The organism is Kitasatospora sp. NPDC101235 (assembly GCF_044767505.1).
In the GTDB taxonomy this organism is placed as follows: Bacteria; Actinomycetota; Actinomycetes; order Streptomycetales; family Streptomycetaceae; genus Kitasatospora.
The window spans coordinates 323,310-376,519 of sequence record NZ_JBIWNZ010000002.1; the positions used below are offsets into that span (position 1 = coordinate 323,310).

General features: G+C 72.9%; 44 protein-coding genes, 1 tRNA gene and 1 riboswitch. Of the genes, 22 read left to right on the forward strand and 23 right to left on the reverse strand.

Translation table 11 applies throughout. From position 1 onward, the window contains the following. Positions 1-310: 310 nt before the first annotated feature. Positions 311-1,399, reverse strand: a complete 1,089-nt coding sequence (locus tag ACIRRH_RS04890) for a ThiF family adenylyltransferase (protein ID WP_403061829.1) — start codon at positions 1,397-1,399, stop codon at positions 311-313. Positions 1,400-1,801: 402 nt separating this feature from the next. Here ACIRRH_RS04890 and ACIRRH_RS04895 point away from each other — a divergent pair, with 402 nt between their 5' ends. Continuing rightward, positions 1,802-2,386, forward strand: a complete 585-nt coding sequence (locus ACIRRH_RS04895; protein ID WP_403061832.1) for a M48 family metallopeptidase — start codon at positions 1,802-1,804, stop codon at positions 2,384-2,386. 160 nt (positions 2,387-2,546) lie between these two features. On the opposite strand, the gene ACIRRH_RS04900 is transcribed toward ACIRRH_RS04895, so the two are convergent. Continuing rightward, positions 2,547-3,134: an NUDIX hydrolase gene (locus tag ACIRRH_RS04900; protein ID WP_403061835.1), complete on the reverse strand. Its 588-nt coding sequence runs from the start codon at positions 3,132-3,134 to the stop codon at positions 2,547-2,549. Further along, on the reverse strand, positions 3,131-4,651 hold the full coding sequence (locus ACIRRH_RS04905; protein ID WP_403061838.1) for a zinc-dependent metalloprotease: 1,521 nt from the start codon (positions 4,649-4,651) through the stop codon (positions 3,131-3,133). Before ACIRRH_RS04905 ends, ACIRRH_RS04900 begins: the two co-directional genes overlap by 4 nt. A 199-nt stretch (positions 4,652-4,850) precedes the next feature. Here ACIRRH_RS04905 and ACIRRH_RS04910 point away from each other — a divergent pair, with 199 nt between their 5' ends. The 4 genes from ACIRRH_RS04910 to ACIRRH_RS04925 all read left to right on the forward strand — a co-directional run bounded on the left by ACIRRH_RS04910 (position 4,851) and on the right by ACIRRH_RS04925 (position 8,103). Further along, entirely contained in the window at positions 4,851-5,999 is a 1,149-nt protein-coding gene (locus tag ACIRRH_RS04910) for an NAD-dependent epimerase/dehydratase family protein (protein WP_403061841.1), read from the forward strand. A gap of 110 nt (positions 6,000-6,109) precedes the next feature. Next, positions 6,110-6,550 carry a molybdenum cofactor biosynthesis protein MoaE gene (locus tag ACIRRH_RS04915; RefSeq protein ID WP_403061844.1) on the forward strand — a complete coding sequence of 147 codons (441 nt, stop codon included), beginning with the start codon at positions 6,110-6,112 and terminating at the stop codon, positions 6,548-6,550. A gap of 212 nt (positions 6,551-6,762) precedes the next feature. Then, positions 6,763-6,951: a hypothetical protein gene (locus ACIRRH_RS04920; RefSeq protein ID WP_403061847.1), complete on the forward strand. Its 189-nt coding sequence runs from the start codon at positions 6,763-6,765 to the stop codon at positions 6,949-6,951. Between the two features lie 42 nt (positions 6,952-6,993). Further along, a complete protein-coding gene (locus ACIRRH_RS04925; RefSeq protein ID WP_403061850.1) occupies positions 6,994-8,103 on the forward strand; it encodes a PDZ domain-containing protein in 1,110 nt (369 codons plus the stop codon). A gap of 59 nt (positions 8,104-8,162) precedes the next feature. Here ACIRRH_RS04925 and ACIRRH_RS04930 read toward each other — a convergent pair whose 3' ends face one another. Further along, a complete protein-coding gene (locus ACIRRH_RS04930; protein WP_403061853.1) occupies positions 8,163-8,735 on the reverse strand; it encodes a PPA1309 family protein in 573 nt (190 codons plus the stop codon). A gap of 283 nt (positions 8,736-9,018) precedes the next feature. Here ACIRRH_RS04930 and ACIRRH_RS04935 point away from each other — a divergent pair, with 283 nt between their 5' ends. The 3 genes from ACIRRH_RS04935 to ACIRRH_RS04945 all read left to right on the forward strand — a co-directional run bounded on the left by ACIRRH_RS04935 (position 9,019) and on the right by ACIRRH_RS04945 (position 14,446). Next, positions 9,019-11,967 carry a UPF0182 family protein gene (locus tag ACIRRH_RS04935; protein ID WP_403062420.1) on the forward strand — a complete coding sequence of 983 codons (2,949 nt, stop codon included), beginning with the start codon at positions 9,019-9,021 and terminating at the stop codon, positions 11,965-11,967. 64 nt (positions 11,968-12,031) lie between these two features. Further along, a tRNA-Met gene (locus ACIRRH_RS04940) sits at positions 12,032-12,105 on the forward strand. Positions 12,106-12,472: 367 nt separating this feature from the next. Then, positions 12,473-14,446 (forward strand): tetratricopeptide repeat protein, encoded by a 1,974-nt coding sequence (locus ACIRRH_RS04945; protein ID WP_403061856.1) that lies wholly within the window; start codon positions 12,473-12,475, stop codon positions 14,444-14,446. A gap of 16 nt (positions 14,447-14,462) precedes the next feature. Here the strand turns inward: ACIRRH_RS04945 and ACIRRH_RS04950 are convergent, their stop codons facing one another. Further along, positions 14,463-14,876 (reverse strand): Fur family transcriptional regulator, encoded by a 414-nt coding sequence (locus tag ACIRRH_RS04950; protein WP_403061859.1) that lies wholly within the window; start codon positions 14,874-14,876, stop codon positions 14,463-14,465. A gap of 104 nt (positions 14,877-14,980) precedes the next feature. On the opposite strand from ACIRRH_RS04950, the gene ACIRRH_RS04955 reads away from it, so the two are divergent. After that, positions 14,981-16,456 carry a catalase gene (locus ACIRRH_RS04955; RefSeq protein ID WP_403061862.1) on the forward strand — a complete coding sequence of 492 codons (1,476 nt, stop codon included), beginning with the start codon at positions 14,981-14,983 and terminating at the stop codon, positions 16,454-16,456. 65 nt (positions 16,457-16,521) lie between these two features. Here ACIRRH_RS04955 and hisN read toward each other — a convergent pair whose 3' ends face one another. From hisN to ACIRRH_RS04980, 5 genes are all read right to left on the reverse strand, one after another. Next, on the reverse strand, positions 16,522-17,319 hold the full coding sequence (gene hisN, locus ACIRRH_RS04960) for a histidinol-phosphatase (RefSeq protein ID WP_403061865.1): 798 nt from the start codon (positions 17,317-17,319) through the stop codon (positions 16,522-16,524). Positions 17,320-17,401: 82 nt separating this feature from the next. After that, positions 17,402-17,725 carry a multidrug efflux SMR transporter gene (locus ACIRRH_RS04965; protein ID WP_224283147.1) on the reverse strand — a complete coding sequence of 108 codons (324 nt, stop codon included), beginning with the start codon at positions 17,723-17,725 and terminating at the stop codon, positions 17,402-17,404. Between the two features lie 127 nt (positions 17,726-17,852). Next, entirely contained in the window at positions 17,853-18,905 is a 1,053-nt protein-coding gene (gene rsgA / locus ACIRRH_RS04970) for a ribosome small subunit-dependent GTPase A (RefSeq protein ID WP_403061868.1), read from the reverse strand. A 15-nt stretch (positions 18,906-18,920) separates the two neighbouring features. Continuing rightward, a complete protein-coding gene (aroA, locus tag ACIRRH_RS04975; protein WP_403061871.1) occupies positions 18,921-20,252 on the reverse strand; it encodes a 3-phosphoshikimate 1-carboxyvinyltransferase in 1,332 nt (443 codons plus the stop codon). A 68-nt stretch (positions 20,253-20,320) separates the two neighbouring features. Continuing rightward, positions 20,321-21,046 carry a M50 family metallopeptidase gene (locus tag ACIRRH_RS04980; RefSeq protein WP_403061874.1) on the reverse strand — a complete coding sequence of 242 codons (726 nt, stop codon included), beginning with the start codon at positions 21,044-21,046 and terminating at the stop codon, positions 20,321-20,323. 151 nt (positions 21,047-21,197) lie between these two features. Here ACIRRH_RS04980 and ACIRRH_RS04985 point away from each other — a divergent pair, with 151 nt between their 5' ends. The 8 genes from ACIRRH_RS04985 to def all read left to right on the forward strand — a co-directional run bounded on the left by ACIRRH_RS04985 (position 21,198) and on the right by def (position 29,412). Further along, positions 21,198-21,950, forward strand: a complete 753-nt coding sequence (locus ACIRRH_RS04985) for an SOS response-associated peptidase (protein WP_403061877.1) — start codon at positions 21,198-21,200, stop codon at positions 21,948-21,950. 30 nt (positions 21,951-21,980) lie between these two features. Continuing rightward, positions 21,981-22,628: an alpha/beta family hydrolase gene (locus ACIRRH_RS04990; protein ID WP_403061880.1), complete on the forward strand. Its 648-nt coding sequence runs from the start codon at positions 21,981-21,983 to the stop codon at positions 22,626-22,628. 119 nt (positions 22,629-22,747) lie between these two features. Then, positions 22,748-23,653 (forward strand): sigma-70 family RNA polymerase sigma factor, encoded by a 906-nt coding sequence (locus ACIRRH_RS04995; protein ID WP_403061883.1) that lies wholly within the window; start codon positions 22,748-22,750, stop codon positions 23,651-23,653. Continuing rightward, complete coding sequence (gene rsrA, locus ACIRRH_RS05000) at positions 23,650-24,060, forward strand: mycothiol system anti-sigma-R factor (protein WP_403061886.1); 411 nt, start codon at positions 23,650-23,652, stop codon at positions 24,058-24,060. The genes ACIRRH_RS04995 and rsrA overlap by 4 nt, the downstream gene beginning before the upstream one ends. Positions 24,061-24,466: 406 nt before the next feature. After that, the gene (locus tag ACIRRH_RS05005) at positions 24,467-25,903 is read left to right on the forward strand and encodes an HD-GYP domain-containing protein (protein ID WP_403061889.1); all 1,437 of its coding nucleotides are present in this window, start codon (positions 24,467-24,469) and stop codon (positions 25,901-25,903) included. A 122-nt stretch (positions 25,904-26,025) separates the two neighbouring features. Next, positions 26,026-27,375, forward strand: coding sequence for an HD-GYP domain-containing protein (locus ACIRRH_RS05010; protein ID WP_403061892.1), 1,350 nt, complete (start codon positions 26,026-26,028; stop codon positions 27,373-27,375). A gap of 359 nt (positions 27,376-27,734) precedes the next feature. Beyond that, positions 27,735-28,727: a hypothetical protein gene (locus ACIRRH_RS05015; protein WP_224279740.1), complete on the forward strand. Its 993-nt coding sequence runs from the start codon at positions 27,735-27,737 to the stop codon at positions 28,725-28,727. A gap of 43 nt (positions 28,728-28,770) precedes the next feature. Then, positions 28,771-29,412 (forward strand): peptide deformylase, encoded by a 642-nt coding sequence (gene def / locus ACIRRH_RS05020; protein WP_403061895.1) that lies wholly within the window; start codon positions 28,771-28,773, stop codon positions 29,410-29,412. 96 nt (positions 29,413-29,508) lie between these two features. Here def and ACIRRH_RS05025 read toward each other — a convergent pair whose 3' ends face one another. The 8 genes from ACIRRH_RS05025 to ACIRRH_RS05060 form a co-directional block, all read right to left on the reverse strand. Further along, positions 29,509-30,351, reverse strand: a complete 843-nt coding sequence (locus tag ACIRRH_RS05025) for a PaaX family transcriptional regulator C-terminal domain-containing protein (RefSeq protein ID WP_403061898.1) — start codon at positions 30,349-30,351, stop codon at positions 29,509-29,511. Positions 30,352-30,419: 68 nt separating this feature from the next. Next, complete coding sequence (locus tag ACIRRH_RS05030; RefSeq protein ID WP_403061901.1) at positions 30,420-30,911, reverse strand: hypothetical protein; 492 nt, start codon at positions 30,909-30,911, stop codon at positions 30,420-30,422. A gap of 149 nt (positions 30,912-31,060) precedes the next feature. Then, positions 31,061-32,119, reverse strand: a complete 1,059-nt coding sequence (locus tag ACIRRH_RS05035; protein WP_403061904.1) for a ferritin-like protein — start codon at positions 32,117-32,119, stop codon at positions 31,061-31,063. Between the two features lie 413 nt (positions 32,120-32,532). Then, a complete protein-coding gene (locus ACIRRH_RS05040) occupies positions 32,533-33,549 on the reverse strand; it encodes a ribonucleotide-diphosphate reductase subunit beta (RefSeq protein WP_403061907.1) in 1,017 nt (338 codons plus the stop codon). After that, positions 33,549-35,996 carry a ribonucleoside-diphosphate reductase subunit alpha gene (locus ACIRRH_RS05045; RefSeq protein ID WP_403061910.1) on the reverse strand — a complete coding sequence of 816 codons (2,448 nt, stop codon included), beginning with the start codon at positions 35,994-35,996 and terminating at the stop codon, positions 33,549-33,551. The genes ACIRRH_RS05040 and ACIRRH_RS05045 overlap by 1 nt, the downstream gene beginning before the upstream one ends. 167 nt (positions 35,997-36,163) lie before the next feature. Continuing rightward, a riboswitch (cobalamin riboswitch) is annotated at positions 36,164-36,322 on the reverse strand. A 46-nt stretch (positions 36,323-36,368) separates the two neighbouring features. Further along, positions 36,369-38,048 carry a glycosyltransferase family 39 protein gene (locus ACIRRH_RS05050; protein WP_403061913.1) on the reverse strand — a complete coding sequence of 560 codons (1,680 nt, stop codon included), beginning with the start codon at positions 38,046-38,048 and terminating at the stop codon, positions 36,369-36,371. After that, on the reverse strand, positions 38,048-39,124 hold the full coding sequence (locus ACIRRH_RS05055; protein WP_403061916.1) for a glycoside hydrolase family 26 protein: 1,077 nt from the start codon (positions 39,122-39,124) through the stop codon (positions 38,048-38,050). Before ACIRRH_RS05055 ends, ACIRRH_RS05050 begins: the two co-directional genes overlap by 1 nt. Positions 39,125-39,129: 5 nt before the next feature. Continuing rightward, complete coding sequence (locus ACIRRH_RS05060) at positions 39,130-40,548, reverse strand: glycosyltransferase family 2 protein (RefSeq protein ID WP_403062422.1); 1,419 nt, start codon at positions 40,546-40,548, stop codon at positions 39,130-39,132. A 435-nt stretch (positions 40,549-40,983) separates the two neighbouring features. Here ACIRRH_RS05060 and ACIRRH_RS05065 point away from each other — a divergent pair, with 435 nt between their 5' ends. From ACIRRH_RS05065 to ACIRRH_RS05075, 3 genes are all read left to right on the forward strand, one after another. After that, positions 40,984-42,201: a ricin-type beta-trefoil lectin domain protein gene (locus tag ACIRRH_RS05065; RefSeq protein WP_403061919.1), complete on the forward strand. Its 1,218-nt coding sequence runs from the start codon at positions 40,984-40,986 to the stop codon at positions 42,199-42,201. 271 nt (positions 42,202-42,472) lie between these two features. Continuing rightward, positions 42,473-43,669, forward strand: coding sequence for a LamG domain-containing protein (locus tag ACIRRH_RS05070; protein WP_403061922.1), 1,197 nt, complete (start codon positions 42,473-42,475; stop codon positions 43,667-43,669). Positions 43,670-43,852: 183 nt separating this feature from the next. Next, positions 43,853-45,541 carry an ArnT family glycosyltransferase gene (locus ACIRRH_RS05075; protein ID WP_403061925.1) on the forward strand — a complete coding sequence of 563 codons (1,689 nt, stop codon included), beginning with the start codon at positions 43,853-43,855 and terminating at the stop codon, positions 45,539-45,541. Positions 45,542-45,561: 20 nt separating this feature from the next. Here the strand turns inward: ACIRRH_RS05075 and ACIRRH_RS05080 are convergent, their stop codons facing one another. After that, positions 45,562-46,056 (reverse strand): GNAT family N-acetyltransferase, encoded by a 495-nt coding sequence (locus ACIRRH_RS05080; protein ID WP_403061928.1) that lies wholly within the window; start codon positions 46,054-46,056, stop codon positions 45,562-45,564. A 399-nt stretch (positions 46,057-46,455) separates the two neighbouring features. Here ACIRRH_RS05080 and ACIRRH_RS05085 point away from each other — a divergent pair, with 399 nt between their 5' ends. Then, on the forward strand, positions 46,456-47,448 hold the full coding sequence (locus ACIRRH_RS05085; protein ID WP_403061931.1) for a helix-turn-helix domain-containing protein: 993 nt from the start codon (positions 46,456-46,458) through the stop codon (positions 47,446-47,448). Between the two features lie 7 nt (positions 47,449-47,455). On the opposite strand, the gene ACIRRH_RS05090 is transcribed toward ACIRRH_RS05085, so the two are convergent. The 4 genes from ACIRRH_RS05090 to ACIRRH_RS05105 all read right to left on the reverse strand — a co-directional run bounded on the left by ACIRRH_RS05090 (position 47,456) and on the right by ACIRRH_RS05105 (position 51,508). Further along, on the reverse strand, positions 47,456-48,271 hold the full coding sequence (locus ACIRRH_RS05090; protein WP_403061934.1) for a histidine phosphatase family protein: 816 nt from the start codon (positions 48,269-48,271) through the stop codon (positions 47,456-47,458). Between the two features lie 154 nt (positions 48,272-48,425). Further along, on the reverse strand, positions 48,426-50,036 hold the full coding sequence (gene mctP, locus ACIRRH_RS05095; protein ID WP_403061937.1) for a monocarboxylate uptake permease MctP: 1,611 nt from the start codon (positions 50,034-50,036) through the stop codon (positions 48,426-48,428). Beyond that, the gene (locus ACIRRH_RS05100) at positions 50,033-50,329 is read right to left on the reverse strand and encodes a DUF3311 domain-containing protein (RefSeq protein WP_403061940.1); all 297 of its coding nucleotides are present in this window, start codon (positions 50,327-50,329) and stop codon (positions 50,033-50,035) included. Before ACIRRH_RS05100 ends, mctP begins: the two co-directional genes overlap by 4 nt. A 387-nt stretch (positions 50,330-50,716) precedes the next feature. Beyond that, positions 50,717-51,508 (reverse strand): GntR family transcriptional regulator, encoded by a 792-nt coding sequence (locus ACIRRH_RS05105; RefSeq protein WP_403061943.1) that lies wholly within the window; start codon positions 51,506-51,508, stop codon positions 50,717-50,719. A gap of 337 nt (positions 51,509-51,845) precedes the next feature. Here ACIRRH_RS05105 and ACIRRH_RS05110 point away from each other — a divergent pair, with 337 nt between their 5' ends. Continuing rightward, positions 51,846-53,114, forward strand: coding sequence for an extracellular solute-binding protein (locus ACIRRH_RS05110; protein ID WP_403061946.1), 1,269 nt, complete (start codon positions 51,846-51,848; stop codon positions 53,112-53,114). Positions 53,115-53,210: the final 96 nt, after the last annotated feature.

Genomic DNA, 53,210 nt, shown 5'->3' on the forward strand with positions numbered 1-53,210 from the left:
AGCTCCCCGCCACCCCCCGCGCGCTCACCGCGGCGGTGCCGCCGCGGCGCCGGGCGGCCCGCCGGCGGCCCCGGGGCCCCGCCCGGGCCGTGGGAGGCCTCGTACCCGCCCGTAGGGCGTCGGGCCGCGCCTGTGGGGCGTCGACCCCCGTCCGGGGTCCGTCGGGACCGCGGGCTCACCTGGCCATCGGCTCGTATGGCCGGGTGGGTGCCCGTGGTGCCGTGGGGAGGCCGAGAGGCTGCCGAGCCGTGCAGCCGCCGGGCCTGCTCCCGTCAGACTCGTTCTTCTTCTCCTCTTCCTCTTCCGCCCCTCACCCCGGCGGCAGCGGCTGCCACAGGCAGCCGCAGTCCGGGTGCCCGCGCAGTCGCAGGCGCCGTGGCATGCCGTCCCCGGCCGAGACCTCGCACCAGCCGTCCACGCTCGGCGGCCGGCCGCCGTCCAGGAACACCTGGACGTGCAGCGCCGCCAGTCCGGCGACCGCCGTCGCCAGGGCCGTGTCGCAGGCCGGCGTACGGGCCCGGCCGGGGCCTCCGTCGGCCAGTTGGGCCAGGACCCGCGGCCAGGCGGCGTCCTCGTCCTCCCGCCGCAGCACCAGGCAGTGCCCGCAGGCCGACATCCCGGGGATCACCAGCGGTCCGATGACGCCGAACTCCTCGACCACGCCCACGTAGAGGTGCGGCACCCCGGCCCGCAACAGCAGCCGGGCCTCGTACGTCCCGCCCGCGAAGGCGGCGCTGCCGTCCCGGGGCGCGAGGACCACGAAGTCCGGTGGCGGGTCCCCGGGCCGACGCCGGGGCACGGGGGCCGGGGGCCGGCCCGCGGCGCGCTGCACCGCCTCCCGGGCCGCCGTCGAGCGCAGCCGCCCGACGTCCCCGGGCGGCAGCCCGGCGGGGGAGCAGTCGCCGGGCTTCACCCGGCCGCCGTCCGCGACCGTGACCGTGCCGGTGCCGCCGGCGGCGAGCACCGCCGCCACGGCGGCGCCGACCCGGCCCGCGCCGCGCACCTCGATCCGCGCGTCGGCCCGGCGGCCCAGGACCGCCGGTGCGGCGCCCGGGCCGGAGTGGACCAGGGAGAGCGAGGCGAGGTCGGGTTCGAGCAAGTCCCGCTGCTGCCCGGGGAAGCGGGCCAGTGCCCGGTCGCCGGCCTCCGCGTCGTCCAGCAGGCCGGTCTCCTCCAAGCCGGTGAGCAGGGCGTCGGCCGGTTCGCGGCCGAGCCCGATGCGTTCGCCCTCGTTCAGGAGCTCCGGTCGGTCGCGCGTCCCGTCGAGCAGCGCGAGGAAGTCGCAGAGGGTCTTGTCGGCGTTGCCGAGCACCCCGGCGAACCGGGTGACGGTGCCGAACTGCAGGGTCTCCGAGTCCCGCCAGCTGCGGGACAGGGCGGGCTTGAGGGCGAGGCGCACGACGATCTCCCTTCCGATCGTTTCCGGACGGCTGACCGCAGCATGCCCTATCGCGGCGACGGCGTGCAGGGAGTTATCCACAGGTCTGTACGCATGATCACATCATCCGTTCGCACGCCCTGTGGATAACTGGCCATGCCCCTCGGCGTCGGTTTCCGGACACCCACCGTCGACTTTTCGTTCCCGATCACTCCATGAAAGATTCCGGCCATGGCAGCGGACTTCTGTCCGTGGTGCGGGGTAACGTCGTGTGCCATGGCAGCCGAGCGGGACTCCCATCCACCGGCGTCGCGTCGGCGTGCGCGTGCAGCGTCCGGGTCGCAGGTCGCGGCGCCGAACACGCGCGGGCGCCCGGACCAGCAGCCGAGGCCGGCCCCATCGCAGCCGCCGCGCACCGGTGCCGTGCCCCCCGAAGCGCACGACCGCAGCCGGGTCGAGGTGCGCCGCAGCGCCCGCCGCAGCCGTACCGTCTCCGCCTACCGCGAGGGCGACCGCACCGTCGTGCTGATCCCGGCCCGGATGTCGTACGCCGAGGAGCAGCGCTGGGTCGCGCAGATGCTGGAGAAGCTCGCAGCCCAGGAGTCCCGGCGGGTCCCGGGGGACGAGGCCCTGATGACCCGGGCCCGCGAGCTGTCGGCCGCCTACCTGGGCGATCGTGCCCGGCCCAGTCAGGTCCGCTGGGTCACCAACCAGAATTCCCGTTGGGGCTCCTGCACCCCCAGCGAGGGGACGATCCGCCTGTCCCACCGGCTCCAGGGCATGCCGGAGTACGTGCTGGACTACGTGCTGCTGCACGAGCTGGCGCACCTGCTGGTGCCGGACCACGGCCCGGCGTTCTGGGCCCTGCTGGAGGCCTACCCGCGGACGGAGCGGGCCCGCGGGTACCTGGAGGGCGTGGTCTCCGCCGCCCGGCTGCCGCACATCCCCGGTGCGCGGCACGCCGCCCCGGGCCCGACCGGGCCGGACCCGGCCGCCTCCTGCGGCTGAGGCCGCGGCGGCACGGCCGGAGCTTCGGCGGCGCAAGCCCGTGGCCGGACGGTACGGGTGTGGTCGGACGGTACGGGCCGAGGCCGGGCCGGTTCGACCGGAGGAACGACGGAAGGGGGCGCGGGCCGACAGGCTCCGCGCCCCCTTCCGACGTCACACCTCAGCCGGTCAGCTGCCGCGCCCGGGCCACCAGGTCGCGCACCGAGTGGTCGGTGAGCTCCGGGAGCCGGTCGTAGTCGAACCAGCGCAGGTCCAGCGACTCCTCGCTGATCAGCGCCTGCGCGCCGGCCGGGGCCAGCGCGATGTACTGGACGTCCAGGTGGGTGTTCTCCGGGCGGTCCTTGCCGGTGCAGCGGACCAGGTGCCGGTCCAGCTTGGCCGGCACCGGGGCGCCGCCGCTCTCCAGCAGCACCAGGTCGGGGATGCCGGACTCCTCCACGGCCTCGCGCAGTGCGGCCGAGGCGAGGTCGCGGTCGCCGGGCTCGCAGTGCCCGCCCATCTGCAGCCACATGCCGACCTTGGGGTGCAGGGTGAGCAGCACCCGCCCGGCCGCCGGGTCGACGACCGCCGCGCTCGCGGTGATGTGCGCGGGCAGGCAGGAGCGGTACAGGCCTTCGGGCTGCGCGGCGAGGTGCTCCAGGTAGTCGAGCCGCAGCCGTTCCTGGTCCTGGTCGGCGGGCCGCCACCCGGTCAGCGTGCGGACGGCGTCCGCGTGCAGGGTGGCGGCGGGCGTCTCGGTGTCCGTCATGCGGTGGGCTCGCCCTTCCCGTCGGTGCCGCCCTCGTCGGTCTTCGGCTGCTCGTCCTTCTTGGTGAGGTCGGGCTTGCCGGCCGCGGCCTCGCCGAGCAGCTTGTCGAGCGCGTCGAAGTCGATGCCGCCCTCCAGGTCGTCGGCGGAGCCCCGGTGCACGAAGGCGTCCGGGTCGTCCAGGTCGGCGGCGGTGGGCAGCATGTCCGGGTGCTCCCAGAGCGCGTCGCGGCCCTCGATGCCGCGGGCGTCGGCGAGCAGCGCCCAGAGCCGGGAGGCGTCGCGAAGCCGGCGCGGGCGCAGCTCCAGACCGACCAGGGTGGCGAAGGTCTGCTCGGCGGGCCCGCCGGCCGCGCGGCGGCGGCGGACGGTCTCGCGCAGTGCGCCGGCCTGCGGCAGGTGCGGCTCGGCGGCGGCGTGCACGACGGCGTCGACCCAGCCCTCGACCAGCGCGAGCGCGGTCTCCAGGCGGGCGAGCGCGGCCTTCTGCTCGGGGGTGTCCTCGGGCTGGAGCAGGCCTCCGGCCAGCGCCTCCTGGAGGGCCTCCGGGTTGCTCGGGTCGAGCTGGCCGACCAGCTCCTCCATCCGGGAGGTGTCGACCTTGATGCCGCGCGCGTAGGCCTCGACGGCGCCCAGCAGGTGGGCCCGCAGCCACGGCACGTGGGCGAAGAGCCGCTGGTGGGCGGCCTCGCGCAGGGCGAGGTAGAGGCGGACCTCGTCGGCGGGCACGTTCAGGCCCTCGCCGAACTCGGCGACGTTCTGCGGCAGCAGCGCGGCCTTGCCGGCCGGGGCGAGCGGCAGGCCGACGTCGGCGGAGCCGACCACCTCACCGGCGAGCGCGCCGAGCGCCTGGCCGATCTGGGTGCCGAACATGGCGCCGCCCATCGAGCGCATCACGCCCATCAGCGGGCCGGCCATGGCCTGCATCTCCTCGGGCAGGACGCCGCCCATGGCGTTGCCGACCCGCTCGGCGACCGGGTCCACCAGGTCCTTCCAGACCGGGAGGGTGGCCTCGATCCACTCGGCGCGGCTCCAGGCGACGGCGGTGCCGGCGCCGGAGGGGAACTCGGTGGAGCCGTCGAGCCACAGGTCGGCCAGGCGGACGGCCTCGGCGACGGCGGAGCGCTCGGCGGCGCTGACCGAGCGGTCCTTGCTCTTGCCCTCGGCGGGCTCGGCGACCACCGTCTGGCGGGCGATGTTCGTGGCGAGGTCCCAGTTCACCGGGCCGCCCTCGAACGAGAGCATCTGGCCGAGCTGCTGGAAGGCGGCGCCGAGGTCTCCCGGGTTCATGCCGCCGAACATCGCGGCGAAGGGGTTGTCGGCGCCGGAGCCGGCGCCGCCCGGGGCACCGGGCATGCCGAAGATCGCACCGAAGGGGTTGCCGCCCCCGAAGCCGAACGGCTGCGGGCCGCTGCCGGACTGTTCCTGGTCCTTCTTCTTCTGGGCGTCGTCGGGCTTGGCCTTGCCGTCCTCGGGCTCCTCGGGCGGAACGCCGAATCCGAAGGGAAGGTCGCTCACGGGGTCCTCGATCCGGTCGGCCGTCATGCGGGTGTGGCGGGAAAGTCCGTGCCCGGAGCGACGGCGGAGTGGGGGACTCGGGGGCGGCTCCCGCGCGGCAGGCCCGCGCCGGGTGCACCGCCGGGCCTTCGCCTCGGGCAGGATGGACGTACGTGACACACGTCCGTACGCACATAAAGCTAACCGTGGAGGATGGCCGGTGAGTTCCCCGCCCTCGGACGTTCGCTCTGGGCTGACCGGAGGAGAGGACGCGTCGGACACCACGGCGTCGCCGCCTCCAGCCTACGGCGGACGGCCGCTGACCGTGGCGGTCACCGGTGCCGCGGGCGTGCTGGGCGAGCGGGTCGCCGCCCGGCTGGTGGCCTCCCCGCACGTGCGGAAGGTCCTCGCGGTGGACGACCGGCGCGGTGAGGTGCCGGGCGTGCACTGGCGGGTGCTCGACGTGCGGGACCCGGCGGTGGCCGAGCGGCTGGCCGGGGTCGACGTGGTGGTGCACCTGGCGATGGACTTCGGCATGGAGTCCGACGCCCGGGCCCGCAGCGCCTACAACGTGCGCGGCGCCCAGACGGTGCTGACCGCGGCCGCGGCCGCCGGGGTGCACCGGGTGGTGCTGTGCACCTCGGCGATGGTCTACGGTGCGCTGGCCGACAACGAGGTGCCGCTGGCGGAGGACTCCGAGCTGCGGGCCACCGAGGAGGCCTCGCTGGTCGGGGACCTGCTGGAGATCGAGCGGCTGGCCCGCCGGGCGCCGCGCGCCCACCCGGGCCTCCAGGTGACGGTGCTGCGCCCGGCCGTGGTGGTGGGCCCCGGCGTGGACACCGTGCTGACCCGGCACTTCGAGGCGCCCCGGCTGCTGGTGGTGGCCGGGTCCCGGCCGTGCTGGCAGTTCTGCCACGTGGACGACCTGGCGTCGGCGCTGGAGTACGCGGCGCTGGGCCTGGTCGAGGGCGAGGTGACGGTCGGCTGCGACGGCTGGCTGGAGCAGGAGGACGTCGAGCGGCTGTCCGGGATCCGGCGGATGGAGCTGCCGGCCTCGCTGGCGCTCGGCACGGCGGCGCGGCTGCACCGGCTGGGCCTGACCCCGGCCCCGGCCGGGGACCTGGCGTACACGATGTACCCGTGGGTGGTGTCCGGTAGCCGGCTGCACGAGGCGGGCTGGCGCCCGGCGTGCACCAACGAGCAGGTGCTGGCCGAACTGCTGGAGCAGGTGTCCGGCAAGCACGCGGTGGCCGGGCGCCGGCTGGGTGGCAAGGAGGCGGCGACCAGCCTGGGGGCGGCCGGGGCGACGGTGGCGCTGGTCGGTACGGCGGCGCTGGTGCGCCGGGCCCGCAAGCGGCGGCGGTTCTGATCGGCCGGGGGAGCCGGTCGACGGGCAGCGCTTCTCACGATGCGAAATTTCCCCACCGTGATGCGGAAGGCACTTGCCCTGCACCGTCCCGGATGGGGAATCATGGGGTCATGTCCGAGATCCACGACCCCATCCGCCTGCTCGCCATCCGCGACACCCCGCTCTCGCTGGACGAGGTGTACGAGGCGGTCGGCGACGACGCGGCCGGCGGCACCACCGTCTTCGTCGGGACGGTCCGGGACCACGACGGCGGCAAGTCGGTCGCCGCGCTGGAGTACAGCTGCCACCCCACCGCCGAGCAGGAGATGCGCCGGATCGCCGAGAAGGTGGTCGCGGACTTCCCGGTCCGGGCGCTCGCCGCGGTCCACCGGGTGGGCCGGCTGGAGATCACCGACAAGGCCGTGATCGTCGCCGTCTCCTGCGCCCACCGCGGCGAGGCCTTCGCCGCCGCCCGCCGGCTGATCGACGACCTCAAGCACGAGGCGCCGATCTGGAAGCACCAGGTCTTCTCCGACGGCGAGGAGGAGTGGGTCGGCGCCGGCGGCTGCTGAGACCGCTCCCGGTGCGACGGAACCGATAGGCACACCTCGCGCGTCCGTCGGGTCAGGCGCGCCGCGGGTTCACTCCAACGGCTGCGCAACGGCACCCCGAATACTCCCTGGAAGTGAGCCGATCGGCCGTGCCGTAACCCGGACGGCGCCGGCCGCGTTGTCCGCCGGAGTGGTTAATCTGCTCATAGACACGACGAGCTGGGAGTACTGGTATGAGTGCGCTCGCCTGGTTGATCATCCCGGGTGTCGCCGGCGTGGCCGCCGGCCTCTGGGCGCTGTGGGCCCAGCGGGAGCCGCGGGCCACCGGGGACCCGGCCTCACTCGCCGAACACCGGCGCTTCATGGCCGCCATGGAGCGCACCACCGCCGGCGCCGCCCCCGGTGAGCGCCCCGGCAGGTAGCCCGGCGGGCGCCGGTTCAGGCGCGTCCCGTACTGTCGAGGCATGCCACGCCGCTCCGCGACGATGCTCGCTGCCACCCTGCTGCTCATAGCGCTGCTCTGCGTCTCGGTGCTGATGAAGGTGCCGTACACGGAGATGAGCCCGGGGCCGACGTACAACACGCTCGGCAACCAGGGCGGCAAGCCGGTGATCAGCATCAGCGGGCACGAGTCGTACCCGACGACCGGGCACCTCAACATGACCACCGTCCAGGTCACCGGGGCCAAGTACGAGCCCAGCCTGGTCAACGCGGTGGTCGGCTGGCTGCGGGACGACGTGCTGGTGGTGCCGCACGACAACGTCTACCCGAAGGGGCAGTCGGACGCGGACGCCAAGAAGCAGAACGCCGAGGAGTTCGCCTCCTCCGAGGACAGTGCCCGCACCGCGGCGCTCCAGCAGCTGGGCATCCCGGTCGGCAGCGAGCTGATCGTGAAGTCGGTCACCGCGGGCGCCCCGGCCGAGGGCCGGCTGCACGCGGGCGACCAGATCGTGGCCGTGGACGGCGCGGCGGTCGGCTCGGTCGAGCAGGTGGTCGCGGCCGTCACCAAGCACAAGCCGGGCGAGCCGGTGGTCTTCACCGTCGTGCCGCGGGTCAAGGACGCGGGCGGCGCCGCCGCGCCGGGCGGGAAGACCGACGTCACCGTGCCGACCGTACGGGCCAAGGACCTCGACCCGAAGGCCCCGGCCGAGCGGGCGGAGCTCGCGGTGGTGGGCATCGGCACCGGGATCCGGCACACCTACCCGTTCCAGATCGACATCGGCTTGCAGGACGTCGGCGGCCCCAGCGCCGGCCTGATGTTCTCGCTCGGCATCATCGACAAGCTGACCCCGGGCGGCGACCTCACCGGCGGCAGGTTCGTGGCCGGCACCGGGACCATCGACGACGACGGCAAGGTCGGCCCGATCGGCGGCATCTCGATGAAGCTGATCGCCGCCCGGGACGCCGGGGCCGAGTACTTCTTCACCCCGTCCTCGAACTGCGCCGAGGCGGGCAAGAACGTCCCGTCCGGGCTGACCCTGATCAAGACGGACACGCTGGACGGCGCGCTGAAGTCGCTGGAGCAGCTCCGCTCCGGGCAGACCTCCGCGCTGCCGTCCTGCGTCACCAAGTAGCCACCGAGCAGCCGCCGAGCAGCTACCCAGCAGTCGCCGGGCAGCCGCCGGGGAAGGCGTCAGACGAAGGTCGCCAGCAGCGCGTCGGTCAGGCCCGGCACCAGGTCGGGGCCGGTCAGCACCTCGCGGGCGACGTCCTTGGAGCGCAGCCGCAGGGCGATCTCCTTCTTGCCGTCGCGGAGCACCGCGGCGGTGATCCGCACCTCCTCGCGCTTGGGGTGGTTGGCCACCCACTCGGCGAGCTGGGCGTCGCTGGCACCCCGCGGGCGGGACTGCTCGGCGCCCGGGGGCAGCATCAGGCGCTCGACGACCAGGGCGCAGCCGGCCACGGCGTCGGGCCAGGCGATGGTGCCGAGGAACTTGTCGAGTTCCATGCCGGCCGGCAGCTCGTCCTGCTCGATCGGGGTCAGGCCGGTCTCGTCGCCCTCGGCGAGGCCGAGCTGCTTGGCGATCTTCGGGTTGGCCTTGCGCAGGGCGGCGCTGTCCACCAGGGCGAACAGCCGGGCCGGGAGGTCCCAGCCGAGGGTGGCGGCGTACTCGTCGATCTCCAGCGCGGCCCGGGTCAGCGGGGTGGCGGCCGGGAGCTTGGAGACGTCGTCGGGGGAGTTGTTCAGATCAGACGCGTCGGACATGCCTCAATCCTCACACGCCGGGCGGCCCGCGCTCGCCGGACGGTCCGTGCCCGCCGGGAGAGCCCGCCGGGAGAGCCCGCCGGGAGAGCCCGCCGGGAGAGTCGCCGAAGGGCCGCCGGAAGAGCCGCCGAAGGGCCGGAGGAGCCGCGGCGGGGACGGCCGGAAGCGGGCGGGGGTCGTAACCGTCTGCTAACGGTGGGAACTCGGCCAAAGCCTGGTTAAGTTGCTCTGACGACCGACCCCATTCAGACGACACAGCCGAGGTGCCACCGTGGTCTTCCAGATGCCCGAACGCTCAGGGCCGGGTTTCCGGCGCAGGGTAGGCCCGCCCTCCCGGCGGGCGCGGGTGGCCCTGCTGACCCTGGGCGTGCTCGCGGTGCTCTTCCTGCTGTTCGTCATGTTCGCGGGCTTCTGGACGGACTGGCTGTGGTTCAGGTCGGTCCACTTCTCCTCGGTGTTCACCACCCAGCTGTGGACGAAGATCGGCCTGTTCGCGGTGTTCGGCCTGCTGATGGCGGTGATCGTCGGCTTCAACATCTGGCTGGCGCACCGGCTTCGGCCGCCGCTGTCGGCGATGTCGGTGGAGCAGCAGAGCCTCGACCGCTACCGGGCCGGCCTGGCGCCGTTCAAGCGCTGGGCGCTGATCGGCGTCTCGCTGGTGATCGGCCTGGTGGCCGGTGCCGCGGCCTCCGGCCAGTGGCGGACCTGGCTGATGTGGACGAACTCGACCTCCTTCGGTGAGAAGGACTCCCAGTTCGGCATGGACGTCTCGTTCTACGCCTTCGACCTGCCGTTCTACGAGTTCGTGCTGGGTTTCGCGTTCAGCGCGGTGATCGTCTCGCTGCTGACCTCGGCGCTGGTGCACTACCTGTACGGGGGGCTGCGGCTGCAGGGTCCGGGCCGCCGGGCGAGCGCGGGCGCGCAGGGGCACCTGGCGGTGCTGCTGGGCGTGTTCGTGCTGCTGAAGGCCGTCGCGTACTGGCTGGACCGGTACGCGCTGGCGGTGAAGACCGGCTCGTACAAGGGCGTCTCCGGCTGGACCGGCCTGCGCTACGTGGACGCCAACGCGTTCCTGCCGGCCAAGACCATCCTGTTCTTCGTCGCGATCATCTGCGCGGTGCTGTTCTTCCTGACCCCGATCCGCCGCACCTGGGCCCCGGCCCTGATCGGCCTGGGGCTGATGGTGCTGTCGGCGGTGCTGATCGGCGGGCTGTACCCGGCGATCGTGCAGCAGTTCCAGGTCAAGCCGAACGAGCAGGCCAAGGAGACGCCGTACATCCAGAAGAACATCGACGCCACCCGCCAGGCGTACGGGATCGCGGACGCGCAGACCACCCAGTACACCCCGCAGGGCTCGACCAGTGCGGACGCGCTCAAGCCGGACGCGCAGACCGTCTCGGACATCCGGCTGCTGGACCCGAACGTCGTCTCGCCGGCGTTCCAGTCGCTGGAGCAGCAGCGCAACTACTACGCCTTCCCGAACACGCTGGACGTGGACCGCTACGGCACCGGGCAGGACAAGCAGGACAGCGTGATCGGTCTGCGCGAGCTCGACCTCAACGGCGTGCAGCGCAACTGGATCAACGACCACTTCAAGTACACCCACGGCTACGGCGTGGTGGTCGCCAAGGGCAACCAGGTCGACGACAAGGGCCAGCCGGTGTTCACCGAGTCGGGCCTGCCGGCCTCCGGCACGCTGGGCGACTACCAGCAGCGGATCTACTACGGCGAGAAGACCACGACGTACTCGATCGTCGGTGGCGCGAACAAGGAGATCGACTACACCGATCCCAAGACCGGCCAGAACGCCGAGACCACCTACGAGGGCAACAGCGGGGTCTCGCTGGACAACCCGCTGACCCGGGCCGCCTACGCGGTGCGCTTCGCCGAGCCGCAGATCCTCTACGCGGGGGCGATCACCGACGGCGCCAAGGTGATCTACAACCGGACGCCGAAGGAGCGGGTGGAGAAGGTCGCGCCGTGGCTGTCGATCGACGCCGACCCGTACCCGGTGGTGCAGGACGGCCGGGTGGTCTGGGTGCTGGACGGCTACACCACCTCGGACGGCTTCCCGTTCTCCTCGAAGACGACGCTGGGCGCCGCCACCAAGGACTCGCTGACCAACCAGCGCGGTGAGCTGCTGACCGTCGCCAACCAGGTCAACTACATCCGCAACTCGGTCAAGGCCACGGTGGACGCCTACACCGGCGAGGTGAAGCTCTACCAGTGGGACGAGAAGGACCCGGTGCTGAAGACCTGGATGAAGGCCTTCCCCGGCACCGTGGAGCCGAAGGCGGACATCCCGCAGACGCTGCTGCCGCACCTGCGCTACCCGCAGGACATGTTCAAGGTGCAGCGCGACCTGCTCGGCCAGTACCACGTCACGGATGCCAACTCCTTCTTCAACGGCAGTGACATCTGGCAGGTTCCGGTGGACCCGACCAGCGACACCAAGCAGGTCCAGCCGCCGTACTACGTGACGGTACGGATGCCGGACACCAACACCGCGAGCTTCTCGCTCACCAGCACCTTCGTGCCCAACCAGCGGCCCAACCTGGCGGCCTTCATGGCCGTCAACGCGGACCCGGGGGACGACTACGGGAAGATCCGCATCCTGAAGATGACCGGCGAGAGCGGGGCCCCCGGCCCCGGCCTGGTGCAGTCGAAGTTCAACTCGCGCCAGGAGGTGGCCAACCAGATCTTCGCGCTGAAGAGCGGCGGCGACGCCGAGCTGGAGTACGGCAACCTGCTGACCCTGCCGGTCGGTGGCGGACTGCTCAACATCGAGCCGGTGTACGTGCGCGGGCGCGGCGCCAAGTACCCGACGATGCAGAAGGTCCTGGCGGTGTACGGGGACGACAACGTGGCGTTCGAGGACACCCTGGAGGCCGCGCTGAAGAAGGTGTTCGGCGGGGCGCCCCCGTCGACCACCCCGACCGCGCCCTCCACGCCGGGCGCCGGGACGACCCCGACCCCGCCCACCACGCCGGCGCCGGGCGGGACGATCTCGCCGGAGCTCCAGAAGGCGCTCTCGGACGCGGAGAAGGCGTACAACGACAGCCAGACCGCGTTCAAGAACGGCGACTGGGTGGCCTACGGCAACGCCCAGAAGGCGCTCGGTGACGCCCTGAAAGCCGCCTCGGCGGCCCGCGGCGGCAGCCCGGCACCCGCCCCGACCGGCGCTCCGGCCCCGGGCGCCACCGGGGGCGGAGCGACCAGCCCGCAGCCGTAGCCCGCTGAGCTGCGGTAACCGTTTTCCGTTCCACCCCGCGTCCGTGCTATGGTTCAACCACCGACGCGGGGTGGAGCAGCTCGGTAGCTCGCTGGGCTCATAACCCAGAGGTCGCAGGTTCAAATCCTGTCCCCGCTACAAAGGCCAGAGGCCCGGAGGATCCTTCCTCCGGGCCTCTGGTGTTTCCCGCGCCGTTCTCGGACGGAAGCGGCAGGAACCGCTCCGGTACTATCGACCGTCGCCAAGGACGACGGCAGCGGGGTTTGTGGGGTTGAAGTGTCGGGAAATCGACAAAGCGCCGAAGCAATTTCGTCGGCTTCGGGTCGGCCCCGCCGGAATTCGGCCGGGGCAGGTGTACGCGGGTACTGGGTGATGCGACGATGGGACACATGGGGGACGGTGCACGGCCGCTGACCGGCCGTCGGATCCGACACCTCTCCTGGGAGTCCCCCCGGCCGCACGCCGGGGCGCTATGCCGCGACACTCTGGGGGAGCGGGAGTCGGCATGAGGCTGATCGGCAAGTCAGGCGCCAAGTCCTCGGCGGCCGCCGAGGCGGACACCGACGCCTGGGCGGAGAGCACCGAGAGCACCGGAAGCCGCCCCGGAGCCCTGCCCGCCCAGCGCACCAGCGGACTGTCCGAGCGCCCCACCCCGGGCTACGGGCCCGACAGCCTGGTCCACGTGCCGACCCGTCAGTTCGCCGCCGCCGTCGGCGCGTACGGCGAGCAGCCCGGCGGCGAGCCGTCCGCCGGGGCCGCGCTCGACCCGGCCGGCCTCGACTCGACCAGCTTCGAGACCGCCCTCGCCGCCCGCGAGTCCGCCGCGCTGGAGGCCCGCCACCGGCAGGCCGCCGACAGCGGCGACCCGGACGCCGCCTGCCGGCTCGGCACCCTGCTGCTGCGCCGCGGGGAGCTGGAGGACGCCGAGCCCTACCTGCGCGCCGCCGCGGCCGCCGGGGTGCGCGCCGCCGCCAACAACCTCGGCGTGCTGCTGCACCAGCAGGGCCACCGGGCCGAGGCCGGCCAGTGGTGGCGTCAGGCCGCCGTGGCCGGCAGCGCGCCGGCCGCGCACGCGCTCGGGCTGCAACTGCGCGACCAGGGCGAGGAGGAGGCCGCCGAGTACTGGCTGCACTTCGCCGCCGACCACGGCCACCCACTGGGCGCCTACGCGCTGGGCGACCTGATGGAGCACCGGCGGGACGTGCGCGCCGAGCGCTGGTTCAAGGTCTCCGCCGACGCCGGGCACCGGGAGGCCTCCTACCGGCTGGCCCGGATGCGCGAGGCCGCCGGGGACAAGGAGACCGCCGAGACCTGGTACCGCACCGCCGCCGCGCGCAGCCACGCCCGCGCCGCGCTGCGCCTGGGCGTGCTGCTGGAGGAGCGCGCCCGCACCGACCGGTCGCTGCTGGACGAGGCGGCCCGCTGGTACCGGCAGGCCGCGCAGAACGGGGAGGCGCGCGCGGCCTGCGCGCTGGGCTTCCTGCTGCGCGACTCCGGGGACCTGGCGGCCGCCGCCGAGTGGTGGCAGGAGGCCGCCGAGGCCGGGGACGGCAACGCCGCCAACGCGCTGGGCGCGCTGCACGCGAGCCGTGGCGAGGCAGCCGCGGCCGAGCGCTGGTACCGCGCCGCGCTGGACGCGGGCGATCAGAACGGAGCCTTCAACCTGGGCCTGCTCTGCGCGGGCACCGGCCGCGAGCAGCAGGCCGAGCAGTGGTACCGCCGGGCCGCGTACGCCGGGCACCGGGAGGCCTGCAACGCGCTGGCCGTGGTGCTGCTGCAGCGCGGCGACGAGTCCGGCGCCCGGCCCTGGTTCTCCAAGGCGGCCGAGGCCGGCAGTGTCGACGGCGCGTTCAACCTCGGCGTGCTGCACGCCGGGCGCGGCGAGCAGCAGCAGGCGCAGGAGTGGTACGCGCGGGCCGCGGCCGAGGGGCACGGCGAGGCGGCCCTGCAGCTCGCGGTCGTCCAGGAGCAGCGCGGCAACCTGGCCGGGGCGCTGGAGCGTTACCGGCAGGCGGCGGCCGGGGGCTCGGCCGAGGGCGCGTTCCGGCTGGCCTCGCTGCTGGACCGGCGCGGGGACGCGGACGCGGAGGCCGAGCACTGGTACGCGCTGGCGGCCGACGCCGGGCACCGCCGGGCGCAGGTGCGGATGGGCGTGCGGGCGGCCGAGCGCGGGGCGCTGGAGATCGCCGAGAGCCTGTACCGGCGGGCCGCCGAGGCGGGCAGCCGCAGCGCCGCGTTCAACCTCGGGCTGCTGCTGGCCCGGCAGGACAGCGAGGCCGAGGCGATGCTCTGGTACACCCGGGCCGCCGACGCCGGGCACGGCCGGGCGGCGCTGCGCCTGGCGCTGCTCGCGCTGCGCCGCGGGGAGCCGACGCAGGCGGAGAACTGGTGCCGGCGGGCGATCGACTACGGGCCGGCCGAGGTGGCCGAGCGGGCCGGGCGGCTCCTGGGCGCGCTGAGCGCGGAGTTGAGCGCGTAGCCGGACAAGCGGTCGGCTACGCGCGGCAGTTCGGGCACAGGCCGCGGTAGGTGACCTCGGCGGCGGTGACGGTGTAGCCGAAGCGCTCGGCGGCGGGGAGGGCGGCGAGCGGGTCGCCCTGCGGGTGGACGTCGCGGATCGCGCCGCAGCCCGAGCAGACCAGGTGCTGGTGGGCGCGGTGCGCGTTGGGGTCGTAGCGCTTGGCGCGGCCGTCGGTGGCCACCTCCAGGACCTCGCCGAGGGCGACGAGTTCGCCGAGCGTGTTGTAGACGGTGGCGCGGCTGATCTCCGGCAGCCGGGCCGTCGCCCGGGCGTGCACCTCGTCCGCGGTGAGGTGGACGTGCTCGCCGTCCAGGACCTCGGCCACGACCCGGCGTTGCGAGGTCAGCCGCCAGCCTCTTCCGCGCAGTCTCTCCAGCAGGTCGCTCATGTCATCCAGAGTAGGTCACGCTCTGAGATTGGTTCCAGTGTTGACTTGGACAAAGTCCAAGTTAGGATCGTGTCATCACGACCGGATACCGCGGAGGCACTCCCATGACGACCCAGGACGAGCAGCGCCCGACCCTGACCACGGAGGCGGGTGCCCCCGTCGCCGACAACCAGAACACCGAGACGGCGGGCGTCGGGGGCCCGGCGCTCATCCAGGACCAGCTGCTGTTCGAGAAGCTCGCGCACTTCAACCGCGAGCGGATCCCGGAGCGCGTGGTGCACGCCCGCGGCGCGGGTGCGTACGGCACCTTCACCGTGACCGCCGACGTGACGCCCTGGACCCGGGCGGCGTTCCTGTCCGAGATCGGCAAGCAGACCGAGGTCTTCCTGCGCTTCTCCACCGTGGCCGGCAACCTCGGCGCGGCCGACGCGGTGCGCGACCCGCGCGGCTTCGCGCTGAAGTTCTACACCGAGGAGGGCAACTACGACCTCGTCGGCAACAACACCCCGGTGTTCTTCATCAAGGACGCCATCAAGTTCCCCGACTTCATCCACACCCAGAAGCGCGACCCGTACACCGGCTCGCAGGAGGCGGACAACGTCTGGGACTTCTGGGGCCTGTCGCCCGAGGCCACCCACCAGGTGACCTGGCTGTTCGGCGACCGGGGCATCCCGGCCTCGTACCGGCACATGAACGGCTACGGCTCGCACACCTACCAGTGGCAGAACGAGGCCGGCGAGCACTTCTGGGTCAAGTACCACTTCAAGACCGACCAGGGCATCCGCAACCTCACCCAGGCCGAGGCCAACACCCTCGCCGGCGAGGACCCGGACAGCCACCAGCGCGACCTGCGCGAGTCGATCGAGCGCGGCGAGTTCCCCAGCTGGACGGTGCAGGTCCAGATCATGCCCGCGGCCGACGCGGCGAACTACCGCTTCAACCCCTTCGACCTGACCAAGGTCTGGCCGCACGCCGACTACCCGCCGATCGAGATCGGCCGGCTGGAGCTCAACCGCAACCCCGACAACGTCTTCGCCGAGGTCGAGCAGTCGGTCTTCTCGCCGGCGCACTTCGTGCCCGGCATCGGCCCGTCCCCGGACAAGATGCTCCAGGGCCGCCTGTTCGCGTACGCCGACGCCCACCGCTACCGGGTCGGCATCAACGCCGACCACCTGCCGGTGAACCGCCCGCACGCCACCGAGGCCCGCACCAACGGCCGGGACGGCTACCTGTACGACGGCCGCCACGGCCGTCGGAAGAACTACGAGCCGAACAGCTTCGGCGGCCCGGTGCAGACCGGCCGTCCGCTGTGGGCCGCGACCGCCGTCGACGGCCTCACCGGCAACCACGTCGCGCCCTCGCACGCCGAGGACGACGACTTCGTGCAGGCCGGCGACCTGTACCGGCTGTTCTCCGAGGAGGAGAAGCAGCGCCTGATCGCCAACCTGGCGGGCTTCATCGCCAAGGTCTCCGCCGACCGCGAGGACATCGTGGAGCGGGCGGTCGACAACTTCCGCAAGGCCGACGCCGACTTCGGGCAGCGGCTGGACGCGGCGGTCCGGGAGCTGCGCAAGCAGTAGCGCCGGGCCGGGCACAGCGGCGGCCCCTTGACCGGCTCCCACCGGTCAAGGGGCCGCGACCACGGTCAGACGCTCAGCCGGCGCAGGGCTTCCTCGTGCAGCAGCCCGTTGGAGGCGACCGCGTCGGCGCCGCCGGCGCCGGGGATGCCGTCCAGGCCGGTGAAGCGGCCGCCGGCCTCCTCGACGATGATGCAGTTGGCCGCCATGTCCCACAGCGACAGCTCGGGCTCGGCGGCGATGTCGACGGCGCCCTCGGCGACCATCATGTACGACCAGAAGTCACCGTAGGCGCGGGTGCGCCAGCAGGCGCGGGTGAGGTCCAGGAACGGGTCGAGGCGTCCGCGCTCCTCCCAGCCGGTGAGCGAGGAGTAGGAGAAGGACGCGTCCTCGATCCGGGAGACGCCGGAGACGTGCAGCCGGGAGGCCTTGGCCAGGCTGCGGCCGCCGAACGCGCCGAGGCCCTTGGCCGCCCACCAGCGGCGCTGGAGCGCGGGGGCGGAGACGATGCCGACCACCGGGCGCTCGACGCCGTCCGGGCCGTCCTCCAGCAGGGCGATCAGGGTGGCCCAGACCGGGACACCGCGGATGTAGTTCTTGGTGCCGTCGATCGGGTCGATCACCCAGCGGCGCGGGCCGGAGCCCTGGAGGCCGAACTCCTCGCCGAGGACGGCGTCGCGCGGGCGGGCGCGCTGGAGCACGCTGCGCACGAGCTCCTCGGCGGCCTTGTCGGCGTCGCTCACCGGGGTGAGGTCGGGCTTGGTCTCGATCTTCAGGTCGAGCGCGCGGAAGCGCTCCAGGGTGACCGAGTCGGCCGAGTCGGCGAGGACATGGGCGAGTCGGAGGTCGTCGTGGTAGTCGGCCATGCCCGAAACCCTAGCGAGCCTCCCCCGATCGGCACAGCCGGGCTCGCGGGGCGGGTCGGATCGGGTGCGGGCGCCCGGCCGTTCAGTGCGCCGCGGTGCTGAGCTGGAGGCCGACGACGCCGGCGATCACCAGCGAGATCGAGACCAGCTTGAGCACCGAGGTGCTCTCGCCCAGGAAGGCCATGCCGTAGACCGCGGTGCCGGCCGCGCCGATGCCCGTCCACACCGCGTAGGCGGGGCCGACCGGCAGGGTCTTCAGGGAGAGGGTGAGCAGGCCGAAGCTGCCGAGGGCGAACACGCAGAAGCTGATGGTGGGCCAGAGCTTGGTGAAGCCCTCGCTGAGCTTGAGGTTGACCGCGAAGCCGGTCTCCAGCAGGCCGGCCAGGACCACCAGGGCCCATGCCATCGCGTGCCCTCCCTGTCGATCGACGGTCGGACCGCGATGGCCCGACTTTCCTATGATCGCCAGGTGAGCCCGCTCCGACACCTCGAACGGGCCACCAACCTCAGGGAACGGCGAAGGGCGGCCGGGCTCAGTCGACCTCGCCCTCCTTGCTGGCCAGCAGACGGCGCAGCGAGTAGAGCCGGGCGGCCTCGGCGTGGCCGTCCGCGACCCACGCGTCCAGCGCGCAGTCCGGCTCGTCGTGGCTGCACGCGCGCGGGCAGTCGACGGTGCCGGGCTCCAGGTCGGGGAAGGCGTGGATGACCCGGGACGGGTCGATGTGCGAGAGGCCGAAGGAGCGGAAGCCGGGGGTGTCGATCACCCAGCCGGGGTTCAGCGCCTTCTTCGAGCCCGGCTTGGCACCGGGCGGCGGGGGCAGCCGCAGGGCCAGGGCGGAGACGGTGGTGTGCCGGCCGCGGCCGGTGACCGCGTTGACGCGCCCGGTCTGCCGCTGGCGGTCCGGGACGAGCGCGTTGACCAGGGTGGTCTTGCCGACGCCGGAGTGGCCGATGAACACCGTGGAGAGCCCGCGCAGGTGCTCGCGCACGGCCTCGGCACCGGTGGTCTCCAGCTCGTCGCGGCGGGTGACCACGTAGGTGATGCCCAGCGACGCGTAGGAGTCCAGCAGCGTCGAGGCCGGGGCGAGGTCGGACTTGGTGAGCACCAGTAGCGGCTCCATGCCCGCGTCGTAGGCCGCCACCAGGCAGCGGTCGATCAGCCGGGGACGCGGCTCCGGGTCGGCCAGGGCGGTGACGATGGCCAGCTGCTCGGCGTTGGCGACCACGATCCGCTCGTACGGGTCGTCGTCGTCCGCGGTGCGCCGCAGCACCGAGCTGCGCTCCTCGACCCGGACGATCCGGGCGAGGGTGTCGGCGTCCCCGGAGAGGTCGCCGACCAGGTTGACCACGTCGCCGACGACGACGCCCTTGCGGCCCAGCTCGCGGGCCTTCATGGCGACGACCTCGCGCTCCTGCTTCGTCCCCGGGTCGACCAGGCAGGTGATCCGGCCGCGGTCGACGGTCAGCACCATCGCCTCGGCGGCGTCCTCGTGCTTGGGTCGGATCCGGGTCCGCGGCCGGGAGCCCCGGCGGGCGGGGCGGTTGCGGATGTCGTCCTCGTCGGCGTCCTTGCCGTAGCGGCGCATGTGCTCAGTCTCCGCTCAGACGCCCGCCGCCGCTCCGCCGAGCAGCTCGGACCACATCCCGGGGAAGTCGGGCAGGGTCTTGGCGGTGGTGGCCACGTTCTCGACCTCGACGCCGGGCACGGCGAGGCCGAGGACGGCGGCGGCGGTGGCGAGCCGGTGGTCCTCGTAGGTGTGGAAGATGCCGCCGTGCAGCGGGCGCGGGCGGATCCGCAGGCCGTCCTCGGTCTCGGTGACGTCGCCGCCCAGGTCGTTGATCTCCTTGGCGAGCGCGGCGAGCCGGTCGGTCTCGTGCAGGCGCAGGTGGGCGATGCCGTACAGGTGGGACTCGGAGTCGGCGAGCGCGGCGACCGCGGCGATCACCGGGGTGAGCTCGCCGACGTCGTGCAGGTCGGCCTCGATGCCGTGGATCCGGCCGGTGCCGGTGAACTGGAGGCCCTCGTCGGTGAACTCGCAGGCGCCACCCATCCGGGTGTAGATCTCGCGCAGCTGGTCGCCGGGCTGGGTGGTGTGCCCGGGCCAGTCCCGCACGGTGACCCGGCCGCCGGTGACCAGGGCGGCGGCGAAGAACGGCGCGGCGTTGGAGAGGTCCGGCTCGACCACCAGGTCGCGGCCGAGCAGGGCGCCGGGGGTGACCCGCCAGACGTCCTTCTCGCCGCCGTCCTCGGGGGCGTCGACCTGGGCGCCGGCCAGCCGCAGCATCTCCACCGTCATCCGGATGTGCGGCAGCGACGGAACCGGGCCGCCGACGTGGCGGACCTCGATGCCGTGGTTGTAGCGGGCGCCCGAGAGCAGCAGCGCGGAGACGAACTGGGACGAGGAGGAGGCGTCCAGCTCGACCGGGCCGCCGTCCAGCGAGCCGGTGCCGTGCACGGTGAGCGGGAAGGCGCCGCGGCCGCCGTCCTCGATCCGGGCGCCGAGCGCGCGCAGGGCGTTGATCACGCCGTGCTGGGGGCGCTCGTAGCAGCGCGGGTCGCCGTCGAAGTGCACCGGGCCGTCGGCGAGGACGGCGAGCGGGGGCAGGAAGCGCATCACCGTGCCGGCGTTGCCAACGTCGACGGAGGCGGGGCCGAGCAGCGCGGGGGCGGGGATGACCCGCCAGGCCTCGCCGCCGCCGGTGCCGCCGGAGTCGTTGTTGACCTTCTCCTCGATGGTGACCCCGAGGGCGCGCAGGCCGTCGGCCATCAGCTGGGAGTCGCGGCTGCGCAGCGGGCGGCGCACCCAGCCCGGCCCGTCGGCGAGTGCCGCCAGCACCAGGGCCCGGTTGGTGACCGACTTGGAGCCGGGGATGGTGACGGTGGCGTCGACGGGGCTGGTCGCGACGGGGGCGGGCCACAGGGTCTCGGTCATGGGGCAAGTCTAGGGGCCGCGCCGGAACGGCCTCGGCGGCGGACCGGGGCCGGATGCCGAGACAGGCCCTACTGCAGGGGCTGGAGCAGCCAGGCGGCGCCGAGGGCGAGGCAGGCGAGGGCGACGAGCAGGAAGACGGTGACCCAGGCGAGGGCGGGGACGTGGGTGAGCCGGGCGAGCTGGTCGGCGTCGGAGTCGCGGGCCCAGCCGATCCGGCGCTGGTGCTGGAGCTCCAGGACGGGGCGGACGGCGCCGAAGAGCAGGAACCAGCAGCCGAGGTAGGCGAAGCCGGCCTGGACCTCGGCACTGCCGAACCAGGAGACCAGGAAGAAGGCGCCGCCGGCGACCAGCACGCTGAGGAAGCCGAAGGCGTTGCGGATGCGCAGGAGCAGGGCGAGCAGCAGCACGACCGCCAGCCAGAGCAGCAGGGTGATCCGGTCGGCGGCGAGCAGGGCGGCGCAGCCGAGGCCGAGCAGGGCGGGGGCGGTGTAGCCGGCGGCGGCGGTGAGGACCATGCCGGGGCCGGTGGGGCGGCCGTAGGAGAGGGTGAGTCCGGAGGTGTCCGAGTGCAGCCGGATGCCGGCCAGCTTGCGGCCGGTGACCAGGGCGATCAGGCCGTGGCCGCCCTCATGGGCGATGGTCACGGCGTTGCGGGCGACGTGCCACAGCGGGCGGGCCAGGACGGCGAGCAGGGCGGCGGCGCCGGTGGCCAGGACCAGCCAGCCGGGCGGGGCGGTCTGGGTGCCGGCCACCTGGTTCCACAGGTCGCCGAGGGTCTGGTCGTTCGCGTTCATCGGTGTCTCTCCGCCTCCGTCCGTCGCACTGGGCCGTCGCATTGGGCCGTTCGGGGCAGCCTCCCATGCGGGGACGGGCGGGCGGGAGCGGGCGGTTCCGGGCCGGGGATGAACAAGTCCTGAGGAGTGGCGGCATGGCAAGCTGGCCCGCATGTGCGGTCGGTTCGCAGCCAGCAGCAAGCCCGAGGACGTCGTCGAGCTGTTCGACGTCGAGCACTGGGACCCGGAGGAGACCCTGGACCCGAACTGGAACGTCGCGCCGACCAACAGCGCGTTCGTGGTGCTGGAGCGGCTGGGCAGGGACCGGCCGCGACCGGTGCGGCAGCTGCGGGTGCTGCGCTGGGGGCTGGTGCCGCAGTGGTCGAACTCCGCCGAGACGGCGGTGAAGATGATCAACGCCCGGTCGGACACGGTGCACGAGAAGCCCTCGTACCGGCAGGCCTTCGCCGCCCGCCGGTGCATCCTGCCGGTGGACGGCTACTACGAGTGGCAGACGGTCCCGGGGGAGCGCGGCAAGGCGCGCAAGAAGCCGTACTTCGTCTCCCGGGCGGACGGCAGCCCGCTGGCGCTGGCCGGGCTGTACGAGTTCTGGCGCAACCGGGCGGTGCCGCCCGGGCACCCGGAGGCCTGGCTGGTGACGTTCACCGTCGTCACCACGGACGCCGAGGAGGCGCTGGCGCCGATCCACGAGCGGATGCCGCTGTTCCTGGACCCGCAGGACTGGGACGAGTGGCTGGACCCGCGGCTGACCGACCCGGACGGGCTGCGCCGGCTGCTGACACCCCCGCCGCCGGGCGCGCTGCTGGCCACCCCGGTGTCGCCGGCGGTCGGCAGCATCCGCAACAACGGCCCGGAGCTCAAGGAGCCGTGGGCCGAGGTCGAGTACGAGACCACCTTGTTCTGACCCGTGCCGAACGTTCCTGGAGTCGTCGAGATGAGCACCACCGAACTGGTCCCCACCGAGGCCGGGGAGGCCCGGATCAGCTACCACCGGGCCGCGGAGCCCGAGGCCGTACTGGCGCTCGGCCACGGTGCGGGCGGTGGGATCGAGGCCCGGGACCTGGTGGCGCTGGCCGGGAGGCTGCCGGCCCGGGGGATCACCGTGGCGCTGGTCGAGCAGCCCTGGCGGGTGGCGGGCAGGAAGCTCGGCCCGGCGCCGAAGACGCTGGACCTCGGCTGGCGGCCGGTGGCCGAGCGGCTGGCCGGGCAGGGGCTGCCGCTGGTGGTGGGCGGGCGCAGCGCCGGGGCGCGGGTGGCCTGCCGGACGGGCGCGGCGACCGGGGCGGTCGGGGTGGTGGCGCTGGCGTTCCCGCTGCACCCTCCGGGCAAGCCGGAGAAGAGCCGGGCCGAGGAGCTGCTGGACTCCGGGCTGCCGACGCTGGTGGTGCAGAGCGCGGCGGACCCGTTCGGTGGGCCGGGGGAGTTCCCGGAGCTGCCGGCGGGGCACGAGCTGGTGGGGGTGCCGTACGGCAGCCACGGCTTCGAGGTGCCCAAGCGGGCGCCGGTGGGGCAGGACGAGGTGCTGGACCTGATCTGCGGTGCGGTGGGGGACTGGGTGCTGGCTCTCGTCCGGGGCCGGTGAGCAGGGCGTTTCCACTCGAATGCGCGTGCGAGTGAACGGCCGGTGCGGGTGGGAATGCGGGAGGGGTTCCGGTGGTTGTCGTCACCGTCAGCAGGAGTCACCGGTGAGAGGCAGGGCAGATGGGTTCGATCGCGTGCCCCGAACGGCCTGAGGAGCGCGAGGCCACCGCGGCGTTCGCCCCCTCCTGGTCGGAGTGGCTCGACGCGGGCGAGAAGCCCGTCAGCCCGATATCCTCCATTTCTGGACGGCCCGCCGTGGGCCGTGCTCGTCATGCCGAGGAGGTGGGTCCGGTCGTCGGGACCGAGCACGAGGCCGATCCGGGCCGTGGCCCGGGCGACGCCCTGCCTACGGGCGAGGCGCTCACCGGTGAGGAGCTGGCCGAGGCGATCGGTGAGGACACCTACCGGGTGTCGGCGGAGGAGAGCGAGGAGGCCCGGCGGGAGCGCTTCGAGCGCGACGCCTTGGGCTACCTGGATCCGATGTACTCGGCGGCGCTGCGCATGACGCGCAACCCGGCCGACGCGGAGGACCTGCTCCAGGAGGCGTTCGCCAAGGCGTACGCGTCCTTCCACCAGTTCCGCGAGGGCACCAACCTCAAGGCCTGGCTGTACCGCATCCTCACCAACACGTTCATCAACTCGTACCGCAAGAAGCAGCGGGAGCCCCAGCGCACCGCGGCGGAGGAGATCGAGGACTGGCAGCTGGCCCGGGCCGAGTCGCACATGTCGACCGGTCTGCGCTCGGCCGAGACCCAGGCGCTCGACCACCTCCCCGACAGCGATGTGAAGGACGCGCTCCAGGCCATCCCGGAGGAATTCCGGATCGCCGTCTATCTCGCGGACGTAGAAGGCTTTGCGTACAAGGAGATCGCGGACATCATGGGTACTCCCATCGGTACGGTGATGTCCCGGCTGCACCGCGGCCGCCGTCAGCTGCGCGGCATGCTGGAGGATTACGCCCGTGAGCGCGGGCTGGTCCCGGCCGGCAGCGGGGCAGGGCAGGAAGCGAAGGGCTCGGGCTCATGAGCTGCGGCGATCCGCACGAAACCGAGTGTGGCGAGGTCCTCGACCACCTCTATGAATTCCTCGACAACGAGATGCCCGAGGGCGACTGCGCAAAGTTGCGCGTGCACTTCGAGGAGTGCTCGCCCTGCCTGAAGCAGTACGGGCTGGAGCAGGCGATCAAGGCGCTGATCAAGCGTTCCTGCGGGTGCGACGACACCCCGACCGACCTGCGCGGCAAGGTGCTGGCCAGGATCGACTCGATCCGGGCCGGGCAGCGCTCGGGCGAGCAGGTGGTGGTCGCGGTGGAGACCACCGTCGAGGTGCACGCCGAGTCGGCGCGGCCGGCGCCCAGGCCGGGCGGAGCGGCCGAGGCGGAGTCGGCCGAGCGCTCCGGCGCGCCGGTCGAGGCCGGCGCCCAGGCGGAGTGACGGCCCGTCGGGCGGACGTCCGTGCGGTGGCCGGCCGGGTGGTCGACCGCCGGGTGCGGTAGCCCGTCGGTCCGCCGGCGAGGGCGGGCCGGGCGGTTCGGGCGGTTCGGATGGTTCGGACGGTTCGGACAAGGAGTAACAGCGGCCCCGGGAGCGTGCGCTCCCGGGGCCGCTCCCGTCCTGCTCGCATGCGCCGTCACTCGTTCGAGTGAGTTGGCGGTGCGCCAACTGCGCCATTGCGGCACCATGCGTCCCCATGCCCGGGCGGCGGCCTATTCTCCTGACGGACACTCACCGTCGGTCCGCCCGACGCGTTGAGGCAACACGGGGTCCGTACGGCGGGGAGGTCGCGATCGCTACCGACTGTGGAGGATCGACCCTGCCGCGAGGAGCGGCGCGCTACCTGGTGGCCGTCCCGGTGGCGGCGCTGTGCTGCCTGGTGCCACTGCTGCCCGCCGCCGCCACCCCCGGGGTGCCGGGCTGGCTCGGCGCACCGGTGGACTGGCCCAAGGTCGGACTGCTGGCCTTCCTGCACGGCTGCTGGGAGTCCCTGGCTCAGGGCCTGCCCACGCCCTGCCTGGTGCTGGTGCGCCGGTTGCTGCGCCGGCCGGCGCTGCCCGAGCGGGCGCCCGCCCGGCCCGGGGTGAACGCCTTCTTCCCGGTGCTGTTCGCCGGGGTGTTGATGCTCCCGCCGGCCGCCTCCGCCCTGGTCGCCGCCCCGGCCGCGCTGCTCGGCGGACCGAGCGGGCGCGGCTGCCGCCCGCGCCAGCTGTTCAACGGCTCCCAGCTCGCACTGTGCGCCTTCGCCTCCTCGGCCGCCTTCTGCCAGCTGCACGGTCCACAGCTGCTGCTCGGCTCCCGCTTCCCGGCCGCGCTGCTGCCCGGATTCGCCGCCGTCGCGGTGTTCTGCCTGGTCAACGGCGTGGTGGTGGGTGTCATGCTGATGCTCAGCGAGGGCCGCCGGGCCGGGGTGCTGCTGCGCGGGGCGCAGTCGGTGTGCGGGCTGCCGGTGCTGGTGCACGCGGCCGGCGGGCTGATGGTCGCGGTGCTCTGGCAGGGCCCGTACGGTGCGTTCGCGGCGCTGCTGGCGCTGTTGCCGCTGTCCATCTCGGCCTGGGTGTTCGCTCAGGGCCAGCGCGAGCGGGACGCCCACCAGGCCACCGTGCAGTCGCTGGTGCAGGCCGTGGAGATCAAGGACTCCTACACCCGGGGCCACAGCGAACGGGTGGGCCACGCCTCGGTGCTGATCGCCGCTCAGCTCGGCATGGAGGCCGAGCGGCTGCGCACCCTGCGCTTCGCCGGCATCCTGCACGACGTCGGCAAGCTCGGGGTGGCCACCGAGCTTCTGCGCAGAAACGGTCCCCTGACCGAGGCGGAGCGCCGGGCGGTGGAGATCCACCCGGTGTACGGGTACGAGCTGGTGCGCGGGATCGACTTCCTCGGCGAGGCGCACGCCGGAATCCTGCACCACCACGAGCGGATGGACGGCCGGGGCTACCCGAGCGGGCTGGCGGGCGAGCAGATCCCCGAGTTCGCCCGGATCATCTCGGTCGCCGACGCCTTCGACTCGATGACCTCCACCCGCTCCTACCGGCGCGGCCGCCCGGTCGGCGAGGCGGTCGCGGAGCTGGAGCGCTGCTCGGGCAGCCAGTTCGACCCGGTGATGGTGCGGGCGCTGATCGACGCGCTGGCCGGGCACGACTGGCAGCCGGTGGTGCACTCCGAGGACTGCATCCAGGCGGTGCCGGACATCCCGCTCGGGGTGCCCGAGCCGGTCCGGGTGGCACCGGGCCGGGTGCCACCCCAGGGCGGGATGTCCGGTACTGCGGCCGGGCAGTCGTGAGGGCCCTCGGGCGCGAGCTCCGGGGGCGTACGGCCCTCGGGCGTGAGATGTCCGGCCGTGCCGCCTCCGGGCGTACCGCTTCCGGCCGTACGGCTGCCGCTGGTTCCGCTGCCGCTCGTGCGGTGCCCGGGGCCCGAGCGCTGCGGCGCGTGGTCCTCGGCTGCACGCCCTGCGGGCGCACCGCGCGCGCGGTGCACGCGGCGGCCGCCGTACTGCTGGTGCTCGCGCTGGGCGCGGTCGCGGTGCGCGGGGTCGCGGCGCCCAGGGTCGCGCTGGCGTTCACCGTGCTGATCGCGCTCGGCGAGTGCGTCCGGATCACCCTTCCGGGGGATCGGGAACAGGCGCCGATCGGCGCGGCCGGCGCGCTGGCGTACGCCCTGCTCGGGCCGCTGCGCGGAGTGCCGACCGCGCACGGGACGCTCCAGGTGGTCGCGGTGACCGGGGCCGGCCTGCTGCTGGGCCGGCTGGCCGGCCTCGTCCTGCCGCGCCCCGTCCCGCCGGACGGCCCCGGGCACCCGCACCGCCGTCCGTCCTGGGCCGACCCGGCCCGCCGCGACGGCGCCGCCCGCCGGGTGCTCGCCGTCGGCTTCGCGGCCGCCGTCTTCCAGCCGCTCTACAACGGCGGCACGGTCGACCGCTTCTCCCCCGACGGCCCGGCGTACGGGGTGTTCCTGACCGCCGTCGCCGCGCTGGCCGCGCTCTGCGACGCGACCCTGGCGGCACTGCTGCGCCGCTCCGGCGGCGGGCTGCGGTTCCCGGCGGCGCTGGAGGACGAGCTGCGCTCGCTGTTCGGCATCGGCTCGGCGATCGTCGCCACCGGGATGCTGGTCAGCCTCGCGGCCGGCGAGGTCGGGCTGTGGGCGCTGCCGCTGTTCTGCACCCCGCTGCTGCTCGCCCAGATGTCCTTCCGGCGCGCCGCCGCCGTGCGGGCCACCACCGGGCAGACCATCGCCAGCCTTGCCCGGGCCACCGAGCTGGCCGGCTACACCCCGCACGGGCACGCGCGCCGGGTCGCGGACACGGCGTGCGCGCTGGGCCGCGAGCTGGGTCTGGGCACCCGCGAGCTCGCCCTGCTGGAGTATGCCGCGCTGATGCACGACGTCGGCCAGCTGTCCCTGGTCGAACCGGTGCCGGACGGCGCCACCGCTCTGCTGCCCTGTGCCGAGCAGCAGCGGATCGCCCGCCTCGGCAGCGAGGTGATCAGCCGCACCGGGGTGCCCCGGCAGGTCGCCGAGCAGGTCGCCCGGCTGGCCGACCCCGTCACCGGGGCCGTTCCCGGCGAGGGCCCGGTGCCGCTCGCGTCCCGGATCATCCGGGTCGCCAACGCCCACGACGACCTGCTCACGGCGGCCCGCGGCCGGGGCGTCGGCGAGGCGGTCGGGCGGCTGGAGGCGCTGGAGGCGCTGAGGCTGGGCCGCGGCCGGGTCTACGACGCCCGCGTGGTGGACGCCCTGGCCAGGGTGGGCGGATAGGGCCCGTCCCGCTGGTCGCTCCCGGGGGCCGCGACCCGGTCGGCAAGACGGGCCCCGGGCCCGCCGCAGAGGGGCGGGCCCGGGTGTGCGGGGCTCGCGCAGCACGGGCCGTCCGCCGCTGCCGCGGGGCCCGGGAACCGGCTCCCGGACGTCAGGGGTTGAGCGGGCGGGATCGGGCAGGCAGGCTGGGGAGGGGCGGGCCCCAACCTCGGCGGTGGGGAGCGCGGGCGGGGGCGGGCGTGGTTGGATGCGGTCGTAGCGTGGAACACCGACCCGGGACACCGGGCCCGGAACGCCGTCCGAGGCGGGACGGGCACGGTGGCACGGGACTTGAGCGGACGACGACGGCAGGGACGAACGTGAGGATCTTCCACCGGGCACGGCACCGGCCGTCCGCCACCTGGCGGCAGACGACCGACCGGGCCTTCACGCTGATCGGCGACGGCCGCTACGAGGACGCCGGCGCGCTGCTGGTGATGGCCGCCGACCTGGAGCCGTGGCTCTCCGACTCCTGGTTCAACCTCGCCCTGCTGCACAAGTTCCGCCGGGACTGGGAGCAGGCCCGCTCGGCCGGCCTGCGCGCCGTCGCCCTGCTGGACCGCGAGCACGGCGCCCCGGACTGGTGGAACCTCGGCATCACCGCCACCGCCCTACAGGACTGGCCGCTGGCCCGCCGCGCCTGGCAGGCGTACGGGCTGAAGCTGCCCGGCGGCCCCGGCGGGCAGCCGGACGGCCCGGTCAGCCTGGACCTCGGCACCACCCCGGTGCGGCTCTCCCCGGACGGCGAGTCCGAGGTGGTCTGGGGCCGCCGGCTGGACCCGGCCCGGATCGAGGTGCTGTCCATCCCGCTGCCGTCCTCCGGCCGCCGCTGGGGCGAGGTGGTGCTGCACGACGGCGCCCCGCACGGCGAGCGGGTCACCGACGGCGTCGCCTACCCGGTGTTCGACGAGATCGAGCTGTGGGCGCCCTCTCCGGTGCCGACCTACGTGGTGCTGCTCCAGGCCGCCACCGCCGGGGACCGGGACGCGCTGGAACGGCTGGTCGCCGACGCCGGCTACGCGGCCGAGGACTGGACCTCCTCGGTGCGGCTGCTGTGCCGTGCCTGCTCGGAGAGCCGGATGGCCTCCGACGACGGCGTCGCCGCCCACCACGACCCGCACGACGACGGCGACGCCGCCCACCCCGGCCACCTCAGCCACCTCAGCCAGGGCGGCGCGGCCGGGATGTCCTGGCTCGTCGAGCGCGAGTGCGGGATCGCCGCCCCGGCCCACCTCGTGCGCACCCTGCTGGACCGCTGGGTCGCGGCCGCCCCGGGAAGTCGGGCTTATCGGGATCTCGAAGAAGTGTGCTGAGTACCCTGGTGAGGTAACGCGTAGACCTATGGAAGCGGAAGACATGGCGGAGCAGGCCGAGCAGCACGAGCACGAGCACGACGTGGAGGGGACGGCGCCCGAGACGCCCGTGAAGGTGATCGGTGAGGAGCCCGACCTCAGCAAGGGCACCGCGCGCCCGATCACCGTCGTCGGCAACCCGGTGCTGCACCGGGAGGTCAAGGACGTCACCGCCTTCGACGGCGAGCTGTCCGCACTGATCGACGACATGTTCCAGTCCATGTACGCCGCCGAGGGCGTCGGCCTCGCCGCCAACCAGATCGGCGTCGACCTCAAGGTCTTCGTCTACGACTGCCCGGACGACGAGGGCGTGCGCCACATCGGCCACGTGATCAACCCCGTGCTGGAGGAGTACCCGGCCGACCGCCGCCGCGTCCTCGACGACGGCAACGAGGGCTGCCTCTCCGTCCCCACCGCCTACGCCGAGCTGCCCCGCCCGGACTACGCCGCGGTCACCGGCGTCGACAAGGACGGCAAGCCGATACGCGTCGAGGGCACCGGCTTCTTCGCCCGCTGCCTCCAGCACGAGACCGACCACCTCTACGGCACCCTCTACATCGACAAGCTGTCGAAGCGGGACCGCAAGGACGCCCTGCGGCAGATGGCCGAGGGCACCCCGAAGTACGCGACCGTGCCGAACGCGTAAGGACCGACCCCGAGTTGGCAGGGCCGGTGCGGAAGTTCCGTACCGGCCCTGTGCGTTGTCCGCTCCGGCGTCGAACAGCCGTGCCGGACACGGGGATCAGGAACGGCCGGTGGCCGCCGGTTCCGTGTCGAAGGCCCGGAAGAGCGAGAGGTCGGGGGTGCGGCCGCGGATGGCGGTCCAGGCCTCCTGGAAGTCGCGCCGCACCCGGGACGGCGGCCAGGGGGTGGGCCGCAGCTCCGGGGGGAGGAGCGGGTCGCGCTCCAGGGCGTGGGTGAATGCCTCGGCAAGGCGCAGCGCGGTCGCGACCAGTTCGACGGGGCTGCGGTCGGGGCCGAGGGGCTCCTCGGCGAGCGCTTCGGCGAGCGGCCGGTAGGCCTCGACCGTCTCGGCCGGGGGCCAGAGGTGCTCCGCGGTGGCGGTGGGACCGGTGAAGCCCGGGCCGGTCAGACGGGTGGCCTCCGCCGTGATCAGGTAGGTGCCGACGGTCCGCGCGGAGGCCTCGGCGGCGAGTTCGTCGAGGAGGTCGTGGGGGCTGACGTAGGCGCCGGGCGCGAGCGGGACGGCGCCGAGCCGGGTCAGCGCGGTGCGCAGGGCGTCGCGCTCCGACCGGTGCCGTTCGGGGACGGAGAAGGTGTAGAGGCGCCAGAGTCCGTCCCAGGGGACGAGACCGGCGTCCTGGGCGTAGGCGAGCGCGACGAACCGGACGTCGGTGTCCGAGCGGAGCCTGCCCGCGTCGGTCAGGACGAGACGGCCCTTGCGGCCCCGCCCCTCCTGGCGCAGGGTACCGGCCGCCTCCAGCCGGCGGACGGCCAGCCGGACCGGCTGGTCCGCGAGGCCGACCGCCGCGGCGACGTCGTAGACGTAGTCGAGTGCGGCCGTGCCCTGCGGGTCGAAGCAGGCCTCGACGACCGTTCGCGGTGCGGCTTTGTATGCGGACACGGGAGACCTCGGTTCTTGATCACGCGCCCCCTGTGCGGGGCCGTCCGGTCAATCTGCCACACGGGAGCTCAGGCGCCTTCCCAGGGATAGCCGTGGCGGCGGAAGGCCGAGGCGACGGCCGCCTTCCCGCCTTCGACGTCGTCGTCGAAGAGGACGCGTCCGAGCGGTGACTCGATCCGCACCTTGCCGCCGTGGCGGAAGACGCCGCCGACCTGGTCGCGGGCGATCACCCGGCTGTCGTCGCCCTCGACGATGGTGATGCTCTCGTCCGAGATGCGCAGCGTGGCGGCGTGGTAGGTGACGAACATCCCGATCAGGAGCCCGACGGCGGCGAGCACCAGCGGCCGGCCGGCCACCATGGCCGGGGAGGTGAACGAGCCCAGGAACCTCACGGTGTCCGCGTAGGGGATCGGGTGCCTGGCGGCGAACTGGAGCAGCCACGGGACGGCGAAGCCGAGGCCGGCGCCGACCGCGCCGCAGAACACCCAGACGACCACCTTGGTGTCGAGGGGCATCCGGAGCTCGGTCGCGGCGGACTGGGCGCCGGTTTCTTTCATCATGAATACGACCGTAGCAGGTGTGATAGATTCCGGCGATTCGAGCCGGCCGGTCACGCCGGAGCCGGGCCGCGCCGGAACCCCGGTCGTCTGCAGCGATGCGGGGCCGGTCGGCGAGGGTTCCGCCGGCCGGCCCCGCGCCGCTTCCGGGGTCAGCTCGGGTCCGTGTACCGGAACTCCGGGCAGTAGGTGGAGCCGCTGCCGTCGGGCAGCGGGATCGCCAGGACCGTCCGGGCGGCGGAGCGCATCGCGCCCATCGACCCGATCGCCGAGAACAGCGGCGGCGTCGTGCCGGACCGCCAGGCCTCCTCCAGGTCGCGCAGCATGGAGCTGTAGTGCCCGTCGAAGGCGTCGAGCTTGGCCGCGGTGTCCGGGGTGGGCCGGTTCGTCGGATCCTCGGCCCAGCCGCCGGCCGGCACCCGGGCCGCCGGGTGGCAGTCGGGCAGTGGGATCGGGTCCCCCTGGAAGTCCCACTTGGGGTGGGCGGAATCGGAGACCTGGATCAGCTTGCGGCCGTGGTGGATCTCGCGGAACCGGTAGTAGTGGGCGAGTTCCCCCGGCTTGCCGGGGAACGGGTTCTCCGGCGAGGCGTCGGTGCCCTCGCCCTGGGCCTTGATGATCTCGATGGCCTGGAGGACGTCGCCGATCGTGTTCATCGGCACGATGTCGTTGCCGGCGCCGTGCTGCCCGGCCATCGGGAACTCGATCTGCCGCTGCCCGGTGAGCAGGTGGGCGAAGGCGGGGAAGACCTCGGCGATCCGGGTGTAGAAGGCGCCGATCGAGGTGTAGGTCTCGGCGAGCGCGATCGGGTTGTCCGGCTTCTCGATCTCCGAGAACAGGAAGGCCGAATCCCGGCTCAACCCGCTCAGGTAGACCTCCAGTTCGGGCCGGACGCCGCCGGGCAGCGCGCCGGGGTACTGCGGCACGACGGCCCCGCCGGTGACGTGGGGCGTCCCGCCGATGCTCGTGAGCATGTTGCACATGAGCCCGAAGTGGGACATCTCGTCGAAGACGATCTCGCGGATCGACTTGGCGACCTCGTCCTGGTCGTCCTTGACCGACCAGAGGGCGGCGGCGTACGGAGGGATCGTCGACAGCTCCAGCACGATGGCCCGCTGCAGCGCGTCCCTGAGCCACTGTTCGTCGCACTCCTCGGGCGGTACGTGCATCAGCCGGACGATGGCGTCGCTGCGGTAGTCCAGAGTGGTCATGACCAGCCCTTTCGTTCGGTGGTGACCGGAAGGTACTGGGGAGTTGACCGTGTGGGTGCGCATGGTGGCGGTGCGCCCCGGGAGTGCAGTCGGACGGCGGAGTGCCCGACGGTGCGGGACGCTGCCGAACAGTCGCCCGCACCACCGCCGTTCGCTGTCGGTCGGCCCCGGTTCACCCCCATGCTCGGGGCGCCTTCCCCCGTATGGCAGAGCACGCCGACGGGCACTCGGAGGTGCGCACCAGCGCCCGGAGCGGCGAACACCCCGGCACGCACTCGCGCCCGGGGTCGCTCTGGTGCGCGGTCGTCCTTCATCGCCGGGGTCAAGTCCGGGGAGTTTCCGACCGACTGAACCAACAGAGGTGCCCCGCACGGGCTGTGGCCGCGCGGGGCACCTCTGTGTCCGTACTTCCTTTAGAAGTCGTCGTCGAAGGAGACGGAGCCCTCGACGGCCACCTGGTACGCCGACACGCGGCGCTCGAAGAAGTTGGTCAGCTCCTGGACGTTCTGGAGCTCCATGAAGCCGAACGGGTTGGTCGAGCCGTAGCGGATCGGCAGGCCCAGGCGGGCCAGGCGCTGGTCGGCGACGGCCTCCAGGTACTGGCGCATCGACTCGGTGTTCATGCCGGCCAGACCGTCACCGCACAGGTCCTGGGCGAACTGGAGCTCGGCCTCGACGGCCTCCTCCAGCATCTCCGTGACCTGCTTGGCCATCTCGTCGTCGAAGAGGTCGGGCTCCTCCTCGCGGACGGTGTCGACCACGGACATCGCGAAGTCCATGTGCATGGACTCGTCGCGGAACACCCAGTTGGTGCCGGTCGCCAGGCCGTGCAGCAGGCCGCGGCTGCGGAACCAGTACACGTAGGCGAACGCGCCGTAGAAGAACAGGCCCTCGACGCACGCGGCGAAGCAGATCAGGTTGAGCAGGAACGCCCGCCGGTCCTCCTTCGTCTGAAGCGAGTCGATGTGGTCGACCGCGTTCATGTACTTGAAGCAGAACTTGGCCTTCTGCGCGATGGAGGGGATGTTCTCCACGGCCGCGAACGCGGCCGCGCGGTCCTCCGGGTCGGGCAGGTAGGTGTCCAGCAGCGTCAGGTAGAACTGGACGTGCACGGCCTCCTCGAACAGCTGACGCGACAGGTAGAGCCGCGCCTCCGGGGAGTTGATGTGCTTGTAGAGGCTCAGCACCACGTTGTTGGAGACGATCGAGTCGCCGGTCGCGAAGAACGCGACCAGTCGCCCGATGAGGTGGCGCTCGCCCTCGTTGAGCTTCGCCAGGTCGGCGACGTCGGAGTGCAGGTCCACCTCCTCCACCGTCCAGGTGTTCTTGATGGCGTCCCGGTACCGGTCGTAGAACGACGGGTAGCGCATCGGGCGCAGCGTCAGCTCGAAGCCGGGGTCGAGCAGCATCTTCTGGCGGTCGTCGGACATTACTGGCAGGCCTCGCAGGACTCGGGGTTCTCCAGGGAGCAGGCGATGGCGGCTTCCTGCTCCGGGGTGAGGGTCGGGGTGTTCACCGGCACCGGCGCGGCGGCGCGGGCGGCACCCGGCGCGGCCTGGGCGATGCGGGTGGCCGGGCGCGAACGCAGGTAGTAGGTGGTCTTCAGACCGACCTTCCACGCGTAGGCGTACATCGAGCTGAGCTTGCCGATGGTCGGCGCCGCCATGAACAGGTTCAGGGACTGGCTCTGGTCCAGGTACGGCATGCGGGCGGCGGCCAGGTCGATCAGCGCGCGCTGCGGCAGCTCCCAGGCCGTCCGGTACAGCGAACGCACCTCGGACGGCAGCCAGTTCAGCTCCTGGACGGACCCGTTGGCGTCGCGCAGGGCGTCGCGGGTCTGCTGGTCCCAGACGCCGAGCTCCTTGAGCTCGCGCACCAGGTACGGGTTGACCTGGAGGAACTCGCCGGAGAGCGTCTCGCGCTTGAACAGGTTGGACACCTGCGGCTCGATGCACTCGTACACGCCGGCGATGGACGCGATGGTCGCGGTCGGCGCGATGGCCAGCAGCAGCGAGTTGCGCAGGCCGGTCTCGGCGATCCGGGCGCGCAGCGCCGTCCAGCGGTCGGCCCACTGCGGGGCGGCCGTCGGGCTGTGCTTGTCTCCAAAGAAGTGGTCGATGTGCAGCTCGCCGCGGGCGGCACGGGTCTCGCCGTACGCCTCGTGGCGGCCGAGCTGCTCGGCCAGGTCGGCGGAGCGCTCGTACGCGGTGAGCATGATGCGCTCGGCGATCAGCGTGGACAGCTGCTTCGCCTCGGCGGAGTCGAAGTCGAGCCGCAGCTTGAAGAAGACGTCCTGGAGGCCCATCACGCCCAGGCCGACCGGCCGCCAGCGGGAGTTGGACGTCCCGGCCTCGGTGGTCGGGTAGAAGTTGATGTCCACCACGCGGTCGAGGAAGGTGACGGCGGTGCGCACGGTGGCGTCCAGCCGCTCCCAGTCCATGGCGCCGAGCAGGTCGTCGGCGGAGGCGCCGGCGGCCACGTGGGCGCCGAGGTTGACCGAGCCCAGGTTGCAGACGGCGGTCTCGGAGTCGTCCGTGACCTCCAGGATCTCCGTGCACAGGTTGGAGGAGTGCACGGTGCGGCCCGGCAGCGCGGTCTGGTTGGCGGCGCGGTTGGAGGCGTCCTTGAAGGTCATCCAGCCGTTGCCGGTCTGCGCGAGGGTGCGCATCATGCGGGCGTACAGGGTCTGCGCCGGGATGGTGCGGACGGCCTTGCCGGCCAGCTCGGCCTTGCGGTACGCCTCGTCGAAGTCGGCGCCCCACAGGTCGACCAGCTCCGGCACGTCGGCCGGGGAGAACAGCGACCAGTCCTCGTTGGCGTTGACCCGGCGCATGAACTCGTCCGGGATCCAGTGCGCCAGGTTGAGGTTGTGGGTGCGGCGCGCTTCCTCGCCGGTGTTGTCGCGGAGCTCCAGGAACTCCTCGATGTCGGCGTGCCAGGTCTCCAGGTAGACGCAGGCCGCGCCCTTGCGGCGGCCGCCCTGGTTGACGGCGGCGACGGAGGAGTCGAGGGTGCGCAGGAACGGCACGATGCCGTTGGACTTGCCGTTGGTGCCGCGGATCAGGCTGCCGCGCGAGCGGATGCGCGAGTAGGACAGGCCGATGCCGCCGGCGTGCTTGGACAGCCGGGCGATCTGCGCGTAGCGGCTGTAGATCGAGTCCAGGTTGTCCAGCGGGGAGTCGAGCAGGTAGCAGCTCGACATCTGCGGGTGGCGGGTGCCGGAGTTGAAGAGCGTCGGCGAGGAGGTCAGGTACTCCAGGCGGCTCATCAGGCCGTACAGCTCGGCCACCTCGCGCACCGACTGCTCGCTGTCGCCGACCGCCAGGCCACAGGCGACGCGGAGCAGGAAGTGCTGCGGGGTCTCGATCACCTTGCGGGTGATCGGGTGGCGCAGCAGGTAGCGGGACTGCACGGTGCGCAGGCCGAAGTACTCGAAGCGGTCGTCGCCCGCGGCGTCGATCAGCCCGTCCAGGGCGGCGGCGTGCTTGGCGACGAAGGCCGCGGTGGTGTCGCCGATCAGGCCCTCGGCGTGGCCGACGGCGATCGAGGCGGAGAAGGACACCGAGCCCTGGCTGGTCGCCTCGTCGACGATCTCCAGCGCGAGCAGGCGGGCGGCCAGCTTCGAGTACTGGGGGTCCTCGGCGATCATCGACGCGGCGGCGTCCACGGCCAGCCCGCGCAGCTCGGCGAAGTCCGAGCCGGCGTGGCGGCCGCGCAGCGCGGCGGCGGCGACATGGCCGGGGTCCACCTCGGTGAGGTCGGTGCTGCGGTCGGTGAGCAGCCGCAGCAGGGCGCCGCCGGGGTCGGAGACCGTCGGGTCGGTGAAGGCGGTACCGGAGCCCTGGGCGGGCAGGGTGGCTGAGGCGGCGATGGTCAAGGCGCTCTCTCCTGGCGGCGATCGGCGGCGGTGATCGGGGGCACCGGGCCGATCTGGGCAGGGGAGCACGGCGCGAACGCAGACGGCGTCGCGCGACGGTGACTCCCCGGCCCGCCCGCGAGGCCCGGAGGGGTACTGCTGGTGCCGGCGCGGCCTCTGCGGGAGGGCCGTGGCGCACGCTGTCCGGCAGGTAATCGGACTCGCGGGACGGCTGCTGGAGCCGCCCGCACACCGCTGCGGGGCAGTCCCGGATTCGCACCGGGTTCCCCTGCATCGACAGCAGGAGTGAGCATACATGTAGTGCCGCCGGACTGCGGCGGCACCATATGTTGTGCCTGTCGTGTCGCAGATGTGCGTGAGCCGGGCGGCCGGTCAGTGCTTGAGATAGACCTTGTACGTACTCGAATCGCCGGTCGGCGACGTGAATTGGGCGACCAGCCGGTAGTGCCCGGCGGCGGTCAGGGCCTCGCTCAGGGCCCGGTCGGTGGCCCTCGGCGCGGTGCTGTCGAGGACGACCATCGTGAACCAGCCGTCCCGGATCGCGGCCGCGCTGCCGTCGTCGCCGTGGTGCTGGACCCCGGCCCCGTCGCGGTACTCCGTGCCGGTGCGCGCGGAGACCCACTGCTCGGGCTTGGAGACGCTGCCGAGGTAGTACTCGGCGAGTCCGTCGACCTCGGTGAGGTAGCGGCCCTGGGGCTGCGTGTGGGCCCGCAGGACGGCCAGCAGACGGCCGGAGTCGGGCCCGTTCTGGTAGCGCAGGGCGGATTGCTCCAGGCCGAGGGCGAGCAGGGCGACCCAGACCAGGATGCCGAGCTGGGGATGGCGGAAGTGGGCACCGACCAGCCGGGTCAGGCCGACCCCGGCGAGCGGGGCGGCGAGCAGCATGCCGTAGCCGAGGTGGCGGAACAGCGCGCCGGAGGTGCCGGTCCACAGGTGGGCGGCGGGGATCAGCAGGGCGGTGACGGTCAGGGTGGCCCCGAACAGGGCACGCTGGCTCCGGGAGGTGGGGACGGCGTCCTTCTCCGTCGCGTTGTGCTCGTTCATCTGTTCGCGGCGCGCGTAGGCGATGGTGCCGGCCACCGCGAGGACGGTGAACAGACCGGCCCACTGGAGCGTGCCGAGCAGGATCGAGCCGGCAGAGCCGCGGGCGTTGCCCTGCGAGGGCGACCACCCGGCGACCTTGCCCAGGGTGCCGAACGGGAGCAGCAGGACGAGGGTGCCGAGGGCCGTCAGCAGCGCGCGCACGGCGGCCGGCCCGGCCCGGTGGTACGGCCGGGCGCAGGCGAAAGCGAGGGCGACCAGCGCGGGCACGGCGAAGGCCGCGGAGTAGGCCACGGCGCAGGCCAGTGCCGTGGGTGGGGCGGCGAGCAGGGCCAGGGCCGGATGGCGGCGGGCGGTGAACACCGTGGTCCAGGCGGCGAGGGCGACCAGTAGTACGGCGAGGGACTCGGGCGCGGCGTAGAAACCGACCACGACGGTGGACTGGAGGACGGCGTACACGGCTATGGCGCAGATGGCGACCCGCTCGTTGAACAGCCGCCTGGTCAGCGAGTACAGCAGCACCGTGGTGAGCAGCGCGAAGCCGAGGCTGAGCAGCCGGGTGCCCCAGATGCCGTTGGCGTCGGCGGCGGCGCCGGCCAGCGGCGGGTAGAGCCAGGGCGAGCCGTGCACCCGGTCGACCAGGTCGGTGGTGACCGGGGTGCCGTGCAGAAGGTGGGCCAGCTGCTGGCGCCCGGAGACCATGGCGGCGGCCTCGTCGGGGTGCGCGGCGGCCAGCAGGCGCAGCGAGAGCGCGGCCTGGACGGTCAGGACGGCGCCCAGCAGGCCGCGGGCGATCCAGCGGCGGCGGGGGCTGGGGCCCGGGTCCCAGCCGATCGCGGGAACCTGCGGGATGGTGTACGGGGCCAGCTCGACGGCGTCGGGGTTGTCCACCGCCACGGCCGTGCGGGGCTCGGCGTGGTCAGGGTCCGGTTCGGCGGTCGGGCCGTGGGCGGGGCGGCCTTGGGCGGAGCGGCCGTGCGGGACGGGAGGGAAGTCGGATTCAGTGCTCATCAGGGGTTCCGGATGTCGAAGCCGTAACGGGGGTCGGACACGCGCTGCTTGAACGCGGCGAGGGTGTCCGGGACGGCCTCGACCCGCCAGTCCGCCCGCTTGACGATGTTGAACCAGACGAAGCCGACGATGTCGTCGTGCGCCTCCAGCCCGGAGAACAGCTGGTCGATGTCCGCGTGCTGGCGCTTGCCCTGCTCGGAGGCGGTCTCGCTGATGAAGAACGGCTTGTTGGAGAAGGTGCGGATCTCGGCCATGGTCGGCCCGTAGAGGGCGTCGAAGGTCTTCGGCCCGGTGCGGGTGAAGTAGCCGGTCATGCCGGCCCAGTCGACGTAGGTGTCGCCGGGGTAGTACGGCGCCAGGCGGGTGTTGGGCGCGGGGTCGGTGATGTTGGGACTCCAGACCCAGATCACGTTCGTGGCGCCGGCCTGGTCGAAGAGGTCGTGGACGTGGCGCCAGGTGGCCACGAAGTCCTGGGGGGTGGCGGCCTGACGGCCCCACGGGTACCAGTCGCCGTTCATCTCGTGGGCGATGCTGATGGCGATCGGCAGGTTGAGCTTGGCGACGGCCTTGGCGACGCCGCGCACGTAGTCGTCGGTGTCGCCGGCCGCGATCGAGGCGAGCGAGCGGTCGTGCGGCTCCCAGGCCATGAAGGGCAGTGCCCCGGCCTCGTGGATCCGGCGCACGCCGGCGGTGTCGAAGCCGCCCTTCCAGTGGGCGTAGTACTCCAGGACGTTGGGCTGCTTGCCGATCGCGGAACTGTAGCCGGGCAGCGCGTCCATCGTGGCGGGGACGTCGGGCAGGGCGGCGCCGAGGTACTTGTGGCTCGGCTTGAGTAGCGGCGTGACGTCGTACGGGACGCCGGACGGCAGGGCCTTGGGCTGGGCGGGCGCCGCCGGTGCGGCGCCGCCGGGGGTCGCGCCGGGAGCGGTGGGGGCGGCCTGGGCGAAGTCCTTCTGCATCGCGAAGCCGGGATCCTCGGGGCCGCACGCGGTGACGAGCAGCAGGCCGGCGGCGGTCAGCAGCGGGAGCGCCAGCCGGCGACGGAGCCGGCCGGCCCGTCGGAGGTGGGCGGTCATGGCGATCACTCTGCTTCCGTGGGGCGCGGCTGGACGAGGACCCGGCCCACGATGGTGGCGTAGAAGAGGCCGGAGGCGAGGACGAGGGCGAAGTTCAGCGGTCCCATGGTGAGCATCCGCCAGATGCTCAGCAGTACCCAGAGCAGGGCGGTTCCGCCACCCCAGGCGATGACGCCGATCCAGAACCGGCGGGTCTTGTTCCTCTTGGCGCCGCTGGAGCCGGTCGGCTGCCAGGCCATCCGGTTGCGGCGCACGATGTCCCAGATGGCGAAGACGTGCGCCCAGCCGTACATCATGCGGGCGGCCCAGGCCTCCAGCCGGTAGGGGTTGCGGTGCCAGAGCGGGAAGATGATCGTCGCGTAGATCAGGCCGGGCAGGACCAGCGCGGTGTTCTCCCAGCGGATCAGGTCGGGGCGGGCGAGCAGCAGGACGATCGGTATGAGGGGCGAGACGACGGTGAACAGCGCCGTGTGGATGTAGTAGAAGAAGCCGGACAGGTAGCAGGCCCGGGTGACCGGCCGCAGTTTGGTCTGCCAGAACTTCTTGCTGCCGAGCAGGCTCATCGAGCCGGTGCACCAGCGGTACTGCTGGTTGAAGAAGCCGCCGACGTTGTCCGGGCAGACGCCGGTGGCCAGCGCGACGGGAATGTACTGGAGGTCCCAGCCGAGGCGGCGCAGGTCGAAGCCGGTGTGTACGTCCTCGGAGTGGCCGATCAGCGTGGTGCCGCCGTTCTCCTCCAGCGCCGAGCGCCGGTAGATCGCGCAACTGCCCACGCAGATGGCGCCGTCGTTGCGCTGCCGGGAGACCTGGACGGTCCGGTAGAACAGCTCCTGGACGGCGCCGGCGCCGCGCTCGATCCAGTTCTGCGAGTCGAGGATGCGGAAGAACTGCGGGGACTGGATGATGCCGAGGCGCGGGTTGGCCTCCATGTAGGGGAGCATCTCGTTCAGCAGGTCCGGCCGGGGCGCGAAGTCGGCGTCCAGGATGAGGACGTAGTCGCTGTCGGAATTGCGGAAGCCGAACTGGAGGTTGCCGGCCTTCTTGAACCAGCCGAGCTTGTCGCGGGTGCCGTACACGAACTCGAAGTCGACGGCCATCTGCGCGAGCTGCGGGCTGTTGCTGTCGTCGAGGACGTACGGGGTGACCTCGCCCGGGTACTGGTCGCGCAGCCGGGCGACGTGGGTCCAGGTGTTGTGCAGCACCTCGATCGGCTCGCCGGCGACGGGCAGGAAGATGTCGACGGTCGGATAGCGCTCGGGCTGCCAGGACTTGACCAGGGCCCGGTGGGCGGAGAGGTCGAAGGTCTCGTTGAAGCCGTGCACCCAACGGGAGATCAGGTAGTAGACGATGGTGAAGGCGAGCGGCGGTACGAAGAAGAGGAACCACGGCGTCGCGCCCAGCAGCCCGATCTCGCTGGCCACCATGCAGGCGAAGCTGATGAGGGAGAAGCAGGTCAGCACCCACAGGTTGGTGCGGGCGTAGAGGTACTTCTCGGTGTTGTCCGGGGGTTGGGGGAGCAGGCCCCACCGGTTGCGGGCGGCCGGGTCGCGCCGGCTGCGGCGTCGTGAGACCGGCGGCTGACCGCCTCCCGCGAGTCGCGCGCTCTCGGTGACAGTCACGTGCTCTACTCCCCCGAAGCCGTACTGAGTCTGAACCGTCCCCGCCCGGCGGCCGTTGTCGCTCGGGCACCAGGGGACGCCAGGATCGTACGGGACCGATCGCACGGAGTTCGCTCCCCCCTCTTCCGTCAGCCACCAGGAACCGATATCGAGTTCCGATCGTGATGTGAACGAGGGTGCGGCCGGAGCGCTTGTGTACGGTTGTCCGCTCGACGGGCGAGGACGGTTCGGGGAAGAGTGATGATCATCGAGGACGGCACGGCCGGGCGCTTGGCGCGGGGCCTGCGGGCGGTCACCGCGTTCGGTGCGGTCGCCGCGTTGCTGGCCGGGTGCAGCGGCGAGGTCGGGGCGGTGGAGCCGCCGGCCGCCACGACGGCGGCGTCCGGGCCGGGTCTCTGCTCGACCGCGCAGGAGCCGTTCCCCAAGCTGGCGTTGGACGGCGGCGCCAAGGTCCTCGAACCGAACCCGTGGAACACCGCCGGCACCGTCTGCGTGGACCCGGTCGGGGACAGCGGGTTCACGCTGTCCCGGACCGACGACTTCGTTCCGAAGAACCCGCTCGCCCCGGGCGCCTACCCCAACGTCTCCACCGCCCCGGGCGCGAGCGGACTGCCGGTGCCGGTCAGCGCACTCGGCGACGCCACCGCCGACTGGGACGCCAACGGCCGGGTGAGCGGCTCCTTCAACCTCTCCTTCGACCTCTGGTACGGCTCCAGCCCGGACAACTGCCTCCCGGGGGAGAGCGCCGAGGTGATGATCTGGCTGGACGCCACTGACAACGTGCGGCCCGCCGGTGACAAGGTGTCGGACGCCCTGCCCTTCGGCGACGCCGGCTACCACGTCTACCAGGCGCCGATCACCGGCCCGCACAGCGTGATCAGCTACGTCCGCACGGCACCCACCCACACCACCCGTGGCCTCAACCTGCGGCTGTTCACCGCCGACGCGATGGCCCGCGGGTACGTCCCCAAGGGCTCCTACCTGTGCCGGGTGCAGGCGGGCTTCGAGGTCTGGAGCGGTGGGACGGGCCTGCGCAGCAACTCCTTCGCCTTCCACAACCGGGTCGGCCTGCCGGCCGGCGAGGTCCCGGCGGGCGCTCCGGGGATCTGCCTGCGGCACGGCGGCGGCGGGATCGCCGGGACGCCGGTGACCGTCGGATCCTGCGGCGACCAGGCCGTCTCGACCGGGTGGACGGTGGGCAACGACGGTTCGCTGCGCGGCGGAGCGGCCTGCCTGGCGCCGGCCGCCGACCGCTCCTCGGTGACGCTGGCCGAGTGCACCGGCGGCCCTACGCAGCGCTGGGTCACCGCCCCCGGGCAGCGGTTGAAGCACCAGGACACCGGGCTGTGCCTGGGCACCGCGGGCGGGGCGCTCGCGGACGGTACGGCGGTGATCCTGAGGCCGTGCGCGGACACCGTCTCGCAGCGCTGGAAGCTGCCGTACAACGGAGCCGCATGAGTCGGCGTCGCGCGCGGGAAACCGCAGCCGTATTGACGTTTCGTCCGCGCACCCCCCATGGGCGTGGCGGGGTGGATGCCCTAGCATTCGGGCCATGAGCGATCGACCGGTACCGAGTGGCGAGCCGGGCCAGCCCCCCACGCCACCGCAGCAGGCACCGGCCGGGGGGGCCGCTCCGGCCACCGGTGTGCCACCGCAGTCCCCGAGCGGAGCCTTCGGCCCCGCGTCCGGCTACGGGCCTTCGCCCGCTGCGCCCGTGCAGCCCCAGCAGATGACGCCGTATCCGGCCGCGCAGCCGGTGCCGCCGGTGCCGCATCCGGGCGGGGGACCCGCCCCGCTGGTGCCGGGGCCGGTACAGCCCGGTCCGGTGGCGCCGCAGCAGCCGCACCCCGTACAGCCGCAGCCGGTTCCGCCGCAGGCACCGATGCCGCAGCCCGGCCCGCCCATCGGTCAGCAGCCCTTCCCGCCGGGCGCGCAGCCGGCCCAGCCCGTGGCGCACTGGCAGCAGCAGGGCGGCTTCCAGCCGCCGGTTCCCCCGTCCGGCATGCCGGTCTCCCAGTCCGGCACACCGGACTGGGAGGCGCTGGCCGAGCAGAACGAGCAGTCCGCCAAGCGCGGCCGCCGGCTCAAGCTGATCGGTGTGGTGACCGCCGTGGTCGTGGTGGCCGCCGCCGGTGGCGGCGGGTACTGGTACTACCAGCACGGCAAGGAGAAGAAGCCGGTGGCCCAGGGCACCGGCCAGCCAAGCCCGACGGCCTCCGGTCCGTCGAGTCCGACGAGCGCGCCGCCGGTCAAGGGCATCGACAGCCCGCCGACCGTCGGCTCGCTGCCCGCCAAGAAGGGCTCGGCCGCGCTCAACCTGGGTGCCGACGCCAAGCAGGGGACGATGACCGGCTTCTCCGGGCAGGTCCTCAAACTGCCCAGCGGCCAGGACTCGTTCGCCTCGACGTCCACCTCGGTCGTCGACGTGGGCAAGAGCTTCACCGTCTCCGCGCGGGTGCTGGTCGACGTGCCCAACGGCAACCGCAGCGCGGTCAGCCAGGGCGACGGCCAGTACTACTCGTACTCGCTGGGCCGGGCCAACAACAACGGGCACGACCAGTGGTACTTCAAGGTCCAGGTGCCGGGCGGCGGTTCGGCGGTCGCCTGGTCCAAGGGCGACGCGACGGTCAACCAGTGGGTGCTGCTGACCGGCGTGTACGACGACCCGTCCGGTCAGATCACCCTGTACGTCAACGGCGCTCCGCAGTCCTCGGCCAAGTCGGCCGGGGTGCCGCCGAGCGGCGGCAACACCCTTCAGGTCGGCCGGCTGAGCTCCAACTCGCAGTGGGCCGACCCCTGGCACGGCGCGGTCGCCGACATCCAGGTGTGGGACCAGGTGCTGCCCGAGGCCGACGTCGTCAAGATCGTGGCCGGTCCGAGCTCGCCTCCGTCCATCGCGCCGACCGGTGCCTGGCTCGGAGGCTGAGCCCGTCCGGGCGGGTTCCGCGGGCCGGTGAGGACGACCCGCAGGACCCGCCGCAGGGCCGACCGGCCCTCGTGAACGTCCGGCCGCCGCCCCCGGCAGTGTGGGGCGGCGGCCGAAGCGCGCCCCGGGGCGTGGGCTCCAGGGCCCGTCCGGATGCGAAGTCCCAGATGAGGAGCAGTACTGATGAGCGCGGACGGCCGCTGGATCCGGCCCGAGTCCACCCGCAAGCCCGTCCTCGGCGGGGCCAGGCCGGCTGGGGTGGCCCTCGGCGAGCGCGACCGGACGGCCGCCGGGACGGCGCAGGCCTACCCGGCGGCCGACCGGCGCCGCCGCAAGCCCGGGCCGCCCGGGGTGCCGCACCCGGCCCGGCCGGCGTTGCGGGCCGACTGGCTGCCGCTGCTGGCCGTGCTGCTGATCCAGGGGGCGCTCTCGTACCACCTGATCCTCAGCAACACCGCCTTCATCGACGAGGGCACCTACATCTACGCGGGCTACCAGGAGATCGCGCACCTGCGGCACGGCACCCCGGTGTCGACGTACGAGACCTTCTTCTCCGGCTCCCCGCTGATCTACCCGGTGGTGGTGGCCGTCGCGGACTTCCTCGGCGGGCTGAACGGCGCCCGGCTGCTGAGCCTGGCGTTCATGCTCTCCGCCACCGTCGCCGTCCACCTGGCCACCCGGCGGCTGCACGGCTCGCTCGCGGCGTTCTGCGCGGCGGCGGCTTTCGTCGCGCTCGGCCCCACCCAGTTCCTCGGCGGCCTGGCCACCTACGACGCGATGGCGCTGGCGATCCTCGCCTGGGCCGGGTACTTCGCGGTGCGGCTGACCACGGGCGGCGGCTACCCGAGCCTGGTCGCCTCCGGGCTGCTGCTGGCCCTGGCCGGCGCCACCAAGTACGCCGCGCTGCTGTGGGTGCCGGTGGTGGCGGGCATCGCGGTGCTGGCGGGGCCGCGCGGGTCGCTGCGCCTCTGGGAGGCCTGGCGGCGCGGGCTGCTGGTGCTGCTGACCTTCGTGGTGGCGGTCGGCGCAGCGGCGCTGGCGGCCGGCGAGAAGTACGTCAACGGCTTCAACCACACCACGCTCAAGCGCGCCCCGGGCCACGACTCGTACTCCTACGTGGCCTCGGAGGCCGCCCGCTGGGTCGGCCCGCTGCTGGTGGTCGCGCTGGCCGGGGTGCTGGTGCAGCTGGTTCGGGCGCGGCGGCGCGGCGGTGCGGCCTGGCCCGAGTTCTGGCTGGCGCTGCTCCTGTTGCTGGCCGGACTGATGGCGCCGGTGAACCAGATCCGCATCCACACCTGGCTGTCCCTGCAGAAGCACGTCGACTTCGGCGCCTGGTTCTCCTGCATCGTGGTGGGCCTGGTCCTGGCCCGTACGGTGCTCTGGCTGAAGGGCCGGCTGCACCTGGTGGCCGGGGTGGCGGCTGCCGCCCTGGTGGTCGGTCCGCTCGCCTGGGTGGGCTCGGCCCAGGGCCGGGAGATGTACGGAGAGTGGTCGAACTCGAAGGAGTTCGTGGCCGCCCTGGAGCCGTACATCGTCAAGGGCGAGGACCGGTACCTGGTCGAGAACTACAACGTCCCCGCGTACTACCTGCGCAAGCAGACCAACTGGCAGCAGTGGCACGACCTGGTGGCCGTCTTCCGCCGGGACCCGGCCACCGGCGAGATGCAGAACGGGGTGCCCGCGATCCAGGCCGGCATCCAGGCCCACGAGTGGAAGGTCGTGGTCCTGGACTTCACCCAGACCGGGGCCATCGACAAGGCGATCCAGCCCACCCTGAAGGCCGCCGGGTACCGGGTGGTCACCGTGGTGACGAGCGGGAAGCACGGCCGGTACACCGTCTACGTGGCGCCCGGGTACGACAAGAGGCCGTGACGGATGCTCAGGAACGGCCGCTAGAACGCCATCGTGTAGACCATCAGATCCATCCCCGGGTACGGGGACCAGTCACGCTCCGGGGTGCGCCGGAAGCCGACGCGTTCGTAGACCCGGTGGGCGGCGGTCATCTCCGGGCGGGTGGAGAAGGCCATGCCGTCCAGGCCGAGTTCGCGGCTGCGGGTGACGGTGGCGCGGACCAGGGCCTCGCCGACGCCGCGGCCGCGGGAGGCGGTGGCGGTGGCGAGCATCCGGATCTCGCCCTCCCTCGGGGAGGCGATGTCCGCCCACTCGGTGCCGCCGACCGCGAAGGTCACGCAGCCGAGGACCCCGGCTCCGGCCGCGTCGACGGCGACGAGGAGCTCGGCCTCCCGGGCCCGCCGGCCGGCGTCGCGCAGCAGCTCGACGTAGCTGCTCGTGGGCCTGGTGTAGCCGTCGCCGACGAAGGTCTCGACGGTGATCCGGCCGGCGTCGGCGAGATCCTCCGGGAGGGCCTGGCGGATGAGGAAGTCCATCGGGCCAGTGTGCCGGAGCGCTCCGCGGGACGGTTCTCCGGGGTCGAACGGGCCGGGAGGGCGGCTCGGCCGGCGCCGGGGCGCGGGGAGGCGGCGGGCGGGGTGCCGTACAGCCGCTCGGGGCGGGCCGGGTCTGCGGGGTAGCCGCCCGGGCGGTGGTAGTTGTCGCGGCCGGCCGCCGGGCCTTGGGAGGCTTCGCGGCCGATCAGGACGCCGAGCAGGCCGAAGCCGCCGACGGCTGCGGCCAGGGCGAGTGCGCCGGAGAGGGTGTCGCTGTCCATGGGCACCACTGTGGCCGGGCGGCGCAGCGGCCACGAGTGGCAGGAACGACCGATTGCCTCGAAATCCTGCCAGTCGGCGCCTTCCGCGGCGGCGGGCAGCGGGGGCATCCTGGACGGCATGCTGAAGAACGACGGCATGCTGGAGAACGTGGTCGCGGTGGTGCTGGAGGAGATCCACCCCTTCGAACTGGGCGTGGCCTGCGAGGTGTTCGGCCTGGACCGCACCGCCGACGGGCTGCCCGGTTACGACTTCGCGATCGCCGGGGCCCGCCCGGGGCCGCACGCGACCCACTCCGGCTTCGCGGTGGACGTCCCGTACGGCCCCGAGCGGCTGGCCGGGGCCGACCTCGCCGTGGTCACCGCGGCGGGCATCCGCCGCACCTACCCGGAGCCGCTGCTGGAGGCGCTGCGCGGGGTGGTCGAGGATGGCGGCCGGGTGCTGTCCATCTGCAGCGGCGCCTTCGTGCTGGGCGCCGCCGGGCTGCTGGACGGCCGTCGCGCCGCGACCCACTGGCGGCACAGCGAGGCGCTGGCCGCGCGCTTCCCGCTGACCACGGTCGAGCCGGACGTGCTCTACGTGGACGACGACCCGGTGATCACCTCCGCCGGGACGGCGGCCGGCATCGACGCCTGCCTGCACCTGGTGCGCAAGGTGCAGGGAGCCGAGGTGGCCCGGGAGATCGCCCGCCGGATGGTGGTGGCGCCGCACCGGGAGGGCGGGCAGGCCCAGTTCGTGAACCGCCCGCTGCCCGAGGCCACCGGCGAATCGCTGGCCCCGCTGCTGGACTGGATGCGCCACCACCTGGCCGAGGAGGCCACCGTCGAGCAGCTGGCCGGCCGGGCGCACATGTCGCCGCGCACCTTCGCCCGCCGCTTCCAGCAGGAGACCGGCACCACCCCGCACCGCTGGCTGGTCGGCCAGCGGGTGCTGCTCGCCCAGCGGCTGCTGGAGTCCACCTCCGAGTCGGTGGACGCGATCGCCGCCCGCTGCGGCTTCGGCAACGCGGCCGCCCTGCGGCACCACTTCGGCCGCCGGCTGGGCACCACGCCGCTGGCCTACCGGCGCTGCTTCGCCGGCCCGGACCCGGCCTCCGACCCGGCCGCACCATGACGTGCCGTCAGTCCTCCCCGGCCGCCAGGTGCTCGACCCCGTTCCAGCCGTCCGGCCGCAGCCGCCCCTCCTGGGCCCGCCAGAGGCTGGTGGAGCAGTTGTGCACCGGCCCGAGCGCGGTGAGCTGCTCCTCGGTGAGCCGGTCCAGCGCGTAGCGGAGCATCAGCACCGTGCAGTCGTGCGCGACCAGCAGGACGGGCCGTCCGGCCTCCTCCTCGCAGAGGTCCCGCAGCAGGCTGCGCACCCGCAGTGCGACGTCGGCCCAGGACTCGCCGCCCGGCGGGCGGTAGTACAGCTCGCCCATCTTGCGCCGCCGGGCCGCCTCCTCCGGGTGCTTGGCCTCGATCGCGGCCTTCGGCAGCATCTCCAGGACGCCGAGTTCGCGGTCGCGCAGCCGCTCGTCGTAGCGGACGGCCAGGGTGACGGGGACGGCGCCGAGCCCGGCGGCCTGGGCGAGTGCGATCCGGGCGGTCTCGGCGGTGCGCACGTACGGCGAGCACCAGACGCTGCGCGGGCGGTCGGCGCTGGGCAGGCCGGCCCACCAGTGGCCGAGCGTCTGGGCCTGCCGGCGGCCGTGCAGCGACAGCGGGATGTCGGCGTCGCGGCAGCTGATCGGGACGCTGAGCGCTCCGGCGGCCTCGGCCAGCTGGAACTCGACGTTGGCGGTGGACTCCCCGTGCCGGGTGGCGATCAGCACGGACGGCAGCCGGCCGGCCGCCGCCGGGCGGTGGGCGGTGCCGTGCTGGCCCTGCGCGGTGACGTGGTGGTGCTGGCTCTGGGTGGACTGGTGCTGGCCGTTGAGGGTGGTACCGAGTTCTGCCATGGCCGCGAGCTCCCCGTGGTCGATCAGGTCCCGGCCGGATGCCGGTCCGGTCTGGTGGTGCCCGGCGTACACGCCTGTTCATACATATGATCGCGCCGCCTTCTCCAGTGTTCACGGAGAAGGCGGCGCGATCACAGGGCGCGTACCGCGCGAATCAGTGCGCCGCTACAGGCTCCGGCGCGTTCTTCGGCTCTTCGTCGCCGGCTTCGGCGCTGTAGTCGGACGGCTTGGTCTCGTCCGGGCCGTCCGGCGCCTTGACCGCCCGCAGCACCAGGGTGAGCGCCACCGAGACGATCAGGTTGAGGGCGAAGGCGGTCAGGCCGATGTAGCCGATCTCGCCGATGCCGGGGATCTCGGCCGCGTTGCCGCCGAAGTGCTTGGTGGCCGGGCTGGCGATCCCGTACGCCTTCCAGGTGCCGTACACCATCCCGGCCGCCCAGCCGGCGAACAGCGCCCAGTGGTGGAACCAGCGGGTGAACAGGCCGCCGACGATCGCCACGAAGGTCTGCAGGATCCACAGGCCGCCCAGCAGTTGGAGGTTGATCGCGGCCTGCTTGTCCATGCCGAGCACGAAGACCAGTGCGCCGACCTTCACCAGCAGCGAGACCAGCTTGGCGATCCGGGTCTCGTCGGCGGGGGTGGCGGCGGGCTTGAGCCACTCCTTGTAGACGTTGCGGGTGAACAGGTTGGCCGCCGCGATGGACATGATGGCGGCCGGCACCAGCGCGCCGATGCCGATCGCGGCGAAGGCCACGCCGGTGAACCAGTCCGGGAACATGTCCGCGAACAGCTGCGGCACCGACAGCTGGGAGTTGTAGCCCTTGACGCCCTTGCCGACGCCCGCCGCGATCGCCATGAAGCCGAGCAGCGCCAGCAGGCCCAGCATCAGCGAGTAGGCGGGCATGATCGCCATGTTGCGGCGCACGGTGTTGCGGGACTTGGAGGCCAGCACACCGGTCACCGAGTGCGGGTACATGAACAGCGCCATCGCCGAGCCGAGGGCGAGCGTGGCGTACGTCCACTGCTTGTTCTCGGGGATGGTCAGCGAGCCGGCCTTGGCCTCCTTGAAGTGCTGCGCGGCCGTGTCGAAGATGTGCCCGTAGCCGCCGAGCCGGATCGGGATGTAGATCACCGCGACGATGATCACGATGTAGACCAGGGCGTCCTTGACGAAGGCGATCAGCGCCGGGGCGCGCAGGCCGGAGGAGTAGGTGTACGCGGCCAGCACGCCGAAGGCGATGAACAGCGGCAGGTCCTTGACGAACCAGTTGGCGTTCTCCCCGCCGCCGACCCCCAGCACGTCCAACACGGCCTGGATGCCGACGAGTTGCAGGGCGATGTACGGCATGGTGGCCAGGATGCCGGTGAGCGCCACCACCAGCGACAGGGGCCGCGAGCCGTACCGGCCGCGCACGAAGTCGGCCGGGGTCACGTAGCCGTGCACCCGGGAGACCGACCAGAGCCGGGGCAGGAAGAGGAAGACCAGCGGGTAGGCGATGATCGTGTACGGCACCGCGAAGAAGCCCGCCGCGCCGGTCGCGTACACCGCCGCCGGGACGGCGACGAAGGTGTACGCGGTGTAGAGGTCGCCGCCGAGCAGGAACCAGGTCACCCAGGTCCCGAAGCTGCGGCCGCCCAGGCCCCACTCGTCCAGGTGCGCCGCGTCGTCCGCGCGGCGCCAGCGCGAGGCGAGGAAGCCCATCACGGTGACCAGGGCGAAGAACAGCACGAAGACCACGAGGGCCGGCACGTTGACGTCCTTCATCGCGCACCGCCCGTCCGGGCCGCCTTGCGGGCCTTCTCGTCCCGGGTGATCAGCAGGTAGGCGGCGACCGTGAACACGGCCGACACCGGCACCCAGAGCAGCTGGTACCAGTAGAAGAACGGCATCCCGGCCACCGCCGGGTCGCCCTTGTCGTACGAGGACACCCAGAGCATCGCGACGATCGGCACGAGCAGGGCGAGGCCGGCCAGCACCCGTTCGGGCGTCACCGCCGGGACGGGCGTCCCGGCCGGCTCGGGCATGACATCGTCGACGGTCGGGGGATCAGAGGGCATCGTCGGCTCCGCTCCGGAGAGGTCCCCGTCGGCGCCGCAGCCCGGTCGGCGCCGAGCGCCGTGCGGGCCCGCCGAGCAGCACCATCGGTGATCGGCAGTCAGGTCAGTACGGCTGCGCAATCTAGAGCATGAGGTGATCCATGTCACCGGAATCGACGGAACTTCCCGCCAGTCGGACGTAACCGACCGATGTCCGCCGTCGGGGGGGCGCAAAGGTGCCACTGCCGAGGAGTGCAAGGGCGCCGCGAGGCAACGGAAACGCGGTACCGCGGTGGACGGAACGGGCGCCGCCGTCGCGGGACGTCGGGGTGTCGCCGCAGAACGCAAATGGCACCGGCGCGCGCGGGTCGCGTGCGCCGGTGCCCGAAGTGCGGTGGGGGAGTGGGGTTACTCCGGACGCTTCAGCCGGGTGATGAACTTGTAGCGGTCGCCGCGGTAGATCGAGCGGACCCACTCGACCGGATCGCCCTCGGCGTCGAAGGAGTGCCGGGAGAGCTGGAGCATCGGCAGGCCGAGGTCGGAGCCGAGCAGGCCGGCCTCGCGCGGGTTGGCCAGGGTGGTCTCGATGGTCTCCTCGGCCTCGGCCACGGTGACCCCGTACACCTCGCGCAGCGCCGCGTACAGCGAGTTGTGCTTGGCCAGGTTGCGGCGCAGGGCGGGGAAGCGCTTGGCGGACAGATGGGCGACCTCGATGGCCATCGGGTCGCCGTTGGCCAGGCGCAGGCGCTCGATCCGCAGCACCCGGCCGCCGGGCTTGATGTCGAGCAGCGGGGCGAGCCGGTCGTCGGCGGTGATGTAGCCGATCTCGATCAGCCGGGAGGTGGGCTCCAGGCCCTGGGCCCGCATGTCCTCGGTGTAGGAGGTCAGCTGGAGGGCCTGGGCGACCTTGGGCTTGGCGACGAAGGTGCCCTTGCCCTGGATGCGTTCCAGCCGGCCCTCGACGACCAGCTCCTGGAGGGCCTGGCGCACGGTGGTGCGCGAGGTGTCGAACTGGGCGGCCAGCGCGCGCTCGGGCGGCACCGGGGTGCCGGCGGGCTGGGTCTCGGTGAGCTGCAGCAGGTGCCGCTTCAGGCCGTAGTACTTGGGGACGCGCGCGGTCGGGTCGGTACCGGACTGCGCCGGGAGGCTGTTCACCTCGGGGTCGTTGACCTGGGCGCTGGTTCCCCCGTCGCTGCTCATCGGACCTGTTCTCCCGCTTCTCGCGAGGTCTTCGGCGACCCCACCACATCGTTAACGGCTCACATCGTTGCATGTATGGCTACGGAACGAATACCTCATCACGCGATGAACGATGTGCGGTGTCGGCTTGATAACGGGTGGTCGGGATCGGTCGAACAGCCGTTGACAGGCCCATTGGTCTAGGCCAAGCTCCAGGCATCTGGTCTACACCACTAGGCCGGTCACTATGAATCCCCCCACCCGTTCGAAGGGGTCCGCGGCACCATTCCCCCCGCTTTGTGTGGGTCTGCCGCTGCCGCCCGACGGGGGCAACCCAGGCATCCCTCAGGAGGATGGCGTGAAGCGTCAGCTCATCGCGGCGGTCGGCGTCGCAGCAATGGTCGTCGGCCTGGCGGCTTGTGGCTCGGACGGCAAGAAGAGCGAGGGCGGCTCGTCGGCCAAGAACTACGACGGCAAGACCCTGACCGTGTGGCTGATGGACGGCTCGGCCCCCAAGGGCTGGGAGGACAGCGTCAAGGCCGACTTCGCCGCCGCCTACCCGGGTGCCAAGCTCGACATCCAGACCCAGAAGTGGAACGGCATCGGCCAGAAGGTCACCGCCGCCCTCTCCGAGGGTTCGGTGGACGTCCTGGAGATCGGCAACACCCAGACCGCGGGTTACGCGGCCACCGGTGGTCTGCTCGACATCACCAAGGACAAGGCTGACCTGGGTGGCGCCGACTGGGCCGCCAACCTGAACGAGTCCTCGATCATCGAGGGCAAGCAGTACGCCGCCCCGTGGTACTTCACCAACCGCGTGGTGACCTACAACAAGGACATCTGGACCAAGGCCGGCATCGCCGCCCCGCCGAAGACCCTGGACGAGCTGTACACCGACCTGGACAAGGTCAAGGCCGTCCCCGGTGTCACCGACGCCCTCTACATGCCCGGCCAGGAGTGGTACGTCTACTTCGGCCTGCTGACCAGCGAGGGCGGCAAGCTCGCGAAGAAGGACGGCGACAAGTGGGTCGGCGGCCTGTCGACCCCCGAGGGCCAGAAGGCGTTCGAGACCTACAAGAAGCTGCAGAGCCACTCGGCCATCGCGCCGAAGGACAAGGACGAGGCCACCCCGCAGCAGAAGGACGTCTTCGCCAAGGGCGACATCGGCACCATCATCGGCCTCGGCTGGGAGGTCCCGAAGCCCGAGGAGCTGGCGGCCGACAAGATCGGTTACTTCGCGCTCCCCGGCGCGACCGCGGACAAGCCGTCCAGCGTCTTCCTCGGCGGCTCGAACCTGGCGATCGCCCAGCAGAGCAAGAACCCCGAGCTCGCCAAGGGCTTCCTGAAGATCGCCATGAGCGACAAGAACGAGGGCCTGATGGCCGGCGCCGGCCTCATCCCGAACAAGGTCGCGCTCAACAGCAAGGTCACCGGCGAGTTCGCCAAGGCCGCCCTGCCGGCGTCCGCCAACGGCGCGACCACCCCGAACGTTCCGACCTGGACCAACGTCGAGAACGAGCCGAACCCGATCAAGGACTTCCTGACCTCGGCGCTGACCGGCGACTACGCCGCCGCGGCCAAGAAGGCCGACGACGAGATCGCGAAGCGTCTCAACCAGAAGCAGTAAGGCAGTCGAGCGGCGGGGGGGGGGGGGGGGGGGGCCGGGGGGGGGGGGGGGGGGGGGGGGGGGCGGGGGGGGGGGGGGGGGGGGGTGGGCGGGGCG

Excerpts from the sequence above, each read along its gene's own strand:
- ACIRRH_RS05105 (WP_403061943.1), bottom strand. The coding sequence starts at position 51,508 with ATGAGCAGCGACGGGGGAACCAGCGCCCAGGTCAACGACCCCGAGGTG.
- ACIRRH_RS04920 (WP_403061847.1), top strand. The coding sequence starts at position 6,763 with ATGAGTGCGCTCGCCTGGTTGATCATCCCGGGTGTCGCCGGCGTGGCC.
- ACIRRH_RS05055 (WP_403061916.1), bottom strand. The coding sequence starts at position 39,124 with ATGACCGCCCACCTCCGACGGGCCGGCCGGCTCCGTCGCCGGCTGGCG.
- ACIRRH_RS05030 (WP_403061901.1), bottom strand. The coding sequence starts at position 30,911 with ATGATGAAAGAAACCGGCGCCCAGTCCGCCGCGACCGAGCTCCGGATG.
- ACIRRH_RS05075 (WP_403061925.1), top strand. The coding sequence starts at position 43,853 with ATGAGCGCGGACGGCCGCTGGATCCGGCCCGAGTCCACCCGCAAGCCC.
- ACIRRH_RS05090 (WP_403061934.1), bottom strand. The coding sequence starts at position 48,271 with ATGGCAGAACTCGGTACCACCCTCAACGGCCAGCACCAGTCCACCCAG.
- ACIRRH_RS04930 (WP_403061853.1), bottom strand. The coding sequence starts at position 8,735 with ATGTCCGACGCGTCTGATCTGAACAACTCCCCCGACGACGTCTCCAAG.
- ACIRRH_RS04925 (WP_403061850.1), top strand. The coding sequence starts at position 6,994 with ATGCCACGCCGCTCCGCGACGATGCTCGCTGCCACCCTGCTGCTCATA.
- ACIRRH_RS05085 (WP_403061931.1), top strand. The coding sequence starts at position 46,456 with ATGCTGAAGAACGACGGCATGCTGGAGAACGTGGTCGCGGTGGTGCTG.
- ACIRRH_RS05050 (WP_403061913.1), bottom strand. The coding sequence starts at position 38,048 with ATGAGCACTGAATCCGACTTCCCTCCCGTCCCGCACGGCCGCTCCGCC.
- aroA (WP_403061871.1), bottom strand. The coding sequence starts at position 20,252 with ATGACCGAGACCCTGTGGCCCGCCCCCGTCGCGACCAGCCCCGTCGAC.
- ACIRRH_RS04935 (WP_403062420.1), top strand. The coding sequence starts at position 9,019 with ATGCCCGAACGCTCAGGGCCGGGTTTCCGGCGCAGGGTAGGCCCGCCC.
- ACIRRH_RS04950 (WP_403061859.1), bottom strand. The coding sequence starts at position 14,876 with ATGAGCGACCTGCTGGAGAGACTGCGCGGAAGAGGCTGGCGGCTGACC.
- ACIRRH_RS05040 (WP_403061907.1), bottom strand. The coding sequence starts at position 33,549 with ATGTCCGACGACCGCCAGAAGATGCTGCTCGACCCCGGCTTCGAGCTG.
- ACIRRH_RS04900 (WP_403061835.1), bottom strand. The coding sequence starts at position 3,134 with ATGACGGACACCGAGACGCCCGCCGCCACCCTGCACGCGGACGCCGTC.
- rsgA (WP_403061868.1), bottom strand. The coding sequence starts at position 18,905 with ATGCGCCGCTACGGCAAGGACGCCGACGAGGACGACATCCGCAACCGC.
- ACIRRH_RS05100 (WP_403061940.1), bottom strand. The coding sequence starts at position 50,329 with ATGCCCTCTGATCCCCCGACCGTCGACGATGTCATGCCCGAGCCGGCC.
- ACIRRH_RS04995 (WP_403061883.1), top strand. The coding sequence starts at position 22,748 with ATGGGTTCGATCGCGTGCCCCGAACGGCCTGAGGAGCGCGAGGCCACC.
- ACIRRH_RS04955 (WP_403061862.1), top strand. The coding sequence starts at position 14,981 with ATGACGACCCAGGACGAGCAGCGCCCGACCCTGACCACGGAGGCGGGT.
- ACIRRH_RS04985 (WP_403061877.1), top strand. The coding sequence starts at position 21,198 with ATGTGCGGTCGGTTCGCAGCCAGCAGCAAGCCCGAGGACGTCGTCGAG.
- def (WP_403061895.1), top strand. The coding sequence starts at position 28,771 with ATGGCGGAGCAGGCCGAGCAGCACGAGCACGAGCACGACGTGGAGGGG.
- ACIRRH_RS04945 (WP_403061856.1), top strand. The coding sequence starts at position 12,473 with ATGAGGCTGATCGGCAAGTCAGGCGCCAAGTCCTCGGCGGCCGCCGAG.
- rsrA (WP_403061886.1), top strand. The coding sequence starts at position 23,650 with ATGAGCTGCGGCGATCCGCACGAAACCGAGTGTGGCGAGGTCCTCGAC.
- ACIRRH_RS04915 (WP_403061844.1), top strand. The coding sequence starts at position 6,110 with ATGTCCGAGATCCACGACCCCATCCGCCTGCTCGCCATCCGCGACACC.
- ACIRRH_RS04980 (WP_403061874.1), bottom strand. The coding sequence starts at position 21,046 with ATGAACGCGAACGACCAGACCCTCGGCGACCTGTGGAACCAGGTGGCC.
- ACIRRH_RS05080 (WP_403061928.1), bottom strand. The coding sequence starts at position 46,056 with ATGGACTTCCTCATCCGCCAGGCCCTCCCGGAGGATCTCGCCGACGCC.
- mctP (WP_403061937.1), bottom strand. The coding sequence starts at position 50,036 with ATGAAGGACGTCAACGTGCCGGCCCTCGTGGTCTTCGTGCTGTTCTTC.
- ACIRRH_RS05065 (WP_403061919.1), top strand. The coding sequence starts at position 40,984 with ATGATCATCGAGGACGGCACGGCCGGGCGCTTGGCGCGGGGCCTGCGG.
- ACIRRH_RS05070 (WP_403061922.1), top strand. The coding sequence starts at position 42,473 with ATGACGCCGTATCCGGCCGCGCAGCCGGTGCCGCCGGTGCCGCATCCG.
- hisN (WP_403061865.1), bottom strand. The coding sequence starts at position 17,319 with ATGGCCGACTACCACGACGACCTCCGACTCGCCCATGTCCTCGCCGAC.
- ACIRRH_RS04965 (WP_224283147.1), bottom strand. The coding sequence starts at position 17,725 with ATGGCATGGGCCCTGGTGGTCCTGGCCGGCCTGCTGGAGACCGGCTTC.
- ACIRRH_RS05035 (WP_403061904.1), bottom strand. The coding sequence starts at position 32,119 with ATGACCACTCTGGACTACCGCAGCGACGCCATCGTCCGGCTGATGCAC.
- ACIRRH_RS04990 (WP_403061880.1), top strand. The coding sequence starts at position 21,981 with ATGAGCACCACCGAACTGGTCCCCACCGAGGCCGGGGAGGCCCGGATC.
- ACIRRH_RS05060 (WP_403062422.1), bottom strand. The coding sequence starts at position 40,548 with ATGGTGGCCAGCGAGATCGGGCTGCTGGGCGCGACGCCGTGGTTCCTC.